The 57671-nt window shown below is 65.3% G+C and carries 48 protein-coding genes and 3 tRNA genes (2 of these 51 only partly in view); 30 read left to right on the top strand and 21 right to left on the bottom strand.

Features of this window, described 5'->3' with window-relative positions:
- The 3 genes from istA to SIDU_RS19225 form a co-directional block, all read left to right on the top strand.
- A protein-coding gene (istA, locus tag SIDU_RS04935; protein ID WP_007686498.1) for an IS21 family transposase crosses the window boundary here: on the top strand, positions 1–1369 show its 3' portion. 137 nt of this gene lie to the left of the window's left edge; 1369 of the gene's 1506 nt are visible here — the last part of the coding sequence; its start codon lies off the left edge, out of view; its stop codon occupies positions 1367–1369.
- The gene (istB, locus tag SIDU_RS04930) at positions 1369–2178 is read left to right on the top strand and encodes an IS21-like element helper ATPase IstB (RefSeq protein WP_007686496.1); all 810 of its coding nucleotides are present in this window, start codon (positions 1369–1371) and stop codon (positions 2176–2178) included. Before istA ends, istB begins: the two co-directional genes overlap by 1 nt.
- A gap of 459 nt (positions 2179–2637) precedes the next feature.
- Positions 2638–3096, top strand: a complete 459-nt coding sequence (locus SIDU_RS19225) for a transferrin-binding protein-like solute binding protein (RefSeq protein ID WP_073507123.1) — start codon at positions 2638–2640, stop codon at positions 3094–3096.
- A gap of 448 nt (positions 3097–3544) precedes the next feature.
- On the opposite strand, the gene SIDU_RS04920 is transcribed toward SIDU_RS19225, so the two are convergent.
- Together SIDU_RS04920 and SIDU_RS04915 are read right to left on the bottom strand one after the other, a co-directional pair.
- Positions 3545–6205, bottom strand: coding sequence for a TonB-dependent receptor (locus SIDU_RS04920; RefSeq protein ID WP_007688900.1), 2661 nt, complete (start codon positions 6203–6205; stop codon positions 3545–3547).
- Between the two features lie 40 nt (positions 6206–6245).
- Positions 6246–7451, bottom strand: a complete 1206-nt coding sequence (locus tag SIDU_RS04915) for a muconate cycloisomerase family protein (RefSeq protein WP_007688898.1) — start codon at positions 7449–7451, stop codon at positions 6246–6248.
- Between the two features lie 118 nt (positions 7452–7569).
- Between SIDU_RS04915 and SIDU_RS04910 the strand changes: the two genes are divergently transcribed.
- From SIDU_RS04910 to SIDU_RS04895, 4 genes are all read left to right on the top strand, one after another.
- A complete protein-coding gene (locus SIDU_RS04910) occupies positions 7570–8442 on the top strand; it encodes a LysR family transcriptional regulator (protein WP_007688896.1) in 873 nt (290 codons plus the stop codon).
- 111 nt (positions 8443–8553) lie between these two features.
- Positions 8554–9303: a dioxygenase family protein gene (locus SIDU_RS04905; protein ID WP_025771934.1), complete on the top strand. Its 750-nt coding sequence runs from the start codon at positions 8554–8556 to the stop codon at positions 9301–9303.
- A 21-nt stretch (positions 9304–9324) separates the two neighbouring features.
- A complete protein-coding gene (locus tag SIDU_RS04900) occupies positions 9325–10071 on the top strand; it encodes a dienelactone hydrolase family protein (RefSeq protein WP_007688893.1) in 747 nt (248 codons plus the stop codon).
- 19 nt (positions 10072–10090) lie between these two features.
- On the top strand, positions 10091–11878 hold the full coding sequence (locus tag SIDU_RS04895; protein WP_007688891.1) for an FAD-dependent oxidoreductase: 1788 nt from the start codon (positions 10091–10093) through the stop codon (positions 11876–11878).
- A gap of 353 nt (positions 11879–12231) precedes the next feature.
- Here the strand turns inward: SIDU_RS04895 and SIDU_RS04890 are convergent, their stop codons facing one another.
- The 5 genes from SIDU_RS04890 to SIDU_RS04870 form a co-directional block, all read right to left on the bottom strand.
- Positions 12232–13671 (bottom strand): porin, encoded by a 1440-nt coding sequence (locus tag SIDU_RS04890; protein WP_025771932.1) that lies wholly within the window; start codon positions 13669–13671, stop codon positions 12232–12234.
- 43 nt (positions 13672–13714) lie between these two features.
- Entirely contained in the window at positions 13715–14176 is a 462-nt protein-coding gene (locus SIDU_RS04885; protein ID WP_233431871.1) for an HlyD family efflux transporter periplasmic adaptor subunit, read from the bottom strand.
- Between the two features lie 136 nt (positions 14177–14312).
- The gene (locus tag SIDU_RS04880) at positions 14313–15536 is read right to left on the bottom strand and encodes a dipeptidase (RefSeq protein ID WP_007688883.1); all 1224 of its coding nucleotides are present in this window, start codon (positions 15534–15536) and stop codon (positions 14313–14315) included.
- The gene (locus tag SIDU_RS04875; RefSeq protein WP_007688881.1) at positions 15536–17938 is read right to left on the bottom strand and encodes a TonB-dependent receptor; all 2403 of its coding nucleotides are present in this window, start codon (positions 17936–17938) and stop codon (positions 15536–15538) included. Before SIDU_RS04875 ends, SIDU_RS04880 begins: the two co-directional genes overlap by 1 nt.
- Positions 17939–18175: 237 nt before the next feature.
- A complete protein-coding gene (locus tag SIDU_RS04870; protein WP_007688879.1) occupies positions 18176–19432 on the bottom strand; it encodes an alginate export family protein in 1257 nt (418 codons plus the stop codon).
- A 142-nt stretch (positions 19433–19574) separates the two neighbouring features.
- Here SIDU_RS04870 and SIDU_RS04865 point away from each other — a divergent pair, with 142 nt between their 5' ends.
- Positions 19575–20525: a chromate resistance protein ChrB domain-containing protein gene (locus tag SIDU_RS04865; protein ID WP_233431870.1), complete on the top strand. Its 951-nt coding sequence runs from the start codon at positions 19575–19577 to the stop codon at positions 20523–20525.
- Positions 20522–21913 carry a chromate efflux transporter gene (chrA, locus tag SIDU_RS04860; protein WP_007688875.1) on the top strand — a complete coding sequence of 464 codons (1392 nt, stop codon included), beginning with the start codon at positions 20522–20524 and terminating at the stop codon, positions 21911–21913. The genes SIDU_RS04865 and chrA overlap by 4 nt, the downstream gene beginning before the upstream one ends.
- 119 nt (positions 21914–22032) lie before the next feature.
- On the opposite strand, the gene groL is transcribed toward chrA, so the two are convergent.
- The gene (groL, locus tag SIDU_RS04855; protein ID WP_007688873.1) at positions 22033–23679 is read right to left on the bottom strand and encodes a chaperonin GroEL; all 1647 of its coding nucleotides are present in this window, start codon (positions 23677–23679) and stop codon (positions 22033–22035) included.
- Positions 23680–23775: 96 nt separating this feature from the next.
- The gene (gene groES / locus SIDU_RS04850; protein ID WP_007688871.1) at positions 23776–24063 is read right to left on the bottom strand and encodes a co-chaperone GroES; all 288 of its coding nucleotides are present in this window, start codon (positions 24061–24063) and stop codon (positions 23776–23778) included.
- 428 nt (positions 24064–24491) lie between these two features.
- Between groES and yghU the strand changes: the two genes are divergently transcribed.
- Positions 24492–25361 carry a glutathione-dependent disulfide-bond oxidoreductase gene (gene yghU, locus SIDU_RS04845; RefSeq protein ID WP_007688869.1) on the top strand — a complete coding sequence of 290 codons (870 nt, stop codon included), beginning with the start codon at positions 24492–24494 and terminating at the stop codon, positions 25359–25361.
- A 186-nt stretch (positions 25362–25547) separates the two neighbouring features.
- Here yghU and SIDU_RS04840 read toward each other — a convergent pair whose 3' ends face one another.
- Together SIDU_RS04840 and SIDU_RS04835 are read right to left on the bottom strand one after the other, a co-directional pair.
- Positions 25548–26819 (bottom strand): hypothetical protein, encoded by a 1272-nt coding sequence (locus SIDU_RS04840; RefSeq protein ID WP_007688866.1) that lies wholly within the window; start codon positions 26817–26819, stop codon positions 25548–25550.
- Between the two features lie 107 nt (positions 26820–26926).
- Positions 26927–28207: a hypothetical protein gene (locus SIDU_RS04835; RefSeq protein WP_007688864.1), complete on the bottom strand. Its 1281-nt coding sequence runs from the start codon at positions 28205–28207 to the stop codon at positions 26927–26929.
- Between the two features lie 242 nt (positions 28208–28449).
- Between SIDU_RS04835 and gyrA the strand changes: the two genes are divergently transcribed.
- Positions 28450–31182, top strand: a complete 2733-nt coding sequence (gyrA, locus tag SIDU_RS04830) for a DNA gyrase subunit A (RefSeq protein ID WP_007688862.1) — start codon at positions 28450–28452, stop codon at positions 31180–31182.
- A complete protein-coding gene (locus tag SIDU_RS04825) occupies positions 31179–31526 on the top strand; it encodes a DUF952 domain-containing protein (RefSeq protein ID WP_007688860.1) in 348 nt (115 codons plus the stop codon). The genes gyrA and SIDU_RS04825 overlap by 4 nt, the downstream gene beginning before the upstream one ends.
- A 654-nt stretch (positions 31527–32180) precedes the next feature.
- Here SIDU_RS04825 and SIDU_RS04820 read toward each other — a convergent pair.
- Positions 32181–33299 (bottom strand): glycosyltransferase, encoded by a 1119-nt coding sequence (locus tag SIDU_RS04820; protein WP_025771918.1) that lies wholly within the window; start codon positions 33297–33299, stop codon positions 32181–32183.
- Between the two features lie 53 nt (positions 33300–33352).
- Here SIDU_RS04820 and SIDU_RS04815 point away from each other — a divergent pair, with 53 nt between their 5' ends.
- The 8 genes from SIDU_RS04815 to SIDU_RS04785 all read left to right on the top strand — a co-directional run bounded on the left by SIDU_RS04815 (position 33353) and on the right by SIDU_RS04785 (position 39942).
- A complete protein-coding gene (locus tag SIDU_RS04815) occupies positions 33353–34255 on the top strand; it encodes a lysophospholipid acyltransferase family protein (protein WP_007688857.1) in 903 nt (300 codons plus the stop codon).
- Positions 34256–34296: 41 nt separating this feature from the next.
- The gene (locus tag SIDU_RS04810; protein WP_007688850.1) at positions 34297–34941 is read left to right on the top strand and encodes a phosphoribosylanthranilate isomerase; all 645 of its coding nucleotides are present in this window, start codon (positions 34297–34299) and stop codon (positions 34939–34941) included.
- Positions 34942–35031: 90 nt separating this feature from the next.
- Positions 35032–36273, top strand: coding sequence for a tryptophan synthase subunit beta (trpB, locus tag SIDU_RS04805; RefSeq protein WP_020819289.1), 1242 nt, complete (start codon positions 35032–35034; stop codon positions 36271–36273).
- Complete coding sequence (locus SIDU_RS19615; protein ID WP_157838175.1) at positions 36270–36422, top strand: hypothetical protein; 153 nt, start codon at positions 36270–36272, stop codon at positions 36420–36422. The genes trpB and SIDU_RS19615 overlap by 4 nt, the downstream gene beginning before the upstream one ends.
- Positions 36415–37242 (top strand): tryptophan synthase subunit alpha, encoded by an 828-nt coding sequence (trpA, locus tag SIDU_RS04800; RefSeq protein WP_007688846.1) that lies wholly within the window; start codon positions 36415–36417, stop codon positions 37240–37242. Before SIDU_RS19615 ends, trpA begins: the two co-directional genes overlap by 8 nt.
- A complete protein-coding gene (gene accD / locus SIDU_RS04795) occupies positions 37239–38090 on the top strand; it encodes an acetyl-CoA carboxylase, carboxyltransferase subunit beta (RefSeq protein WP_007688844.1) in 852 nt (283 codons plus the stop codon). The genes trpA and accD overlap by 4 nt, the downstream gene beginning before the upstream one ends.
- Positions 38091–38111: 21 nt before the next feature.
- The gene (locus SIDU_RS04790; protein WP_007688843.1) at positions 38112–39434 is read left to right on the top strand and encodes a bifunctional folylpolyglutamate synthase/dihydrofolate synthase; all 1323 of its coding nucleotides are present in this window, start codon (positions 38112–38114) and stop codon (positions 39432–39434) included.
- Positions 39435–39501: 67 nt separating this feature from the next.
- A complete protein-coding gene (locus tag SIDU_RS04785; RefSeq protein WP_007688841.1) occupies positions 39502–39942 on the top strand; it encodes a DUF6628 family protein in 441 nt (146 codons plus the stop codon).
- Between the two features lie 9 nt (positions 39943–39951).
- Here the strand turns inward: SIDU_RS04785 and SIDU_RS04780 are convergent, their stop codons facing one another.
- Both SIDU_RS04780 and SIDU_RS04775 read right to left on the bottom strand, forming a co-directional pair.
- Entirely contained in the window at positions 39952–41262 is a 1311-nt protein-coding gene (locus tag SIDU_RS04780; RefSeq protein WP_007688839.1) for an AmpG family muropeptide MFS transporter, read from the bottom strand.
- Between the two features lie 95 nt (positions 41263–41357).
- Positions 41358–41816 (bottom strand): response regulator, encoded by a 459-nt coding sequence (locus SIDU_RS04775; RefSeq protein ID WP_007688837.1) that lies wholly within the window; start codon positions 41814–41816, stop codon positions 41358–41360.
- A 161-nt stretch (positions 41817–41977) separates the two neighbouring features.
- Here SIDU_RS04775 and SIDU_RS04770 point away from each other — a divergent pair, with 161 nt between their 5' ends.
- Together SIDU_RS04770 and rsmD are read left to right on the top strand one after the other, a co-directional pair.
- Positions 41978–42892: a pseudouridine synthase gene (locus SIDU_RS04770; RefSeq protein WP_007688835.1), complete on the top strand. Its 915-nt coding sequence runs from the start codon at positions 41978–41980 to the stop codon at positions 42890–42892.
- A complete protein-coding gene (gene rsmD / locus SIDU_RS04765; protein WP_007688833.1) occupies positions 42889–43437 on the top strand; it encodes a 16S rRNA (guanine(966)-N(2))-methyltransferase RsmD in 549 nt (182 codons plus the stop codon). Before SIDU_RS04770 ends, rsmD begins: the two co-directional genes overlap by 4 nt.
- Positions 43438–43526: 89 nt before the next feature.
- Here the strand turns inward: rsmD and SIDU_RS04760 are convergent, their stop codons facing one another.
- Both SIDU_RS04760 and SIDU_RS04755 read right to left on the bottom strand, forming a co-directional pair.
- Entirely contained in the window at positions 43527–43988 is a 462-nt protein-coding gene (locus SIDU_RS04760; RefSeq protein ID WP_039980471.1) for a hypothetical protein, read from the bottom strand.
- A gap of 138 nt (positions 43989–44126) precedes the next feature.
- A complete protein-coding gene (locus tag SIDU_RS04755; protein WP_007688829.1) occupies positions 44127–44522 on the bottom strand; it encodes a GFA family protein in 396 nt (131 codons plus the stop codon).
- Between the two features lie 105 nt (positions 44523–44627).
- On the opposite strand from SIDU_RS04755, the gene SIDU_RS04750 reads away from it, so the two are divergent.
- A complete protein-coding gene (locus SIDU_RS04750; protein ID WP_007688828.1) occupies positions 44628–46904 on the top strand; it encodes an ATP-dependent helicase in 2277 nt (758 codons plus the stop codon).
- A 507-nt stretch (positions 46905–47411) separates the two neighbouring features.
- On the opposite strand, the gene SIDU_RS04745 is transcribed toward SIDU_RS04750, so the two are convergent.
- The 3 genes from SIDU_RS04745 to SIDU_RS04735 all read right to left on the bottom strand — a co-directional run bounded on the left by SIDU_RS04745 (position 47412) and on the right by SIDU_RS04735 (position 48185).
- A tRNA-Ala gene (locus tag SIDU_RS04745) sits at positions 47412–47487 on the bottom strand.
- A gap of 197 nt (positions 47488–47684) precedes the next feature.
- A tRNA-Ala gene (locus SIDU_RS04740) sits at positions 47685–47760 on the bottom strand.
- A gap of 89 nt (positions 47761–47849) precedes the next feature.
- Positions 47850–48185 (bottom strand): TIGR02300 family protein, encoded by a 336-nt coding sequence (locus SIDU_RS04735; protein ID WP_007688826.1) that lies wholly within the window; start codon positions 48183–48185, stop codon positions 47850–47852.
- Between the two features lie 149 nt (positions 48186–48334).
- Here SIDU_RS04735 and aroA point away from each other — a divergent pair, with 149 nt between their 5' ends.
- From aroA to SIDU_RS04700, 7 genes are all read left to right on the top strand, one after another.
- The gene (gene aroA, locus SIDU_RS04730; RefSeq protein ID WP_025771913.1) at positions 48335–49687 is read left to right on the top strand and encodes a 3-phosphoshikimate 1-carboxyvinyltransferase; all 1353 of its coding nucleotides are present in this window, start codon (positions 48335–48337) and stop codon (positions 49685–49687) included.
- Positions 49684–49935, top strand: a complete 252-nt coding sequence (locus tag SIDU_RS04725; protein WP_007688823.1) for a CBU_0592 family membrane protein — start codon at positions 49684–49686, stop codon at positions 49933–49935. Before aroA ends, SIDU_RS04725 begins: the two co-directional genes overlap by 4 nt.
- A complete protein-coding gene (cmk, locus tag SIDU_RS04720; protein WP_007688821.1) occupies positions 49932–50567 on the top strand; it encodes a (d)CMP kinase in 636 nt (211 codons plus the stop codon). Before SIDU_RS04725 ends, cmk begins: the two co-directional genes overlap by 4 nt.
- Positions 50568–50739: 172 nt before the next feature.
- Positions 50740–52452 carry a 30S ribosomal protein S1 gene (gene rpsA, locus SIDU_RS04715; RefSeq protein WP_007688820.1) on the top strand — a complete coding sequence of 571 codons (1713 nt, stop codon included), beginning with the start codon at positions 50740–50742 and terminating at the stop codon, positions 52450–52452.
- Between the two features lie 168 nt (positions 52453–52620).
- The gene (locus SIDU_RS04710; RefSeq protein ID WP_007688818.1) at positions 52621–52911 is read left to right on the top strand and encodes an integration host factor subunit beta; all 291 of its coding nucleotides are present in this window, start codon (positions 52621–52623) and stop codon (positions 52909–52911) included.
- Positions 52912–52966: 55 nt separating this feature from the next.
- A tRNA-Leu gene (locus SIDU_RS04705) sits at positions 52967–53052 on the top strand.
- Between the two features lie 77 nt (positions 53053–53129).
- Positions 53130–54914 carry a cation:proton antiporter domain-containing protein gene (locus SIDU_RS04700; RefSeq protein ID WP_007688817.1) on the top strand — a complete coding sequence of 595 codons (1785 nt, stop codon included), beginning with the start codon at positions 53130–53132 and terminating at the stop codon, positions 54912–54914.
- Here SIDU_RS04700 and SIDU_RS04695 read toward each other — a convergent pair.
- Positions 54911–55849: a glutaminase gene (locus tag SIDU_RS04695; protein WP_007688815.1), complete on the bottom strand. Its 939-nt coding sequence runs from the start codon at positions 55847–55849 to the stop codon at positions 54911–54913. The genes SIDU_RS04700 and SIDU_RS04695 overlap by 4 nt on opposite strands.
- Positions 55850–56303: 454 nt before the next feature.
- Positions 56304–57671 carry the 3' portion of an alanine--tRNA ligase gene (gene alaS, locus SIDU_RS04690; protein ID WP_007688813.1) on the bottom strand. It continues 1287 nt past the right edge of the window, so only the last 1368 of its 2655 coding nucleotides appear in the window; its start codon lies off the right edge, out of view; it ends in the stop codon at positions 56304–56306.

Raw genomic sequence — 57671 nt, 5'->3', positions numbered from 1 at the left:
TCCGTCCCAGAAGAAGAAGGAGCGCCACTGGCGCACCCGCGCCGATCCGCTCGAGCCATTCTGGCCACGTATAGAGGAGTTGCTCCAGATCGACGGTATCATTGCCGTCACGGTCTTCGAGACGCTCCAGGACGAGTTCGGCGAGGATGCTGTTCCCGATGCGATACGACGAACACTGGAACGCCGGATCGCCCGCTGGCGGGCACTGCACGGCGGCGAGAAGGAGATCTTCTTCCCGCAGCATCATGAGCCCGGTCGGCAGGGCCTGTCGGATTTCACGGTATGCGACAGTCTCAAGGTCACCGTTGCCGGCGAGACCCTGGCCTATCGCCTCTACCACTTCCGCTTGGCGGCGAGTGGCTGGGAGCATGCGGCTGTCGTGCTGGGCGGGGAGAGCTTTGCCGCCCTTTCGGAGCACCTGCAGGATGCGTTGTGGAAGCTGGGCGGTGCGCCGGCCGAACACCGCAGCGATTCCCTGTCAGCCGCCTACAAAAACCTCGACGCCGATGCGCAGCGGGATTTCACCCGAAGCTATGACGAGCTGTGTCGTCATTACGGCATGCTTGCTACCCGCAACAACCGCGGCGAGGCGCACGAGAACGGATCGATCGAAGGTCCCCATGCCCATCTCAAGCGACGGCTCGATCAGGCCTTACGCCGGCGGGGCAGCCGCGATTTCGTCAGCATCGAGGCCTGGCGCGAGTTCGTTGAGGCGCAGGTCGCCAGACAGAACCGGCGGCATGCTGCGCGCATCGATGCAGAACGCAGGGTACTCAAGGCGCTGCCCGCAAGGCGAACCACCGATTTCGCCATGGTCACCGTCGATGTCACCCGCAACGGCACCGTCGCCATCGATCGGGTTACCTATTCGGTGCCTTCCCGCCTCGTCGGACGGCGCCTCAACGCGCATCTCTTTGACGATCGCATCGAGCTCTTCCTCGGTCCAGACAGGGTAATGTCCACGCCGCGTGTGCGGATCAGTCATCCCCACCGGGGGCATAGCATCGATTTCCGGCACATGATCGGTAACCTGCGCCGCAAGCCCGGTGCACTGCGCAACCTCGTCTACCGCGAAGCCCTCTTCCCCGATCACGCCTACCGGCGGGCCTGGCAAGCCTTCGATGCCCAACTCGATGGACGGCAGGCCTGCCGCGATGCCGTCGCGCTGCTCGATATCGCCGCCAGGGGCGACTGTGTCGACGTGCTGGCTCGGCGGATCGATGAGGCTCTCGACAGCGGGCGCTTGCCCGATGTCGATGCGCTCAGGGACGAGTTCCTGCCAACCGCAAGATCGCAGCGCGATGTCGCTATCCCGCCACCCGATCTGCACAGCTACAACAGCCTGATCGCCAGCGGGGAGGTGCACTGATGACCCGCACCAAGGATCAGGCCGCCGCCGTACTGCCTACCCTGCTGAAGGCCTTGCGCCTGCCGAGCATCAACCGCAACTGGAAGCGCCTCACCGACACCGCCGATCGCGATGGCTGGCCGGCCGCCAACCTGCTGGCCTCGCTTCTCGAGATCGAGATGGCTGATCGCTCCTCCCGGCGCATCCAGCGCCATCGCGACCAGTCCGGCTTGCCCGCAGGCAAGACCTTCGCCACCTTCGATTTCGACGCCGCCCCCGGCATCCGCAAACCGCACCTCTTGTCCCTCGCCGCCGGTGACGACTGGATCGAGAACGGCGGCAACCTGCTGCTGTTCGGCCAGAGCGGGACCGGCAAGACGCACGCAGTTGCCGCCATTGGCCATGCCCTCATCGACACGGGGCGGCGCGTCCTGTTCTGCTCCACCACCGACATGGTCCAGAAGCTCCAGTCCGCGCGCCGCGACCTCAGCTTGCCCGCCATGCTCGACAAGCTCGACAAGTTCGATCTCATCGTGCTCGACGATCTGTCCTACGTCCGCAAGGACCAGGTCGAAACCAGCGCCTTGTTCGAGCTCATCGCCCACCGCTACGAACGCCACTCGCTCGCCATTACCGCCAACCAGCCATTTTCGGCATGGGACAACGTCTTCCCTGATCCCGCCATGACTGTCGCCGCGATCGACCGCCTCGTGCACCACTCGACCATCATCGAGATGAACGGCGAAAGCTACCGCAAGCGTTCCGCCGTCGCCCGCATCAACGCCGGCGATTACGACCCGCCCAATGGCGCCCCGGACCGGCCATCATAATTGTCGCTGGCTTCGCGCTCGGGAGCACCCTTGCTGAGGCAACGGGTAATTGTCGCCAGCGGCAATTACATGCCAACCATCCCATGCGCTTCAAACCCTCGCTTCCGGCCAGCGCCAGCGACAATTACCCAGCGTCGTAATTGTCGCTCGACGGTTGCTCCTCGCAACAGCAAATGGTAGCCAGAATTCACCAACCGGCGCGGCCACCTATCGGCCATCAAAATTGACGCCGACCGGACACCGTAATCGTCGCGCTACAACGATGGGTCATCCTATACAATTACTGCGAGAGATCAGGCGGGCAGTCAAAATGTCACTAATTTCCAATATGCCTCGGGCAACCGGACCGCATCAACACCTACCAATTTCGACACATTCCAGCGCAGTTTAACTTATGGTGATCTTGGGACGGTCGACAGCGGTCTCACCATCTTTCGTTCGACTGATTCATCCTCACATTTGGGCTACGTCAGCTATGGCATGTGGGAGGTAAAACAGAATACGGGAGCATCAAGAACTGGCTACCAGACATGGTTCCTGTTCGGCTCGCGCACACCTGACGCTGCCCGCTTGAATGCAGGAACTGTCACGTACAATGGCATTGCTGATGGTACGGCATATATCGGCGGAACCGCGCGGCGGTTAAGCGGAACAGGACAGGTCACGCGTAACTTTGCAAACGACATGACCACTACAAACATTGATCTTAAAGTAAATGATGGGCCGGGCGTAACAAATACGTTTGGCACGCTCCAACAGAGCAATACGTTTGGTAGTGATGCAACCACCACAAATGGTTTCTCTGGCAGGATCTTATTTGTTCCGTATGGGCCAAATGCCGAAGAGATTGGCGGAATTTTCTCACTGTCTAACCAAGTTAATGACACTGCCGTTGGAGTATTTGTCGGAAAAAGGTGATTAATTCGGGCGAACTTTGGGGGCTATATCACACCCCGATCCGGGCCTCGGCGGTGCTGCGCCGACGCAAGATGGCGGCGATATGGCGCTCGGCCACGCGAAATCGGTTAAAGGCGCGGGCCTAGGTCTGGCCGCTCGCGCCGATCCGCATCAGTGGGTTTCGACGATGATAATGCTGATGTAATCAATCGACGTTGCCGGAAGAAACTTCCTAGTGACGAAGCGACGAAGGACCGTAGGGGTCACCATTGGAAATAGAGCCGCTAACCTGATCTCCGGCCGCTATTGCTTCTGCAATATTCGGTCGTGGATAGGCGGCACAGGCGCGGGGGGCATTTCGTTGGGGTTTGCGCAAAAGGCATATCGGACCCACGCCCGGCCGCCCGCCGTGCCGCGAGGGGGCGCGGGCCGCGACGCGCCCGCAGCGCACCGCAGCCCGGACCGCTCGTCAAAACAGCTTCTTGAGCGTGATAGACCACTCGCGGCTGCGCCCGATCAGATTTTCCTGTACACCGAAGGTCTCGTTGAAAACCCCCGAATTATAATAGGCCTTGTCGAACAGATTGGTGACCTGGGCGCTGAAAGTCCAGCCGTCCGACAAGGATGCCGCGGTCAGGCTCGCATTGACCAGCGAATAGGCCGGCTGGGCGATCGCATCTGTGTTGATCGAGTCGAAATAGACCTTGGAGCGATACGACCAGTCCACGCGCGGCGTCAGTTCAACGTCGCCGATACTCATCGACTTCGACAGCGAAGCGTTGATCGACCAATCCGGCACCTGCTCGAACTTGCTCGACAGGGTGACGGCATTTCGCGTCAGTCCGCCATTCACCAGCGCCGCGTCTAGGCTGGTGTAACGTGCATCGAGGTAGCCCAGGCCGCCCTCCAGCCGCCATCCGCCGCCCGGCGCGAGCGACGCTTCAAGTTCCAGGCCGCGTATCCGTGCCGAACCGACATTCTTGATCTGCGGCGCCGGGCCCACGAAGACCTGGATCTGAAGATTGCTGTAGTCGGTGTTGAAGAAGGCTGCGTTGAGCCTAAGCCGGCGGCCGAAGGCATCGAGCTTGAAGCCGGCTTCGTACACCTTGACCGTTTCCGGATCGAAGCTCGGTATGCCGCCCGGCAGGATCGGGAGGGGCAGCGTGCGGTGCGTGAAGCCCCCGCCTTTGAACCCTTCCGAATAGCTGGTGTATAGGAGCAGCCCGTCGGCCGCCTTGTAGGCAAGGTTCACCATCGGCGTGAGGTCGCTATATTGGGTCGACGCCTGGCCCTGCTGAACCAGTTGGCCGGGCGCGAAAGGCGTACCCTCGGTTGGCCCCAGCGGGCAGATGACGGAAGGGTTCAGAACGCCGCAGGCGGGCAGCCCGCCCGGATATTGGGTGCGCGGATCGACGATGCCGATGCGGTTCGCGATGATGCCGCCCGCGGTCGCATCGTAAAATTTGCGGTCGCGCGTCCATCGCAGCCCAGGGGTCAGCGAAAGACGGTCGGTGATGTCGAAGGTGAGCTGGCCGAAGCCCGCTATGCTCGTGTTCCTGAAATAGCCGCCGACCTCGAACGAAAGCGGCGTGAAGGAGACCTGGTTGAGGTTGACCCCCGTTTCCCTGAAATAATAGGCGCCGAGGATCCATTTGAGCCGATCGCCGAACGCGCTCCCGAGGAGTTGCACCTCCTGGCTCACCTGCTCCTGATCGACCGGATCGTTGCCGTACCGGACGATTTCCAGCGGCGAATGGTCCCCGTCGCGATCGGATGCGCTTCTCAGCTTGCGATAGGCGCTTATCGATTTCAGATCGATGCTGTCGGAAAGCTCCAGGTCGATATTGAGGGCGGTGCCCCATATGTCGATGTTCGAAAAATCGGCGCCCGTTCCCTGGTTCGTCCGCGTGACATATTGGTTGTTGTAGCAGGCGCGATTGGCCGTATCCCCGGAAGGATTATAGGGCGCTGAGCCGTTCGGCGGCGACAGGCACGGCTGTCCGCCGAGGAAGGTCGCGAGATAATTGTTGAGAAGCGCGAAATTGTCGGTCGGGGCGTCGCCGCTTTGCGAGGGGTAGATCTGTCCGCCCGGCGCGCTTCCGTTAAGGTCGATGACCGGAAAATTGAGCGTGCTGCGGTAGCCGCCTGTGGCGGCGACGACGGCCGGCGGGAAGGCGCCGTCAGGCGGCGCGATGACATGCACCGTGCCGTTTTGCGGCGTTCCGAACGCCACGCCGGGAGGAAGCGGCGTGCCGCCCGCGGTCAGCGCCAGCGGCAGATTGTCGGGATTGAATATCCGCGACCGATAATCGATGCCGGTCAGGCGGAATGCGGGGCCATGTTCCCGCACGCGGGTGCCGTCGACCGACCAGTTCAGGGTCATGCGGCTCGACGCCTTCCAGCGCAGGGCGAAGCGCCCGACGAGGCGCTGTTCATTGCCAAGATCGCGCCCGTCGCTACGGCGGACATTGCCGTCGCGATTGATCGTCGCGCCGGACAGGGTGACGGCGAGGCTATCGGTCAGCGGCAGGTTCAACGATGCCTTGAAGTCCCGCCGCCGATAGTTACCGATCGTGAGCGCTACGCTCCCCGAAATATGATCGAAGTCAGGCTGTCGGGAAGTGATGCTGACCGCGCCGCCGATCGTGTTGCGGCCGAAAAGCGTTCCCTGCGGACCGCGCAGAACTTCGACGCGATCGATGTCCACCAGGTCGAGCAGCCCGCCGACCGACCGCGCGATATAGACGCCGTCGAGATAAAGGCCGACGCCCGGTTCGGTGAAGGGCGAAAAATCCTTTTGCCCGATGCCGCGGACATAGATGGCCGGCGAACTCTGCGCGCCGAAGCCCGGACTGTTCGACAAGGTCAGGTTGGGCGTCGATCCCGCAATCGCGTCCACGCGCGTCGCCCCCCGCGCTTCGAGCGTCTCGTTGCCGAAGGCCGATATGGCGATGGGGGTTTCCTGAAGATTCTCTTCCCGCTTTCGCGCCGTCACGATGATGTCGGCGATCACGTCGGCAGGCAGCCCGGCCTTCGCCTGCGGCTCCGCCAAAGGCGCGGTCTGGGCGGAAGCGGCGGATGCGGCCGCCAGCGCGGCGAGCGCGCCGCCGCAATATAGTCCTTTCATCATTTCCCTCTCCCCCAATCGTCGACCGCATCCGTTGCGGCCCCTATTTTCTCTGGAATCGCTCCAGCTTCTCGCGATCGATCTCGATGCCGAGGCCTGGCCCTTCGGGCAGCCAGAGCGCATGATCGTGATAGTCGGCAGGCGCGACGCAGATATCCTCGCCGATCAGCATCGGCCCGATCGTCTCTCCGCCGAGCGGCAGAGCCGGAAGGCTCGCGGCAAGATGCATGTTCGCCGCCGTGCCGATCGAGGATTCGAGGAAGGTTCCCATATAGACGGGAATGCCCCCCGCATTCGCGATGTCGGCCATGGCGCGGGCGTTGCGCAGCCCGCCGGATTTCATGATCTTGAGCGACAGCAGGCTGGCGGCGGCGCGCTTGACCACCTCCACCGTGTCGTGGACCGACAGGACGCCCTCGTCGATCATGATCGTGGTGCCGCTGGACCGGGTCAGGCGCGCCATCGCGTCGAGGTTCCAGCGGGCCACCGGCTGTTCGACCATCTCGACGCCGGCCTCGCGCAGCTCGGCGATCGCCCGGACGGCAGTCGCCTCTTCCCAGCCTTCATTGGGATCGACCCGCAGCTTCGCCCGCCCTTCAAGGGCGCGCGCCAGCCGCTTTGCGCGGGCGAGGTCTTCCGCGATGGGCAGCGCGGCCATCTTCAGCTTGAAGGCGCCGGCGCGTCCGAGCGCCAGCATCTCTTCGGCCTCGTCGATTTCCTGCGCGACATCGCCCGTCGCCAGCGGCCAGGCGACGGGGAGCGAATCGCGCACCTTGCCCCCGAACAGGATATGCAGCGGCACGTCGAGGATCTTTCCCGCGCCGTCGAGCAACGCCATCTCGATCCCCGCCTTAGCGAAGCCGTTGTTGCGGACCTTCTCGTCCAGCTTCGCCATCAGGCGGGTCGGCGCGAGCAGGTTCTCGCCCACGAGCAGCGGCGCCAGATAGCGGTCGATCGTCGCCTTGATCGCCTCGACGCTGTCGCCGCTCCACCAGGGGCCGCAGGGCGTGACGGCCTCGCCGATGCCCGTTACCCCGTCTTCGGTCAGTATCTCGACAAGAACGATGCTCTGAAGGTGCGTGCCGAACCGCGCGAACTGCTGGAGCCGACGCAGCGGCAGGTCCACGATCCGCGTTTCGATGCTCCGTATCCTCGCCGTTTCGATGGGCGTCCGGCCGAAGACCAGCGCATCGCGCCCGCCGCCCGCTCCTTCCGACGCACGCCCTTGCGAAACCGCTGCCTTATCCATTCCCACCACATCCCTACGGCCCATATGTTCGGCAGCGATAGGAGGGCTGTCGCCTTACTGTAAAATACTATATCGACCACTATTCGATACGATTACCGCATAGCATGGGAGATGGGACATGGAATTTCGTCAGCTTCGCTACTTCGTCGCAGCGGCGGAATATGGCAATATCGGCACGGCGGCGCAGCGGCTGAACGTGTCCCAGCCGCCCGTGAGCCGACAGATCCAGGCACTGGAAGACGAGCTTGGCGTGCAGTTGCTGGTCCGGACGACCAAGGGGGTCAGCCTGACCGCGGCGGGACGGAGCTTCCTGGACGACGCCCGGGTCATCCTGACGCGAAGCCGGGATTCGCGCGACCGCTGCCGCGCCGCGGGGCGAGGCGATGTGGGCCGCCTGGCCATCGGCTATCTCGGCTCTGTCATCTACCAGGTTCTCCCCGCGCTGCTCCGGGATTTCCGCCGGGAGGTTCCCGAAGCGGACATTTCCCTCGCCCAGCTCAGCAAGCACGACATGGTCCAGGCGCTGCGCGACGGGGTGATCCATGTCGGGTTCGGGCGCTATTTTCCGGGCGAACCGGACATCATATTCGAAAAGATCCAGGACGAGCCGCTCTATGTCGCGACCGCCGACGAGCGGGCCGGAGCGCCCGACCGGCCAGTCGCGCTGGCGAGCTACAAGGATCGGCCCTTCGTGCTGTTTCCCAAGGGCGACCGGCCCAGCTTCGCCGACGAAATCATCGCGCTGCTCAAGGCGCGGGGCATTCAGCCGCGCATCGAGCATTTCGCCGAAGACGCGACCGCGGCCCTGGCGCTGACCGCGATGGGCGCGGGAGTCTGCGTGGTGCCCGCATCGCTCGCGGCCATCCATTGGCCCGGCGTCCGCTTCACGCCCCTGCTCGACGATGCGGTCGGTTCCCCGATCGTTTGCGCCTATGCCCAACATTGCGACGAACCGATCCTGCATCGTTTCCTGGGCGCGATCCGACGCTGACCGATGGCATACGATATTCGTATCGAGTAGCGGCATAATCAGTATTGGCGCGTATATCATCTTCGCTCTACTTTTTCCGAACTGCACAACAGAGCGAAGTGGGAGATGCCGATGGAGTCCGAACAGCTTGAGGCCGTAGTGATGGATATCGTCGCGGGAATACGCGACGCCATCATAAAGCATCATGTGACGGTCGATCAGTACCGCTTCGCCGTCGACTATCTCGGCCGGCTGGCGGACGCCAGGGAACTGCCGCTCCTCCTCGACGTCTTCCTGAACGTGGCCGCGGTCGACGCGGAAAACGAGGTGACGAAGGGTTCTCCGCAGGCGATCCAGGGCCCCTATTACAGGGAGGATGCGCCCGCCGTCACCGACCGGCTCAAGACCCTCGATCATGACAATGAGCGTCCGCTCGTCGTCCGGGGCCAGGTGCGCGACATCGATGGGTCCCTCCTGCCCGGAGCGGAGGTCGACATCTGGCACTCGACCCCGACCGGAAAATATAGCGGGTTCCACGACAATATCCCCGTCGATTATTATCGGGGCAAGCTGACGTCGGACAGCGAAGGCGCCTATCGCGTCGCGACCACGGCGCCGGTTCCCTACCAGATCCCCAACCAGGGCTATACCGGCGCGCTGCTGGAGGCGATGGGACGCCATAGCTGGCGCCCCGCGCACGTCCACTTCAAGGTGCGCAAGCCCGGGTTCAAGACGGTCACGACCCAGGTCTATTTCGAGGGCGGCCAATGGGTCGACAGTGATTGCTGCAGCGGCGTGCGCGACGATCTGGTCCGCCGGACGACGCAGGAGGACGGCGTCGATACGCTGACGGTCGACTTCGTTCTCGACCGCGCGGCCTGACCGACTTCCCGGAGAAATCCGATGTGCCATACGCAGCCGAGCGCGCGCTTTCCGGTCGATCCGCAAGGCGAGCCCTACTCCGCCCCCGCAGGGTTCGGGCTCGAAGGCCTTGTCTTCGGGGCAGGGCATCGCGCTCCCCCCGCGCTCCTCATCCCCGACATCTACGGGATGACGCCCTTCTATCGCGGCCTTGCAGCGCATCTTGCCCGGCAGGCGCCGGTTATCCTGCTCGATCCCTTCGCCTCCTTCGGTCCGCTCGCGCAATCGACGCGCGAGGCCGCGTTCGAGCGGCGCCACCGCCTGGACGACAGGCACTATGCCGATGCGCTCGAACGGCTGGTTCAGCACATCGGGGCGCGAGGGGTCATGGGCTTCTGCCTAGGCGGCAATTTCGTTCTCGAACTGGCGCGGCGCGGAAGCGATTGCGCGCTGCTTGCCGTCTATCCGTTTCCGCAGGGGCTTCCCAATGTCGCCCCGCTCGCGCCGCCGATCGATTATCTGCCGAAGATCGAAACGCCGGTGACGATCCTGCTGGGCGATACGGACGCGTCGGTCGGGGCCGAAAATGTGGAGGCGCTGGCGGCCTGCGTCGAGGGAAATCCGGCCGTTTCCCTGCATATATTTCGCGGCGTGGGGCACGGGTTCGTCACCGGCCTCGATTCGGACGAGCGTCCGCTTCGCGCCGCCGCGGAGGAGGCGCTCGCCATAGCCGAGCGGCTTTTCGATCCCAATCAGCCCGCGGAACCGGATTTCGGCCCGTCGGCATAGAAACGCACGGAGGGAATGCATGTCCACTGAATCCGGCTTCGATACCGACATCCTGATCATCGGCACCGGCCCCGCCGGCGCCGCCTCTGCCGCCGCGCTCGCCACCTATGGCGTCCGATGCCAGGCGATCGGCAAGTTCGGCTGGACCGCGCGCACGCCGCGCGCGCACATCACCAACCAGCGGACCATGGAAATCCTGCGCGACCTGGGGCTGGAGCAGGAGGCGGTCGGCATGGCGGTGCCCAACACCCAGATGGGCGAGAACACCTATTGCACCAGCCTCACCGGCACCGAACTCGGCCGGCTGCTGACATGGGGCATGCATCCCGCCCGCCGCGCCGATTATGATCTCGCCAGCCCCACCTCCATGTGCGACCTGCCGCAGAACATGATGGAACCGCTGCTGATCGCGGCAGCCGCCAAGCGCGGCGCGAAAATCCGGTTCGACACCGAATATCTGAGCAGCACGCAGGACGCGGAAGGCGTCACGACGACGGTGAAGGACCATCTGACCGGCGCCGTCTACACCATCCGCTCGCGTTATCTGATCGGCGCCGACGGGGCGAACTCGCGGGTCGTCGCGGACTATGGGTTGCCGCTCGAAGGGCGGATGGGCGTTTCGGGATCGATGAACATCGTCTTCGACTGCGACCTTTCCAGATATGTCGCGCATCGGCCGAGCGTGCTCTACTGGATCATCCAGCCGGGATCGAGCGTCGGCGGCCTTGGCATCGGCGTCATCCGCATGGTCCGGACCTGGAACAGATGGCTCGCCATCTGGGGCTACGACATCGAACAAGGCCCACCGCAGATCACCGAGGAGTTTGCGCGCGGCATTCTCCACAAGCTGATCGGCGACGACCGGATTCCGATCAAGATAGAGGCGACGTCGACCTGGACCGTCAACGATGCCTACGCCACCACCATCGCCAAGGGCCGGGTATTCTGCATGGGCGATGCGATCCACCGCCATCCGCCCACGAACGGCCTGGGTTCGAACGCGTCGATCGGCGATGCCTATAATCTCGCCTGGAAGCTCGCGCATGTCGTCAAGGGCAAGGCGGCGCCGTCGCTGCTGGAATCCTACGACCTCGAACGCGCTCCGGTCGCCGAACAGGTCGTCAAGCGGGCCAACAAGAGCCTCGGATGCTTTCCGCCGATCCTTCAGGCGCTGGGACTGCTCGATACGCAGGATCCGGAAGAGATGCGCCTCAACATGGCGGCGCTCCAGGACGATACGCAGGAAGCGGCGGCCCGCCGCGAAGCGCTGCGCGCCGCCATCCAGGCCTCCGACTATGTCTATAATTGCCATGGCGTCGAAATGAACCAGCGCTATGCATCGGGCGCGGTCGTCGATGACGGATCGCCCGAACCCGCCTGGTTGCGCGACCCCGAACTCTATCATCAGGCAAGCAGCCGCCCGGGCGCGCATTTGCCGCACGTCTGGCTCAGCGAAAACGGCCGCCGCGTGGCGGCGATGGACTTGTGCGGGAATGGCCGGTTCACTCTGTTGACCGGCATCAGCGGCGCGGCGTGGGAACAGGCCGCCGCCGAGGCCGCCGCCGCCTTCGGGATCGAGATCGCGGTTCACCGGATCGGCCCCGGCCAGCGATATGACGATCCTTATGGCGATTTCGCGGCCGCAAGCGAAGTGGCCGACGACGGCGCGCTGCTCGTTCGCCCGGACATTTACGTCGGCTGGCGCGCCCGTCGCGCGAGCGCCACGGCCGCTGCCGACCTGATCGCGGCGCTCGGCGCGATATTGGGCTTCGCGCCTGCGGCCGCCCTGCGCGAAGCCGCCGCATGAGGCGAGCGCGGGCGATGCGAGGCGCATGCATATCCGCCGCGATCACGTAACCTGGCGCACCCAGCGCGCCTGGGCGAATTCGGAAAGGCCCGGAAATGGCCATCCCAAGACATTCCCCTCCCGTAAACGGGAGGGGTTAGGGGTGGGCGCGACCCCGGACTTGATCCGGGGGAGCTTCTGACTTGGCCGTTGCAAAACAACGCGGATGTTGCGCCAGCCCACCCCCTAACCCCCTCCCGCTTGCGGGAGGGGGAACGTCCGCTCTCCACCAAAATCACTCAGTCAGGCAAGTCCTGAGTTTGAGACGCCGCAATGGCGAACATAGCGACCGGACAGGCTGCGCTTATCGCGCCTCAATAATTCCACTGCACCTGCGTGCGGATAAGATTGCCTTCGGCGCGGCCGGTGCGGCGCTCGTCGGCTTCGGCGCGTTTCATCCGGGCGAAGGCAAGGGTGAATTCCAGCGCCTTCCATGGCTGCCATTCGATGCCCAGTTCCAGTTCGTCGGTTTCCAGGCGCGGCGCGTTGGTCCCTGCTTTCCACCCGCCGCGATAATATTGCCAGCGGCCATAGGGCATCAGCGCGCCGATCGAACCCATGGGCACGCGATACATCATCTGCACATAGCCGCCATGCAGCTTCTTCGTCAGGATGGACTGGCTGGCGCGGTCATATTCCGGCCCCCTGCCCCAGTTCCACTCCGCCTGGATGCCGAAGGGCTGAGGGTAGAGCATGGCATGGATGCCGACGCGATCGTCGTCATAGGCCACCGGACTGACCGAGCCGCTGCGCAGTTCGGGCTGCACGTCGTTCATCATCGCGGAGCCGCCGATTTCGAACACCTGCCCCGCCAACGCGTCGCCCAGACCGTCCAGTTCGAACGGCCAGATGGCGAAGGCGACCTTCATCAGGCCGCGATTCTGTTCCGTCCTGTTGGTGCCCTGCCCGTTGAAGGCGCCGATGCCGAACGCACCGTAATTGCCGAACAGCTTTTGCCCGTCATGCGCCAGCCGGTCCCATATCTTCTGCACCGAAGGCGGCGTGTAATAGCCCACGATGCCAAGGTCGCGTTCGCCGGGCACCGCGCTGTTTATCGCGTCGCTGCGATCAAGCGTCAGGCGGTTGGAGGAGGATTGCATGTTCTCCCAGCCGAAGGGCACCTTGGACTGGCCGAAGCGCAGGCGAAAATCCTTCCCCTTGTCGAGGAAGACGTCCGCATAGGCGTCCCGCAACTGGGCGAATCCCTCCCGCCGCTCGCTTCCCGCCTGATTGTTCACCGCCGTGGCGAAATCGGACTGAAGATAGAGCGAGACGCGGTCGGAAACGTCGCCCTGAAGCACCAGCCGGGCACGGCGCAGCGAAAAGCCGCCTCGGTCCGAGATCGAGCTGTCATGCACCGAACGCAGGCGGGAAACGCCCGCAGGCGCGCTATCGTCACCGGACAGGAAGGCATTGTAGCGCATCTGGGTATAGCCCCGAAGCGACAGCCGTTCGTACCACGCCTTCGACCGGGGCGCCGGATCCGATGCCGGCGTGGCGGCCGGCGGCTGGTCGGGCGCGGCGGCCAGGGAGGCGGCTGGCGCGGCGGCGGGCGCAGGAGCGGCCGCGACAGGCTCGGCAGCGGCCGGCGCAGACTTGCTGGCGGCGAGCGCCGATGTCAGCGCCTGTACCTGCGCCTTCAACTCATCGATCTGGCGCTGAAGTTCCGCATTGCTCTGGGCGCTCGCCGCCTGCGGCGTCAGCGCCAGCACGCCCGCGATCAATAACCCGGTTTCGAACGTCCTTGCCCCCATCGAGCGACTCCCCTGATATGCTGGTTGCGGCCGCTATGGCATTTCAGAGACAATAAGATGACAATAATATTTCAGTTTGATGACGGACCGCTGATGGCGGGAATGGGCATGCCCCCTCGCCTTTTCGCAATGCCCTTCCACCTATCTCTCGCGCATCGCTTCCTTGGCCTTGTTGATCGGCTTCATCAGGTAATCGAACACGGACTTGCGGCCGGTGCGGATTTCGACCATCGCGACCATGCCCGGCATGATGGCGTGGTCCCTGCCGTCCCTGGTCCGCGGGCTGGAATGCCGGGTGCGGGACATAGACGCGGTAGAAGACCTGGTCGCGGTTCACCTCATCCTGCAAGGTGTCGGGCGAGATTCGGTCGACCGTGCCGTAGATGGACGGATCATAGGCGGTGATCTTGACCGTCGCGGGCAGCCGCGGACGAATGAAGGCAATGTCGCGCCGGCTGATGCGCGCTTCGATCAGCAGCTTGTCCTCCAGCGGCACGATCTCCATCAGCGAACCGCCGGGACGCGAAATGGTTATCATCTCGGCACAAGAGACAGGTGATCGCGATTGCGATCCACCCCGCTACCCCGCCCAATCGATGCGCGACAGGGGCGGTCATCAGGGCGCCCCTGTCGCGGGAATCCTATGATCCCTTCGCCGCCTCGGCCGCGGCGAGCACCCTCAGGACATTGCCCGACCAGATCTTCTGGACATCCGCCTCGCTATAGCCCGCCTTCAGCAGGGCGGCGGTGATCTTGGGCAGGTCGAGCACATCCTCCAGGCCGACGACACCGCCGCCCCCGTCCCAGTCCAGGCCGATGCCGACATGATCCGGCCCAGCCACCTTCAGCGCGTGGAGCATGTGCGCCATGAAATCGTCGAAGGTCGCCCGGTCCGTTTCGGGATAGAGCCGGTCGATCTCCTGCCGCTTCGCCAGCAGTTCGGCCCGCTTCTCCGGCGTCAGTTTCGCATCCTCGCGCAATTGGCCGAACAGCGCCTTCAGCGCCTCCTGCCGCGCCGGATTGGGCTTGGATGCGCGCAGATAGGCGCCGAAGGCGTTCATCTGGATCACCCCGCCCTTGGCCGCCAGCGCCTTCAGATGCGCGTCGTCGATATTGCGCGGATGGTCATAGACCGCCTTGCAGCCCGAATGGGTCAGCAGGACCGGCGTGGTGGACAGCGCCAGCAGGTCGTCCAGCACCTGATCGCTGCTGTGCGACGCGTCCGGCACGATGCCCAGCCGGTTCATCTCCTTCAGCAGATCCTTCCCCAACGGGGAAAGGCCGCCGAAGCGCGGTTTCTTCGACGGGTCGGTGGAGCTGTCGGCAAACTGATTATGCGCGAAATGCGCGAAACCGACGACCCGCACGCCCATGTCGTAGAAGGTCTTGAGCAGCGACACGTCCTCGCCCAGCGGATAGGCGTTCTCGATCGACATGAAGACGACCCGCTTGCCCGCCGCCGCGATGGGTGCGGCGTCCTTCGCCTCCAGCGCCAGCGTGAAATTCGCCGGGTCCGCCGCCACCATCTGGCGGATCGACACGCCGCGCAGGATCGCGAAGTCCCGCGCCTTGCGGAATCCCTCCTCCGTCAACGGCCCCTGCGGCGTGTAGATCGCCCAGAAACCGCCGTCCAGGCCGCCCTTCTTCATGCGCGGCAGGTCGACCTGGGTATAGTCGCTATGAACCCCATGCTCGTCCTCGATCGACCAGCCGGGCAGGTCGAGCGAGGCGGGCGTGTCGAGATGGCTGTCGAGCGTCAGCAGCCGCTGGTGGAGTTGATAAACTTTCTTCGGCACCTCCTGCGCCTGCACCCCGAACGGGAGCAGCGCCACCAGCGCCGCCCCCGCCATCATCCTTTTCAGCATCAAATCTCGCCCGAAATGGTGAACTGGAACGTGCGGGGAGAAAGCGGCCGGAAGAAACCGTCGCCCGATGGCTGGGCAGATATGTAGGAAAGCGTGTCCTTGTCGAAGATATTGTCGACGTTGAGCCGCGCCTTGATTCCCTTGACCGGCCCGAAGCTGAGGCCGTCCCCAATGTCGACATAGGCGCTGAAGACAGTGTAGCCCGGCACGCTCGACCCCGGCGTATTGACGAAGGTCGACCAGCGCTTGCTGGTATATTTGCCGGAGAAGTTGGCGACCAGCCAGCTTGCCGGTTCCACCGTCACGCCGCCGCTGACGATCCACTTGGCGCTGTCCGGCAGGAACTTGCCCGCGAGGGGGATGACGGTCGAGCCGATGATGTTGTCCTTGAACTTGGCATTGTTGTAGGTGACGTTCAGGTTACCGTAAGCGAGGCCGTCCAGGAAGGACGGCTTGTAGGTGCCGGCAAATTCCACGCCATAGGAACGCACCCGGCCGACATTCTGGAAGAAGGTTTCCGTAGACGCGCCGCCGCCGGGCACGAAGCTGGTGATCGACTGGATGCGGTTTTCGAACTTCGTGTAGAAGGCCGCCAACGACGCATAGAGCTGCCCCTGGTTGGTGCGGATGCCCAGTTCCATATTCTTCGACCGTTCGGGCGCAGGCTGCGGCACCAGCGCGGACGTGCCGGGGCGCGTCACCGAATAGATGTCGTCCATGCCCTTGGGCAGGGCCATATTCTCCGCATAGGAAGCGAAGACCTGCGTCCGTCCGTCAAATTTGTAGAGCAGGCCCGCCATGGGCAGGAACATATCCGTGTAATGCGCGGTGTTGGCCTGCGGACCCCACCCGGGAATGCCCCTGAGGACGCCGCCGATCGTCCGGGTGCGGTAATAATCGTCAAAGTCGCGATAGCCGCGCTGGACATAGTCCATCGTCAACCCTTTGAAACCGAGGTCGAGGATCAGCCGCTCGTCCATGAGTTTCAGCGTATCCTTCACGAACACCTGCAATATGTCGCGCTTGGACCGATAGTCGCGGCGCAGATAGACCAGTTCGTTCAGGTTGGGCGCGCTGTCGGGCGCGCCATCGACCGTGTTGTAGCGCGCCTGGGTGCGGTGATATTTGTCGGTTTCGGCCCAGACTCCCGCTTCCAGAGCGTTGCTGCCGATTTCCCAATGCAGCTTGCCGGTGATGCCGTAACGATCCCCGCCAACGCCGGACAAGCCATATTGCACGCCCTTGGGCGCTACGACCGGAAGGCCAGCCTCCGACTGATAAAGATAGCGCAGATAGCTGCCCGGGGTCGCGCCCCGCGTCGTGCTGCCATAGGCGTCGGGCGACACGCCGTAACCGTCCTTGTCCTCATAATAGAGGGTCGATTCCGCCCAGACCCCGTCATCGATGCCAGCGTGGAAGGTCGCTCCGTACAGCTTGTCCTTACGCACGTTGATGGCAAGATTGTAGACGGCGGTATAGGCGCTGTTCGAATAATAGATGCCCGGCGCGGTCGGCGCGAAACCCGTCGTCGTATTCGGCACATTTTCGATATAGGCATAGTCGCGGCCGCACTGGCCCAAGGCATTGCGCGTTACGCAATTATATTGCCCCCGCGTAATGGTCGGCGAATCATAGTCGAAGAAGTCGTTCGACACGAATTTGAAGCGCGCCCAGCTATCCCCGCCCAGATCGGCGTGAATCTGCCCTTCCCAATGCTCGCGATCGACCGATCCGGGGCCGCGCCACAGATCACTGTCCAGCTTGGTGCGACTGACATAGGCCTTGAACGGTCCCACCCGCCCGGTGCTCGCGCGAATGAAGGTGCGCTTCATGTCGAAATCGCCAAAGCTCTGCGACACGAACAGGCCCATCTCGTCCTGCGGCGCGATGCTGTTATATTGCACTACCGGGCCGAGCGTCGAATAGCTGGGCAGGCCCACATCACCCGCGCCGATGGCGGCTTCCACCACGCCGAGATTTTCGTTGTCGACATAGCGGAACACCGGGCTGCCGCCGAAGGCGTCGCTGCGGCCCGTGGGAATGCCGTCGACCACGAAGCCAATCTGGTCGAGGTTGAAGGCGCGTGTCTGGACGCTGTTGCCGAATTCATAGAGGCCGAGCGCGCCGTCGGTCTGCACGTTGAAGCCGGGCAGTTGCTCCAGCATCTTCAGGCCCGAAATGCCCGATGGAGCGGAAAGCAGGGCTTCGCGCGTGACCGCCACGACATTGCTCACCTTGTCCTCGCCGATGGCCTCCGCCGATTGGGAGATGCGGCGGCCGGTGACGGTTATCGTTCCTGCGTCTTCCGCATCCGGCTCCTGCGCCCAGGCGTGGGACGACAGCGTGGCAGCGCAGCACGACAGCAGCAATGCAGCGCGACGAACGGACAAGAACTTCTGCATAAATGGCTCCCTTTCGGCCCTTTTCGGGCAGTTATGGGCCGTTCAGGCATGCGTCGCGCGACAAGGCCCGCGACGCGGCATCCCTCCAAAGAACGGACAGGCCGGACGCTTTTCGCACCCGGCCCATTTCTCGGTTTTCTTGTGAAACGAAATGTTCCTGGAAATCCGCCACGAACAAACGAATAATTCTCATGCCGTAATTAATTCTCTCCGGATGGCGGCCATCTCCGCCGCCGCCTAGAAACTCGCGGTCAGGTTGAAGGAGGTATAGCGCGTCCATCTTCCCGCCGGCGCGTTGGGCGCATCCCGCAGGAACCGCCCCCTGGCGAGCAGAAGCCCGTCGAATTCAAACCGCAGGCGTGAGGGAAGGATCCAGTATCGCACCCGCCCCTCCACCTGATGGCCAGCGAAGCTGCCCGACCGTCCGATGGCGTCCCTCACCCCCGTGGAGGAAAAGGCGTCCGTCCGCGAAGCCAGCCACAGGGCGCGATAGGTCGCAAACCAGTCCCACCGCTTGTCTGGCGTCGCCTCCAGCCTGATGCCGGGCGTCACGATGTTGGTCCGCGCCAGCGCATTGTAGAGACCGGCCGGCGCCAGGTCCGCCCGGCGCATGCCGAACAGCGTGTCGAAGCGGCCCTGGCGCCCGCCCCGCCGATCGCCGCTCGCCCGGTCGAATTCCAGCGACAGACGCGGCTTCCAGGATCCGCCGAAGCTGTAGCCGGCATCGACGTGCAGGAAGCTGGCGGCAACCGATTGGCGCGGCGAGCCGGACGCAAGCGATGCGCTGACGCTGCCGGTCTGGTAAAATGCCTCCACCTCATAGTCGAACCGCCCCGTTTCCGGTTCGCTCATGATGCGTCCGCCAAAGGTATCGAGCGATCGGTCCCGCGTCGGTCGCCCCGGTTCGTCCCGCTCACCCAGGTGGAAATAGCTGAATTCCGCCATGGCCGGGCCGATCGCATCGGCCTTGCCGACGATGCCGCCCCACAGCACCAGATCGAAACCCTCATGATCGAAACGCACCCGCTTGTTGCGGACGCCGTCGGCATCGTCGGGACGACGCTGCTGCGGCAGGGTGTAGATGAAGACCGCCTTGACCCCGCCGGGCGCGGCCAGGTCGGCGCGCAGGCCAGTATAGCCATTGGTGGTATTGCGATAATCGTCGGCGGCGACGAGCCGGCGGGAGCCGAGGTTCAGCGTGAACCGCCCCGCCATCAGGCTGAGCTTGCTGCCCTTGCCCAGCGGCTCCTCTATGTCGCCCGCGACATAGGCCTGGACCAACTCCATCGCGTTGACCTCATTGGTGGAGATCGGCGTGCCGGGGTCAGCGCCATAGGCCCGGCTGTCGAACAGTTCCGCCCCTGCCCTGAACGCGCCGGACCGATATTCGGCCATAAGCTGCGTGCGGATGTTGAACAGGCCGTCATCGCGATCGAACCCTGCGCGCGCCTGGCCTTCTATCTCCTCAAGGCGCAGGCGAACGCTGCCGGTCAAGGCAAGACCGTCATCCTGCGCAAAAGCGTGCGGCGCACCCACTAGGACAGCCGCCGCACATGCAACAGAAAGAGAAGAAGGCCACAACATTGATATTCCTGTTTCTTCGAATCATCTTCATTGATACATATGCATCATGATCATGACTGACGCCACCCCTTGGCTCGCGCTGCTGCACCAACTTCCCGCCAAGCCCCCCTATTTGCGGGTCAAGATTTGGCGCCGCCTGCAATCCATCGGCGCGGTGCCGCTCAAAAATGCAGTCCATGTCCTGCCGCATTCGCAGGAGAGCGCCACCGCCTTCGGCAGCCTGATGGCGGAGATCGTCGACAATGGCGGCGAAGCGACGCTGATCGAGGCCCGCCTGCTCGCGGGGCAGTCCGACGCGGATGTGCGCGCCCTGTTCGATGCAGCCCGGCGCGAGGATTATGAGGAGATCGCCCGCGTCGCCCGACGCCTGCTGGAAACCGGCCCCGCGAGCGGAACGGACATCGCCCGGTTGCAAAAGCGGCTGGAGGATGTCGGCCGGCTCGATTTCTTCGGCGCCCCGGAGCGGAGGCGTGCCGAAGCCGCGCTTGCCGAACTGGACCGGCAGCGCCACCGGCATCCGGACGTCAGCCGCGCCGAATCTGCCGCTCACGCCGAACCGATCGATCTCGCCGACCGGACCTGGGTGACGCGCAGCGGCGTCCATGTCGACCGCATCGCCTGCGCCTGGCTGATCCGCCGCTTCATCGACCCGCAGGCCCGCTTCAAATTCGTCGACAGCCGCCATTATCAGCCGGGCGAAGGGGAATTGCGCTTCGACATGGCCGATGCCGAATTCACCCATGAAGGCGACCGATGCAGTTTCGAGACATTGCTGCTGCGCGCGGACCTTCTTGACGACCCTGCCCTGGTCGCAATCGGCGAGATCATCCATGACCTCGACATCGGCGACCGCAGGTTCGGGCGACCGGAAACTTCGGGTCTGGGCGCCATATTGTCCGGCGTCTGCGCCTCGACCGACGACGACTTACAGCGCATCGCCATGGCGAGCGACGCGCTCAACCAGTTCCATGCCTTTTTCAGCAACAGAAGGACGGATCGATGACCGCAGGCGCATCCTCCACCACCACCACAGCTTCTCTGTCCGACGATCATCACGGCATATCGCTGGGCGAAGCGACGCGTGTGTGGGCGCGGATCGCGGCACTCAGCTTCGGCGGACCGGCGGGACAGATTGCCGTGATGCACCGGCTGCTGGTCGAGGAAAAGCGTTGGATCGGGGAGGAGCGATTCCTCCACGCGCTTAACTATTGCATGCTGCTGCCCGGGCCGGAGGCGCAGCAGCTCGCCGTCTATATCGGCTGGTTGCTGCACAAGACCAAGGGCGGCCTGATCGCGGGCACATTGTTCGTGCTGCCCGGCTTCCTCGCTATTTTGGGCCTCAGCTACATCTATGTGCTGCTGGGCCATGTTCCGGTCATCGAAGGGCTGTTCTTCGGCCTCAAGGCGGCGGTGCTGGCCATCGTGATGCAGGCGGTGGTCCGGGTCGGGTCGCGGGCGTTGAAGAATGCCGCGATGCGCGGGATCGCGGTTGCCGCCTTCGTGGCTATTTTCTTTCTCGGCGCGCCCTTTCCATCGATCGTGCTGGCGGCGGGCCTCATCGGCTTCGTCGGCGGGCGCAGCGGCCTTGCGGCCTTCCAGGGCGGCGGCGGTCACGGCCCGGCGAATGGACAGATCGTGCACGACCGCGACACCGCGCTGGGGGAGCGATTGCCCGATCACGCGCGCCCGGCCCTCGGCTGGTCGCTGCGCATCTCAGCCCTGTTCCTGGCGCTGTGGCTGGGGCCGGTGCTGGCGCTGTTCCTGACGCTGGGGCCGGACAATGTGTTCACCCATATCGCCAGCTTCTTCAGCCAGATGGCGGTCGTCACCTTCGGCGGCGCCTATGCCGTGCTTGCCTATGTCGCGCAGGAGGCGGTCGGCACCTTCGGCTGGCTCCGGCCCGGCGAAATGCTCGACGGCCTGGGCATGGCGGAAACCACGCCGGGGCCGCTGATCATGGTGACGCAGTTCGTGGGATTTCTCGCCGCTTTTCGCGAATCCGGCGCGATGCATCCTCTGCTCGCCGCTACGGTCGGCGCAATCCTGACCACCTGGGTAACCTTTGTCCCCTGCTTCCTCTGGATCTTCGCCGGTGCGCCCTTCGTCGAGCGGCTGCGCGGCAACCCGGCGCTTTCGGCGGCGCTGACGGCGATCACCGCGGCGGTGGTCGGCGTAATCCTGAACCTTGCCATCTGGTTCGCCATCCACACCCTGTTCCGGCAGGTCCAGCGGGTCGGCGGGATCGACCTGCCCGTGCCGTCCAGCGTCGATCTTCCCGCCGTGCTGCTGTCGGCGGGCGCGATGATCGCGGTGTTCCGGTTCAGGATCGGCGTGTTGCCGGTCCTGGGCGCCTGCGCCGCGCTTGGGGCCGCCTATATACTGCTCGTCTGAACCACAGACTCGGGCAGAAAAAGGCCGGTGGAGAAGCTCTCCACCGGCCTTTTCCGATTTTTCCGAGCTTTGGACTTCCCTTGTCGCGGGCGAGCCGCAGGCCCGCCCGCGACGCGGTGTTAGAAGTCCATGCCGCCCATGCCGCCCATGCCGCCGCCGGGCATGCCCATCGGCGCCTTATCGTCGGAGGGCAGTTCGGCGATGGTCGCCTCGGTCGTGATCAGCAGGCCGGCCACCGAAGCGGCGTCCTGCAGCGCGGCGCGGACGACCTTGGTCGGGTCGATCACGCCAGCGGCGACGAGGTTCTCATAGGTGTCGGTCGCGGCGTTGAAGCCCTTCGTCTCGTCATTTTCGCGCAGCAGGTTGCCCGCAACGACGGCGCCGTCGACGCCCGCATTCTGGGCGATCTGGCGCAGCGGCGCTTCGATGGCCTTGCGGATGATGTCGATGCCGCGGGTCTGGTCGTCGTTCGCGCCCTTGAGGTCCTTGAGGGCCTTGGTCGCATAGAGCAGCGCCGTGCCGCCGCCGGGGACGATGCCTTCCTCGACGGCTGCGCGGGTCGCGTGCAGCGCGTCGTCGACGCGGTCCTTGCGCTCCTTGACTTCCACTTCGGTGGCGCCGCCGACCTTGATGACGGCCACGCCGCCAGCCAGCTTCGCCAGACGCTCTTGCAGCTTCTCGCGGTCGTAGTCGGACGTGGTGGTCTCGATCTGGGCACGGATCTGCTCGGTGCGGCCCTTAATCGCTTCGCCGTCGCCGGCGCCATCGACGATGGTGGTGTTGTCCTTGTCGATGGTGACGCGCTTGGCGGTGCCGAGCATGCCGAGGGTGACGTTCTCCAGCTTGATGCCGAGGTCTTCGGAGATGACTTCGCCCTTGGTCAGGACGGCGATGTCCTCCAGCATGGCCTTGCGGCGATCGCCGAAGCCCGGAGCCTTGACCGCAGCGACCTTCAGGCCGCCGCGCAGCTTGTTGACGACCAGGGTCGCCAGCGCTTCGCCTTCGATGTCCTCAGCGATGATGAGGAGCGGACGGCCCGACTGAACTACGGCTTCGAGGATCGGCAGGATCGACTGCAGGTTCGACAGCTTCTTTTCGTGGATCAGGATGTAGGGATCGGCCAGTTCGACCTGCATCTTTTCCGGGTTGGTGATGAAGTAGGGCGACAGATAGCCGCGGTCGAACTGCATGCCTTCCACGACGTCCAGTTCGAAGTCGAGCCCCTTGGCCTCTTCCACGGTGATGACGCCTTCCTTGCCGACCTTTTCCATCGCTTCGGCGATCTTCTGGCCGACTTCGACATCGCCATTGGCCGAGATGATGCCGACCTGAGCGACTTCGTTCGAACCGGCGACCGGCTTGGAACGGCCCTTGATGTCCTCGACAACCTTGGCGACGGCGAGGTCGATGCCGCGCTTCAGGTCCATCGGGTTCATGCCGGCGGCGACCGACTTCATGCCTTCGCGCACGATGGCCTGGGCCAGCACGGTCGCGGTGGTGGTGCCGTCACCGGCGATGTCGTTGGTCTTCGAAGCGACTTCGCGGACCATCTGCGCGCCCATATTCTCGAACTTGTCCTTCAGTTCGATTTCCTTGGCGACGCTGACGCCGTCCTTGGTGATTCGGGGGGCGCCGAAGCTCTTGTCGATGACGACGTTGCGGCCCTTGGGGCCCAGGGTCACCTTGACCGCGTCGGCCAGGATGTCGACGCCGCGCAGGATGCGCTCACGAGCGTCACGCGAAAACTTTACGTCCTTCGCTGCCATGATCTTTACCTCTCTTGAATTGCAAATCTTGCGAAGTTCACACCGTTATGGGGCACGAATTTCCGCCAAAATAGGAAATGATGATCTGGTTCGCAGTTACGCGATGACGCCCAGGATGTCGCTTTCCTTCATGATGAGCAGGTCTTCACCGTCGACCTTGACCTCGGTGCCCGACCATTTGCCGAACAGGATGCGGTCGCCGGCCTTGACATCCAGCGGGGTCACCTTGCCGTCTTCGGCCTTGGAGCCGGTGCCGACGGAGACGATTTCGCCTTCCTGCGGCTTTTCCTTGGCGGTGTCGGGGATGATGATGCCGCCGGCGGTCTTCTCTTCCGCCTCTACGCGGCGAACGAGAACGCGGTCATGCAACGGACGAAATGCCATGTTGAGTGCCTTTCCCTCTTTACGACGTTGAATGGGATGGGGATGGAATCGCGGCGCGACTCCGGCTCCTTCTCCCTGTTGAACTCGCATCTGTTAGCACTCCTCGTCGGGGAGTGCCAGCGCCGTTTCATATGGACGGGAAGGCGGGACGATCAAGAGCCTCCGTGCAAATTTTTTCATGCCCGTCCATCGAGGCGGCGCGAAGAAACATGACGCCGGTCCTATAGGCCTTCCCTGCCGGCGGAGACAGCCGGACAGCGACGAAATGCGTTCCACGTGCAAAAAACGCGACCAATGCAGCCGCTGCCGCCGCGCTGCCTTTTTTTGATCATGCGGGGTTTGCGCCGGACAGGGTCGATCCTTACCTAGCCGGAGCAGCGGGCGTAGCCCGCCCCACCCTCTTCCCGCTTCCCCAAGGAGACGCCCTCATGACCGACACAGCCTATATTCCGCCGCGGGTCTGGACCTGGGACAAGGAAAGCGGGGGCGCCTTCGCCAACATCAACCGGCCGGTCGCCGGGCCGACCCATGACAGGGAATTGCCGGTCGGCAAGCACCCACTCCAGCTCTATTCGCTCGCCACGCCCAATGGGCAGAAGGTGACGATCATGCTGGAGGAACTGCTGGCGGCGGGCAAGGACGCCGAATATGACGCCTGGCTGATCCGCATCAACGAGGGCGACCAGTTCGGCAGCGGCTTCGTGTCGGTCAATCCCAACAGCAAGATTCCGGCGCTGATGGACCATGGCGTCTCGCCGCCCCGGCGGGTGTTCGAATCCGGGTCCATCCTGGTCTATCTGGCCGAGAAATTCGGCGCCTTCCTGCCGACCGACCCGGCCAGGCGGACCGAGACGCTGAACTGGCTGTTCTGGCAGATGGGCAGCGCGCCGCTGCTGGGCGGGGGGTTCGGCCATTTCTACGCCTATGCGCCGGAAAAGTTCGAATATGCGATCAACCGCTATGCGATGGAGGCTAAGCGGCAGTTGGACGTGCTGGACCGGCAACTGGCTGAGCATGAATATGTCGCGGGCGACGAATATACGATCGCGGACATGGCGATCTGGCCCTGGTATGGCGGGGTGGCGCTGGGCCGGGCCTATGACGCGGCGGAATTCCTGGACGTGGGGAGCTATGCCAATGTGCTGCGCTGGGCCGAGCAGATCGACGCCCGGCCCGCGGTGCAGCGCGGGCGGATGGTCAACAAGGCGAACGGACCGCTGGAAGAGCAGCTTCGGGAGCGGCATGACGCCGGGGATTTCGCGACGCGGACGCAGGACAAGCTGGAGGGCGCCGGTTGAGCGGACACAACCCGCCGATGGCATGATCGGGCGCATGATCGGGCGATGGTGAAGTGCCGTTTCGGACGGGAAGGCGGACGGTCAGCTTCCTGAGCGTCTCGCCCTCCTGCGAGGGCAAAAGCGCAAGACGCTCAAAAAAAAAAAACGGCAATGACCCAAACCTGTCCAGCCGTGGAGCCTGCCCCCTCAACCCGCCGGCGGCAGGACGGCCGGCGTGGACGCCGTCTTGCGGCTCTGCTGGTCGACCCAGACCGACCAGAAGCCGGCGACATTCGCCCAATTGCCGGTCGTCACCTGGCCCAGCGCGGCCTTCGCGCCCGCCAGGTCGCCCGACCGCGCCAGCGCCACGCCAAGCCGGGCATTCGCCTTGCCGGCATCGACGCCGCCCTTGCTCAGGGCAAGGCGATATTGCTCCACCGCCTGGGGGAACTGGCCGAGCGAGAAATAGGTGTCGCCCACCGCCATGGCGGCTGACCCGTCCTTCGCCGCCGCCGCCTTCTTCGCCGCGGCGGGCAGGCCCGCTATCTCCTTCGCGGCCTTGGGCGTCGCGCTCTTGAGCAGTTGCGCCGTGGCCGCCTGCGTCGGCGTCAGCTTGCCGGCCGATCGGCCTGCCTCGATGATCGCCTTCGTCTCCGCGCTATAGCCTGTCTTTTCGGCCAGTTGCGCATAGGCCTGATAATCGCGCTCGCTCGCCATGGCGCCATTGGCGGCCTGAAGGCGATAGAGGTCGAGCTGCACCTGCGCGTCCATGCCGGGGGCCGCCAGGTAATTGGCGAGGGCCGACCGCCACTCGCCCGCCGAATCATAACGGGACAGCCGTTCCCGATACAGCGCGCCCAATTCGGTCCAGTCCCCCGCCTGATAGGCCATGGAGATCGCCCGGTCGTACCAGGCCGCCGGGATAGGCTGCCCGGCCTCGCGCTGCCGCGCCAGGGCCTGCTGCACGAAGCCGCGCGCGTCCTTGGGCCGGTTGCGGCGGATGGCGATGTCGGCGCGCAGCATGGTCGCGTCGATCGGATCGTAGCCGAGCGTCCGGGCATAATCGAGCTGCGCCGTCGCATCGTCGTAATTGCCGACGATGTAGGACAGATAGCCCGCAATGTAGCGCAGGCGGGGCATGTCGCCCTTCGGCACGGAAGACGTCTTGAACATGTCGTTCAGCGCCACCCGCTGCGCCTGCCGGTCGACCTTCAGCACGGCAAGCTGGAACCGCAGGCCCGCCGCCACATAGGCCTCGAAATCGCTGACCGGCATCAGGGCCGAAATCTGCGCCTGCGCGGTCGAGACATCGCCGGCCCTGATCGCGGCGTCCGCCGCCTGCGTCGCGGCGCGGAACCCGTCCGACATCTGGATCGCCGGGCCGACGGCCGGCTTCTTCGCGACGGCGGGCGCGGCGACCAGCAGGGCGGCGCCGGCCAGCAGCCCGCAGGTCAGAATCGAATGTCTCGTCATGGCCATGTCAGCCATCCCCCTTGTCGCCCGGCTTCGGCCAGGCCGTCATCATGGTGGAAGATGATGGAGGCGCGCCGCCCGCGCCGGGCGGCGCGCCCCACATCAGGCAAGGATCAGGCCTTGGTCGCCAGATAGGCCAGCCACAGATCGGCGATCTGCTTGCGCGAACCGGCCTGCACCGACTGGAACGCCGCCTTGGCCGACGCATTGTCGCCGCCCAGCGCCTTGGCGATGCCCATGCGGGTGTTGATTTCGTCCGCGTCGACGCCGCCCTTCTGCTTGGCGAGTTCGAACATCGCCGCCGCCTTGGCATAGTCGCCATAGCCCAGATAGGCGTCGGCGGTCGCCGCCGCGATCTTGCCGTTCGCCGCCTTCTTCGCGTCAGCCTCCGCAGTGCCCAGCGAACCCTTGTCGCCCGCGATCTTGGGCACCGCCGTCTGGTACAGGTCGCCGCCCTGGCTGGCGCTCAGCACGCCCTTGCTGCGGCCAGCGTCGATCGCCGACTTCACTTCGCCGTAGATGCCGGTCTTTGACGCCATTTCGGCATATTCCAGATAATCCTGCGCCACGACCAGACCGCCGGAGGTCGCCATGAGGCGCAGCACGTCCAGATTCTCGCGGTTGGAGATATTGGGATTGGCCTGCTGGAACAGGCGGATCAGCGTGCGCAGATTTTCCCCGCTGGGCGCGGCCTGATAGGCCATCTTGGCCCATTCGGTGACTTCGGGCAGCTTCGCCTGCGCGGCGCGGCTGACGCCGATCTGATACCATTGCGCCGGCACCTGGCCCCCGGCCGCCCTGGTGGCGTCCGCCGCGGCCTTGAGCGCGGCGAGACCCTGCTGGTTCAGGCCGCGCTGCGGTTCGACCGAACTGTTGGCGGTGCCGGCCTTGCCGAAATAGGCCTGGGCCAGCGTCACGTTCACCGCGTCGGGCTTGTAACCGGCGGCCGCCGCCGCCTGGGCGCGGGTGATGGCGAGATCGTAATTCTTCGCCTGCAACGCCTGGTCGGCGGCGACGGCGTTGAACTGGCCCGCCTGCTCCGGCGGGGTGAGGCCGCTGTCCAGCATCTGCGTCAGCGCCTCGCTCTGCATCGCGGCATCCTTGCTGGCGATGGAGGCGTTCAGCTTGATCGCGCCGATCTGATATTTGTCGTCGTTCGACTTCGCCTTGCTGTCCGCGTCGGCCAGCGCCGCCTTGGCCGCGGCGAAATCCTGCTTCTCCGCCGCCTGCTGGGCGGCCTGCAACGCCTTGATCACGTCGGGCGAGACGTTCAGCTTCGGGGCGCCGCCCTTCTTCTCGTCCTTCTTGGCCGCGAATGCCGGGGCCGAGACGGCGCCGCCGGCCAGCGCAAGGGTCAGCGCGAGCGCCACGGGGGTAACAAAACGCATGTTCATCTTCTCCTCTGCGCCCGCGGGACAGGCGGCCTTTGTTTGACGCCGATTAGGGGTCGGCGCGTGAATAACGTTTGAACGACCTATATGCACCAGTTGACCGCCTGTCAGCCCCCCGGAAACGATCCGGCGCGTCCGGCACGCATCTCATGCCTTTGCGCGTGCGCGCGCGAGGGGTGACAGATTTGTTTCGCTCCGCTAGTGCATGACGCACAACAAGCACTCACCGAAAAAAGAGAATCGATTTGACCGACGAGACTGCCCTCGCCGACCCTTCGGACATCAGCCCCATCTCCATCGTGGAGGAGATGAAGGCAAGCTATCTCGACTATGCCATGTCGGTCATTGTCGCCCGCGCCCTGCCGGACGTGCGCGACGGGCTGAAGCCGGTCCACCGCCGCATTCTCTTTTCCGCCCATGAATCGGGCTTCACCCACAACAAGCCCTATCGCAAGTCGGCGCGCATCGTCGGCGACGTGATCGGTAAATATCACCCGCATGGCGACAGCGCGATCTACGACGCATTGGCGCGCATGACGCAGGACTGGTCGATGCGCGTGCCGCTGATCGACGGCCAGGGCAATTTCGGTTCCATGGACCCCGATCCGCCAGCGGCGATGCGCTACACCGAGGCGCGCCTTGCCAAGGTGACGAACGCGCTGCTGGACGATCTGGACAAGGACACCGTCGATTTCCAGCCGAACTACGACGCTTCGGAAAGCGAGCCGCAGGTTCTGCCCGCCCGCTTCCCCAACCTGCTGGTCAACGGCGCGGGCGGCATCGCGGTCGGCATGGCGACCAATATCCCGCCGCATAACCTGGGCGAAGTGATCCGCGCCTGCCTCGCTTATATCGACAACACCGGCATCACCATCGACGAGCTGATCCAGATCGTCCCCGGCCCTGATTTTCCGACCGCGCCCTTGATCCTGGGCCAGTCCGGCGCCCGCAGCGCCTATCATACCGGGCGCGGCTCCATCATGATGCGCGCCCGGCATGAGATTGAGGAAGGTCGCGGAGACCGCCGCTCCATCGTCCTCACCGCCATCCCCTACCAGGTCGGCAAGAACGGCCTGGTCGAAAAGATCGCCGAAGCCGCCAAGGACAAGCGGATCGAGGGCATCAGCGACATTCGCGACGAATCGAGCCGCGAGGGCGTGCGCATCGTCATGGACCTGAAGCGCGACGCCACGCCGGAAGTCGTGCTGAACCAGCTATGGCGCAACACGCCCGCCCAGTCGAGCTTCCCGGCCAACATGCTCGCCATTCGCGGGGGCCGCCCGGAACTGCTCAACATCCGCGACATTATCGAAGCGTTCGTCCGCTTCCGCGAAGAGGTCATCACCCGCCGCACCAAATATGAACTCAACAAGGCCCGCGACCGGGCGCATATCTTGCTGGGCCTCGTCATCGCGGTCACCAACCTCGACGAGGTGGTGCGCATCATCCGGGGTTCGGCCAGCCCGGCCGAGGCCCGCGAAACCCTGCTCGCCCGCGACTGGCCGGTGGCGGAGATCGCGCCCTATCTGAAGCTGGTCGAGGCCATAGAGACGGAAGTCGGCGGCGACAGCTACCGCCTGTCCGACACGCAGGTCCGCGCCATCCTGGACCTGCGCCTGCACCGCCTGACCGCGCTCGGCCGGGACGAGATCGGCAACGAGCTGGCGGAACTCGCCGCCGCGATCGCCGAATATCTCGCCATATTGGGCGACCGGGTGAAGCTCTATGCCGTGATGCGCGAGGAGTTCGAGGCGATCGAACGCGACTTCGCCACCCCGCGCCTGTCGGAAATCACCGCCGCCGCCGACGGCATAGACGATGAAGACCTGATCGAGCGGGAGGAGATGGTCGTCACCGTCACCGTGCAGGGCTATATCAAGCGCACCCCGCTGGAGAGCTTCCGCGCCCAGGCTCGCGGCGGCAAGGGCCGTTCGGGCATGACGACCAAGGATGAGGACGCGATCACCGAATTGTTCGTGACCTCCACCCACACGCCGGTCCTCTTCTTCTCGACGGCGGGCAAGGTCTATCGCCTGAAGGTCTGGCGCCTGCCCGAAGGCGGCCCGGCCACGCGCGGCCGGCCGATGGTGAACCTGCTGCCCTTGAGCCCCGGAGAGACGATCCAGACCGTCCTGCCGCTGCCGGAGGACGAGGATAGCTGGAAGGACCTGCACGTCATGTTCGCGACCGCGAACGGCACGGTCCGGCGCAACAGCATGGACGCCTTCGCCAACATCCCGTCGAACGGCAAGATCGCGATGCGCTTCGACGATGAAAGCGACGACCGCCTGATCGGCGTGGCGCTGCTGACCGAAGAGGACGACGTGCTGCTCGCCACCCGCCAGGGCAAGGCGATCCGCTTCCAGGCGACGGACGTGCGCGAATTCCAGAGCCGCACCTCGACCGGCGTGCGCGGCATGACGCTCAAAAAGGACGATGAGGTCATCTCGCTCTCCATCCTTCACCGCTCGGGCGCCAATCAGGAGGAGCGCGACGATTATCTGCGCTTCGCCCCGTGGAAGGCGGAGAAGGAAGGATCGCCGCAGATGAGCGCGGAACGCTTCGTCGAACTGGCCGCGAAGGAACAGTTCATCCTCACCGTCTGCGCCAATGGCTATGGCAAGCTGTCCTCCGCCTATGACTATCGCCGCACCGGGCGCGGCGGGCAGGGCATCACCAATATCGACAATATCGGCCGCAACGGCCCCGTCGTCGCCAGCTTCCCGGCGCGGCATGGCGATCATCTGATGCTGGTCACCGACCAGGCGAAGCTGATCCGCATGGGCCTTGAGTCCCTCCGCGTCATCGGCCGCAGTTCGGCCGGCGTGCGCCTGTTCAACGTGTCCGACGACGAGCATGTCGTCAGCGCGGCGAAGATCGAGGAAAGCGACGAGGAGACGGAGGTGAGCACCCCCGCAGGCCTGGAAGTCAGCCCGGAGGCCAGCCCCGAAGCCGATCCGGACCTGACCGAGGAGTGACCGACCTCTTCGCCTACAAGATCCTGACGAAGGATCAGTATGACCAGTTGAAGGCGGATGGCGCGTTCAAGGGCGCGCCGGTCGATCTGGCCGACGGCTACATCCACATGTCCACCCGCGAACAGGCCGCCGAGACGGCCGCCAGGCATTTTGCGGGGCAGGACCATCTGGTGATGCTGATGGTCGACCTGGCCCCTTTCGGCGACGCGCTGAAATGGGAAGAATCGCGTGGCGGCGCCCTCTTCCCGCACCTCTATGGCGAACTGCCGCTCAGCGCCGTGGCGGGCAAGGTGATCCTGCGCCTGGACGAGCAGGGCAGGCATCTCTTTCCGGCGGGTTTCTGACCCCCTGGGGCAATGCAGGCAGGCTCGCGGAAGCCTGCTCCGCCTCTCGCGCTATTTCCGGTTCACAGCAGCGTCATCCGCTGGCGGGGGCCTGTCCCGGTCCTATCCTGAGATGGCTGGGCGGATCAGATGCTTCGTTTTCATGCCTTGGTGACGTCAGTGCAGGGTGGGGAGCGGACATTTCCCCCTATTCGTCACCCCGGACTTGATCCGGGGTGACGGAAAACTGATGACGGGAGGTGGCCAATCGCCGTCTTTAGGTGCGCCTGCTTCAAGGAAACGCAACGTCGCTCCTCATCCTGCATCTCTAGGCACCGTGGACAAATTCAAGACTTGCCGGACTGAGTGATTTGGGTGGTTAGCTGTCATTCCCCCTCCCGCAAGCGGGAGGGGGTTAGGGGGTGGGCTGGCGCAACATGCGCGTTGTTTTGCAACGGCCAAGTCAGAAGCTCGCTTCGCTCGCGCCCACCCCTAGCCCCTCCCGCTTGCGGGAGGGGAATGTCCTGGATTGGCCATTTCACGACATTTTCGAATTTGTCCACGCTGCCTAGAACCCTCTTTCCCCTGCTCCTTGGCATGTCCGATCCGCCTGCGGCTTCTGCGCACGCCTGCGCTTGTGCTGCGAAATCGATAGAAAAAATGATCGGAATCCCGTCATTCCACTCTCTCCATCCGGACGACGCGCTTGTCGCTCATCCAATAATCATAGCCGCCCCATCTGATCCGCCGGGAAGCCGCCGCCGCCAACTGAATTCCCCAATGCGTCCAGCACACGGCAAAAGGCGCCAGCACATCCCACCAGAGCGAGCGCCGCGCCGCCCGCGCCTGGCCCCGTTCCAGCACGCTCGCGATGATCCGCCGCCGGATCAGCGCCCGTCCCGCGGCCGCCGCATAGCCAACGCCCACGGCGCTCCAGCCACCCCAACCCAGCGCCCAAATCCAGCCCAGCGCCTGCGCGCCCGCCACGGCGCAGGCGATCAGCCACATTCCCGCGCTGTTCGTCAGGACATGCCGATATTGCCGCACGCCGAAACCCAGCGCCCCCCGCCCCTCCAGCGGGCTGGCCACCAGCAGATCGCGCACCGGCCGCAACCGCAGCTTCGCCCGCCATCCGGCAAGCCCGATCGTCATGTCGTCCGACAACCGCCCCGCCAGCGCGGCATCCAGGTCCAGCCGCTCCGCCGTTTCCCGCGTCAGCGCCATGGCCCCGCCCCAGGGCATGGTCGCGCTCGCCGCCCTGGGCAGCGTCGCCAACTGCATTTCGACCGCGCCCACCAGCGTGGCCGCCATGCTGGCTTCCGGCAACAACAGGCGATAGCCGGTCACGATGTCGGCCTTTCCCCGCACCAGCGGAAAGAGCAGCCGTCCCATGAGCCTTGACGGCGGTTCGATGTCCGCGTCGATGAAAATCAGATAACGGTCCCCCTGCCGCAAGGATCGCAGGGCCGCCCGCAGCTTGTGGACCTTCTGCCCCTCATCGCTGGCGATGCCGGCGCGAACGATCTGCACCCAGTCCCCTTCGCGCCCCGCCAGCGCCTCCGCCGCCGCGCATGCGCCCGACGTGGCGATCACCAGCCGGAAAGGGGCGGCCTGCGCCTTCAGCCGGGCGATCAGTTCCGGGCCGCCATCCCAGTCGTCGCGCACCGACAGCAGCACCACGACGCCATCGGGCGCTTCCTCCTGCCGGTCGGCCGGCAGGTGCCGCCAATAGTCGAGCACGCCGATCACGCTCAGCCCCTGCACGATCGCCCAAAGCCCCAAGGCCCAACTCATCGCAAATCCAAGCCCTTTACCGCCCCGACCGCTGCTGTATGACGGCAGGCGCGATGCTCTCCAACCCCTTTCTCTTCACCCTCCTCCGCATTCTTCCCGCGTCCCTCGCCTCCTGGCTGGGCGGATGGCTGTCGGCCAACATCGCCCGCAAGTCGATGAAGCTGCGCGATGAGCGCGCCCGCAGGAACCTTGCCATCCTTCGCCCCGAGCTGGACGATGCGACCCGCGAGGCGATGCTCACCCGCCGCTGGTTCAACCTGGGCCGCACCATGGCCGAACTCACCAATATCGACCGGCTGATCGACGACGATCATGTGACGGTGGAGGATGCGGATGGCTATCGGCGGGTGCTCGACGGCCCCGGTCCGCTGATCGCCCTTTCCGTGCATCTGGGGAATTGGGACCTGCTCGCCGCGCATATCAAGGCGTCGACCGACAGGCCGGGCCTGGGCATCTACGACCCGCCGGAAGACCCCCGGCAGGCGGCCATGCTCAAGCGCGCCCGATCCAGCTATATGGGCGAGGCGATCACCGGGGACGGCGCCGCCCGCGGCGTGCTGAAGCATCTCGCCGGCCGGGACCGCGCCACCCTCTACATCCTGCTGGACGAACGCCGGGACCGGCAGGTCTGGTTTCCCCGCTTCGGCCGCGACCTGCCGCCGTCGGGCAACCTTTCCGTCGCGCTTCGCCTGGCCCGCAAGGTCGGCGCCAGGTTCCTGCCCTTCTACCTGATCCGCAGCGAAGGACCGCATTTCCGCGTTCACTGGCACCCTCCGCTCGACCCCGCCCTGCTTTCCGACGACCGGATCATGGATCAGGTGGACGCCTTCCTCGGCAAGGCCTGCGTGGATCATGCCGACCAGTGGCTTGCGCTGCACGACATGGACCTGGCGGCTCCCGTCGCCGCCGTCGCGGCTGCGCGGGAGGAAGGGCCAGGGGAAGGGATGGCGGGATGAAAGCGGTTCTCACGCCCGGCCGCACCCGCTAAAGCGCCCCCATGCCCCGACTCGCCATCAAGATCTGCGGCCTTTCGACGCCAGAGACCGTGGGCGCCGCCATGCGGGCGGACGCGACGCATCTGGGCTTCGTCCATTTTCCGAAAAGCCCCCGGCATGTCGAAGCGGACCAATTGCGCGCCCTCGCCGCGCCTGTCCCGTCCCATGTCGAACGGGTCGCCGTGCTGGTCGATCCCACGGACGAAATCCTGGCGGGCCTGGCCGCCACCGGCTCCCTCACCGCGCTCCAGCTTCACGGCAGGGAGCCTCCCGAACGCGCGGCGACCATTCGCAGGCGCTTCGGCATTCCCGTCTGGAAGGCCATTTCCGTCAAGACCCGCGCCGACATAGAGGCCGCCCGCGCCTATGCGGGCGCCGCCGACTTCATCCTGTTCGACGCCAGGACGCCCCATGGTTCGGCGCTCCCCGGCGGCATGGGCCTGCGCTTCGACTGGACGCTGCTGCGCGGCGCTGCCCCGTCCCTGCCCTGGGGGCTTTCCGGCGGCCTGGACGTCGACAATGTGGCCGAAGCCGTCCGCATCACAGGCGCGCCGCTGGTCGACATTTCCTCCGGCGTCGAAAGCGCGCCGGGCATCAAGAGTGTGGACAAGATCATGGCCTTCTGCAATGCGGCATCGGCATGTTGACGCAGCGCGCCCCTTTAGAACGCATCGGCCTTCGATGGCGTTGATCACTTGGCCCAAGTGATCCAACCCATGCCCGAAGAGACAGAAGCGATGACCGATAGCATGACCCTGCCCAACAGCCTGCGTTCGCAGCCCGACGCCTCCGGCCATTTCGGCGCCTTTGGCGGCCGTTACGTGGCCGAAACCCTGATGCCGCTCATCCTGGAGCTGGAGAAGGTGTACAAGGAGGCGAAGCAGGACCCCGCCTTCGACGCGGAATTCACCGAATTGCTGCGCAGCTATGTCGGCCGCCCGAACCCGCTTTACCATGCCGCGCGCCTGACCGAGGCGCTGCGCGCCGAAGCGCCGCCCGGCAAGGGCGCGAAAATCTATCTGAAGCGCGAGGAGCTGAACCACACCGGCGCGCACAAGATCAACAATTGCATCGGCCAGGCGCTGCTGGCCCGCCGCATGGGCAAGAAGAAGGTCATCGCCGAAACCGGCGCGGGCCAGCACGGCGTCGCGACCGCGACCGTCGCCGCGCTGTTCGGCATGGAATGCAAGATCTTCATGGGCGCGAAGGACGTGGAGCGGCAGAAGCCCAACGTCTTCCGCATGAAGCTGCTGGGCGCGGAGGTGATCCCGGTCGTTTCGGGATCGCAGACGCTGAAGGACGCGATGAACGATGCGCTGCGCCATTGGGTGTCGAACGTCCACGACACCTTCTACATCATCGGCACGGCGGCCGGGCCGCACCCCTATCCCGAACTGGTGCGCGATTTCCAGTCGATCATCGGCCGGGAGGCGCGCGAGCAGATACTGGAACTGGAAGGCCGCCTGCCCGACATGCTGATCGCGCCGGTCGGCGGCGGCTCCAACGCCATCGGCCTGTTCCACCCCTTCCTGGACGATGCGGAGGTCAAGATGATCGGCGTCGAAGCGGCGGGCGAAGGATTGCAGGGCAAGCATGCCGCCTCCCTCGCGGGCGGCAAGTCCGGCATATTGCACGGCAACCGCACCTACCTGCTCCAGGACGAGGACGGGCAGATCACCGAGGCGCACAGCATCTCGGCCGGCCTCGATTATCCCGGCATCGGGCCTGAACATAGCTGGCTGCATGAAATCGGCCGGGTCGACTATATGCCGATCACCGACGATGAGGCGCTGGCCAGCTTCCAGAAGCTCTCCGCGCTGGAGGGGATCATCCCGGCGCTGGAATCGGCGCACGCCATCGCCAGCGCGGAAAAGGTCGCGCCGACGCTGGACGCCGACCAGATATTGATCGTCAACCTCTCCGGCCGCGGCGACAAGGACATCTTCACCGTGGCGACCGCTTTGGGGGTGGAGATATGAACCGCCACTCCGTTCGCACCAACGCCGCTTCCATTCGCGCAAATCCCTCCTCCGTTCGCCCTGAGCCTGTCGAAGGGCTGTTCTTCTCTTCAAAGAAAGAGCTGGGCTTCGACAAGCTCAGCCCGAACGGGTACTTTTTCAATGACTGACCGTCTCGCCACCCGCTTCGCCGCCTGCAAAAAGGCGGGCCGCGCCGCGCTCGTCACTTTCGTGACCGCAGGCGATCCGACCGTGGACGACACCCCCGCGATCCTCGACGCGCTGGTGGAAGGGGGCGCGGACATCATCGAACTCGGCATGCCCTTCACCGATCCGATGGCCGACGGCCCGGCCATCGAGCTGGCGAACCTGCGCAGCCTTGGCTCCGGCACCAGGACGAAGGATATCTTCGCCCTCGCCGCCGCCTTTCGCGCCAGGCACCCGGAAACCCCGCTGGTCCTAATGGGCTATGCGAACCCGATGCTCGTGCGCGGCTCGGCATGGTTCGCGGAGCAGTGCAAGGCCGCGGGCGTCGACGGCGTCATCTGCGTCGATGTCCCGCCGGAGGAGGATGCCGAGATAGGCCCCGCCCTGCGCGCGGCCGGCGTCCACCTGATCCGCCTGGCGACGCCGACGACCGACGCCGCCAGGCTGCCCGCCGTGCTGAACGGCGCCAGCGGTTTCCTCTACCATGTCGCCGTCGCCGGCATCACCGGCAAGCAACAGGCTGCGCAAGCCGCCGTCGAACAGGCCGTCGCGAAGCTCAAGGCCGCCACCGACCTGCCGATCGCCGTGGGCTTCGGCGTGCGCTCCGCCGAACAGGCGGCCGCGATCGGACGCGTCGCCGACGGCGTGGTGGTGGGTTCCGCCATTGTCGACATCATCGGATCGCATGGCGATGCCGCCGCGCCCTTCGTCAAGGATTTCGTCGCCGCCCTTCGGGGCGCGCTGAACGCCAACAGCCCACATTTCCGGGAGACCGCCGCATGAGCTGGATCAACCGCGTCCGCAACGCGCTGCCCTTCATGGCGAAGAAGGAAACCACCGCCGAAACGCTGTGGCACAAATGCCCCTCCTGCGCCGAGATGATCTTCATCAAGGAATGGGAGGACAATCTTTCCGTCTGCCCGCGCTGCGACCATCATGGCCGCATCGGTCCCGCGGAGCGGTTCGAGCAGATACTCGACGCCGGATTCATCCTGCTGCCGACGCCGCAGGTGCAGGAAGACCCGCTCAAGTTCCGCGACTCCAAACGCTATCCCGACCGCATAAAGGCCGCCCGCGCCGCGACCGGCGACCAGGACGCGCTGATCAACGCGCGCGGCGCCATAGACGACGTGCCGCTGGTCATGGGGGTCCAGAACTTCGCCTATCTGGGCGGTTCCATGGGCATGGGCGTCGGCGCCGCCTTCATCCAGGGCGTCAACGAAGCCATCGCCCGCAAATGCCCCTATGTGATCTTCACCGCAGCGGGCGGCGCGCGCATGCAGGAGGGCATCCTCTCCCTCATGCAGATGCCGCGATCCACCGTGGCCATCCGGAAACTCCACGCGGCAGGCCTGCCCTATATCGTGGTGCTGACCGATCCGACGACCGGCGGCGTCACGGCGAGCTATGCCATGCTGGGCGACATCCAGATCGCGGAACCCAATGCGCTCATCGGCTTCGCGGGCCAGCGCGTCATCGAAAGCACGATCCGCGAAAAGCTGCCCGACGGCTTCCAGCGCGCCGAATATCTGCTGGAGCACGGCATGCTGGACATGGTCGTCCATCGCAGCGACCTGCGCGACACGCTTGCCAGGGTGATCGGCTACCTCGCCCCACGCGCCGCCGCCTGACGCCAACCGGGACCAGAGCCGATGGCCGACCACGCCGTCTCCGACGATCCGGCCGTCCAGGCCCAGCTCGACCGCCTCGCGACGCTGTCGCCGGGCGCCGACATATTGGGCCTGGAACGCATCGTCCGCCTGCTGGACCGCATCGGCAATCCCCACCGCGCCCTGCCGCCCGTCTTCCATGTCGCGGGCACCAACGGCAAGGGTTCGACCTGCGCCTTCCTGCGCGCCGCGCTGGAGGCGGACGGGAAGACGGTGCATGTCTTCACCTCTCCCCATCTGGTCCGCTTCAACGAACGCATCCGCATCAGCGGCAAGCTGATCTCCGACGAGGCGCTGGCCCATTATCTCTCCCGCGTGCTGGACGTGGCGGAAGGGATCGGCGCCAGCTTCTTCGAAGTCACGACCGCCGCCGCCTTCCTCGCCTTTTCCGAACATCCCGCCGACGCCTGCATCGTGGAAGTGGGGCTTGGCGGCCGCCTGGACGCCACCAATGTCATCGAAAGGCCCGTGATCTGCGGCATCGCGCAGCTCGGCCTCGATCATCAGGGCTTCCTTGGCGCCACGATCCGGGAGATCGCGGCGGAAAAGGCCGGCATCGCCAAGCCCGGCGCGCCGCTGGTGACGCAGCGCTATGCCGACGCACTCTTCCCGGTGATGCTGGAGGCGGCCGCCCGCAACCGGACCCACTGGTTCGCCATGGGGGAAAGCTGGGACGCGGCGGCCTATCGGGACCGCCTCCATTATCGCGACGACCAGGGGCGGCTCGACACGCCCTTGCCGCGCCTGCCCGGCGCGCACCAGATCCATAACGCCGCGCTCGCCTTCGCCATGCTGCGGCACCAGAATGTCGTGCCCGTCAGCGAAGCCGCTTTGAAGGCCGCCCCGCTCTGGGCGCATTGGCCCGCCCGCCTGCAAAGGCTGGACCATGGTCCCTTGCTCGCCCGCCTGCCGGAAGGGACCGAGGCATGGCTGGATGGCGGCCACAATGCCGGCGCGGGCGAGGCGATCAGCGCCTTTTTCAGCAGCGAGCGGCTGGAGGAACAGAAGCTCCAACTGATGATCGGCATGCTGTCGAACAAGGATCTGGACGCCTATCTCCACCCTTTTGCGGGGCGGATCGCGCATATCCATGCCCTGCCGGTGCCCGGCCATGACCATCATCCGCCGGAACGATTCGCCGCCATCGCCGATCGCTGGGGCATCGCCTGCACCGCGCATGCGACGCCCGAAGGCGCCCTTGCCGCCATCTCCGCCCAGCCGGGCCATGCGCCGAAGCTGTTGATCTGCGGCTCCCTCTACCTCGCGGGCGAAATTTTGCGGCTGAACGGTCAATATCCCGACTGAATTTACTTGCGATTGACTCGCAATAGCGTATTTTTGCCTTCAACGACAAGGCAGAAGGTAAGAACGCATGGCCAACGGAGAGTCCCCCTCCCTCGATCAGCCCCGTCCGCTTCCCGGCGGCTACGGCAACCGGCTGTTCCTCTATGTGATGCGCCGCATGGCGACGGCCGGGGTCAATGACGCCCATGCCGCCAATGCGATGCTGGGCGCCTTTGGCCGCAGCTATCGCCGGCCGCTGGTGCTGATGCGGGCGATGATGCTGGAAATGGCGCGGACATCCAGCCGCAAGATATTGATCGCGCCCTGCTGCTGTTCCCGCATGACGAGCGACGAGGCGCTGATGATGCAGGCCATCGGCGGCGCGCTGCGCAGCCCGCGTTCGGCCTATGAGGATGTCGCCGCCCTGCTGGGCAACGACCATGCGCTGGGCGCGCTCACCTGCCTGCAGGCGGTCGCCCAGGCGCATTGCGATCTGGGACGTCCCCTCGATCTCTACGCGGCGGGTTAGCGCATCGGTTCAGCCATGCTGCGTAGCCGCCGTGCCCACGCTGGCGTCGATCAGCCCGGCGCGCATCATCAGCCAGAAAAGGACGATGCCCGGCACCGCCAGCGCCGTGGTCAGCAGGTAGAAGTCGACATAGCCGAACCGCTCTATCATCGCGCCCGCCGTCGTCCCGGTCAGGAACCGTCCGACGATGCTCGCCGCCGCCGAAATCAGCGCATATTGCGCGGCGGTGAAGCGCAGGTCGCAGAGCGCGGAGAAATAGGCGACCACCGTCACCCCGCCGATGCCGCTCGCGAAATTCTCGAAACCGATGGCGCCGGCCATGCCCCAATTGCTCTTGCCCAGCGCGGCCAGCAGCGCGAAGCTGAAATTGGACACGCCCATCAGCAGCAGGCTGACCAGCACGGACCGCTTCATCCCCATGCGCGCATAGAGCACGCCGCCGACGAAGATTCCGATCAGATAGGCCCAGAAACCGATCCCGACGTCGTAGATGGCGATCTCGTCATTGGTGTAGCCCATGTCGTCGAACAGCAGGCGGAAGGTGAGGTTGGCCAGCGTGTCGCCGATCTTGTGCAGCAGGATGAACAGCAGCACCAGCCAGGCGCCGCGCCGCCGGAAGAATTCCACCAGCGGCCCGGCGATCGACTGCCACACTTCGCCCATTCCGCGCCGCGCCGTCGGCTCGCGGTGCCGCTCCGGCTCGCCCAGCACCAGCCCGGTCAGCATGGCGGGCAAGGCGAAGACCGCGCAGGCCAGATAGGCCCCATGCCAGCCGATCCGCGCCGCCAGCACCAGCGCCAGCGCGCCCGCCGCGACCGACCCGATCCGCCAGCCATATTGCGACATGCCGGACCCGACGCCCAATTGCTCCGGCTTCAAAGTCTCGATCCGATAGGCGTCGATCACGATGTCGAAGGTGGCGCCCGCGACGCCGACCAGGATCGCGGCATAGGCCGTCTGCAACAGGCCGGTGGCGGGATCGACCAGCGCCAGGTTGGCGACCGCCGCCATCACGAACGATCCCGCGACCAGCAGCCAACTCACCCGCTGCCCCAGCCGGCCGATGACCGGCAGCCGAACGCCGTCGACGACCCAGGCCCACAGCCATTTGAGGTTATAGACCAGGAAGGCGAGAGTGAAGGCCGTCACCGCCTTCTTGTCGATGCCGTCCTGCGCCAGCCGGGTGGTCAGCGTCGCGCCGATCATCGCATAGGGAAAGCCCGACGATATGCCGAGAAAAAAGGCCCCCAGAGGCGCCTTCTGCACATAGGGCTTCACCGCGTCCAGCCAGCCAGCCGAGCCCTTCGCCATGTCGGTCATAAATCGGTGCGCCCCCCGGGGATGATTATCCGGGCCACCATATGGGCAAATGCGGTGGAGGCAAGCCGTCCGCCCATCTTATATCCGGGGGTGGATCAGGCCGCATCCTCGAACAGGTGGAGCCCGTCGGGAAAGCGGGGCAGCGCCTTGCCGCGGAGCAGGGCATCCAGCACGTCGATCGCCGCCAGCAGATCGCGCGGCGCATAGGGCTTGGCCAGGCATCCCAGGGCCATTTCACGCGCATCGACAGGGCAGGCGCCCGTCACGAACAGCACCGCGACGCCCTTGCCCGCCGCGAAGCGCGCAAGGTCGACCCCGCTCTTGTCGCCATGCAGGGTGACGTCCGCGATCACCAGGTCGACGCTCTCCTCCTCGATCACGGTGACGGCATGGGCATATTCGTCGACGGTGGCGGCCACGCGATAGCCCGCCATTTCCAGCACATGCTCATTGTCGAAGGCGACCAGCGGCTCATCCTCGACCACCAGGACGCTGCGTATCGCCTTGCGGCGCTCCCGCGCTTCGGCTTCCCCTTTTACCAGCCCGAAAAACATTTGCCGATCCGCCCCATTTGCGCCATTCAGCCGACCAACGTGCAAGGCCCCGAAGGGGTTTCCCATCGCCCCGGCGCATGGGCGCAAGGACAACACCATTCGTCAATTTCCTGGCCTTCCCGATATGGGAATGCCGCCCCGTTTTGAAAAGGAACTCTTCCGTGGAACCGCCGAAAAAATCTGGGCCGCCGCGTCGGCCGGGCTCCGGCGGTCCCAGGCGTCCGACGGGCGCCAGGGCTGCGCCGGCATCGCGCCCGGCCCGCCCGCCGTTCAGAAAGACCAAGGCCGCCCCGGCGACGCCCGCCAACCCCCATCCCGCCCGCGCCGCCGCCGCAGCCGGCGGCGGGAACGAGCCGCAGCGCATCGCCAAATTGCTCGCCCGCGCCGGCGTCGCATCCCGGCGGGAGGTCGAGCGGATGATCGAGGAGGGGCGGATCACGCTGAACGGCGAAGCGGTGTCGACCCCCGCCACGCTCCTCTCTTCGCTGCACGGCGTCGCGGTCGACGGCAATCCGGTCGCCGCGCCGGCGCCTGCGCGCCTGTTCCTCTTTCACAAGCCGTCGGGTTTCCTGACGACCGAACGCGATCCCCGCGGCCGCCCGACCATCTACGACAAGCTGCCCCCCGACCTGCCCCGCGTCATGCCGATCGGACGGCTGGACATGACGACGGAGGGCCTGCTGCTGCTCACCACCGATGGAGAGTTCAAGCGGCAGATGGAACTGCCCTCCACCGGCGTGCCGCGCACCTATCGCGCCCGCGCCTTCGGCGAGGTGAGCCAGAACCAGCTTGAGGATCTGTTCGACGGGCTGGAGATAGACGGGATACGCTATGGCCGGATAGAGGCCAATCTGGAACGGCGCACCGGCCGCAACCAGTGGATCGAAATGACGCTGACCGAAGGCAAGAATCGCGAGGTCCGCCGGGTGCTGGAACATCTGGGGCTTCAGGTGAACCGGCTGATCCGCACCAGCTATGGCCCGTTCCATCTGGGCGAACTGGCGTCCGGGGCGGTCGAGGAAGTGCGGCAGCACGATCTGGTCGTCTTCCGCAAGGGGCTGAAGGGCGCGAAATGAGGATCATCGCAGGCCAATGGCGCGGCCGTCCGCTGGTTGCGCCCAAGGGCGACGCGACGCGCCCCACGGCGGATCGCACCCGCGAAACGCTCTTTTCCATGTTGCTGAGCCGGATCGGCTCCTTCGAGGGGCTGAGCGTCGGCGATTTCTTCGCGGGGTCGGGCGCGCTTGGCTATGAAGCGCTCTCTCGCGGCGCGGCAAGCTGCGTCTTCGTGGAGCAGGACCGCGCCGCGCTGGATGCGATCCGCGCCAATGGCGACAGGCTAGGCGTCCGCCCCGACATCCGCCAGGGCAGCGTCCTGTCGATCGGCCCGGCGGGCAAGCCGCTGGACCTCATCTTCATGGACCCGCCCTATCAGAGCGGCGCTGGCATGGTGGCGCTGGACAAGCTCAACCGCCTGGGCTGGACTAGCCCCGCGACCTGGATCAGCATGGAAACCGACCGCCGCGAGGATGTGGCCGTAAAGGGCTTCGCGGCAGAGGCGACCCGCGATGTGGGCAAGGCGCGCCTGACATTGCTGCGCGCAGCGGACCAGGCCGGGTAAAGCGCGCTCCGGCATCGGCTGAAAGATAGGGCATGGGCGCGGGCGGGGCTTGGCGACCGTCGTCGCCACCCTGCCCCGCCCCGACGCCGTCAGCGCCGCTTGCGCATGGATTTGGACGCTTCGCCGCGGTTGATGCAGCTATCCTGCACCGTCTTGCTGCATAGCGGATAATCCTTCCGCTCGGTCGGCGGCGGCGTCATATTGCCGCCCACTGTCGCGGGATTGGCGGATGTTCCGACCGGCGCGGACGGATCGCGCGGGACGCCGGCGGGGGCAGGTTGCATCCCCGTGTCCGGGGGCACGGCGCCCGTGGGTTGGCCGGCATTGGGATCGGCGGCGGGCGGCGGCGTGGCCGGCGTCGCCGGACTGGCGGGCGCGGAGCCCGGCTCCGCGGGCGTCGCGGGCATGGCGGGCGTCGCGCCCTGATCGGGCGGCGGCGCAGCGGTTGCGGGGGGCTGCGCCGAAGCGGGCATGTCCTGCGCTACCGCAATGCCGGTGACGCCGGCGCCGAAGGCCAATATGGCCGCGCCTGCCAACAGGATCGATTTCATCGGGATCATCCTTTCCTTGTTCTCGACCCGTTCTGCCGTTCGGGCTGCACAAAGAACCGGATTTGCGACGCCGACGTTCCGGTCATGGCGATGAACCGTTGCCGCCGCGCCGCCAGACGATCCCCCAAACCGCCTGCCTCAATGTTCAGGATAGCGATCGAACTTCGGCAGTTCGTGCGCGCCCGCCATCCAGGACGCGGCCTCCGCGAATTGCACATGGATGGCCGGCGGCAGGGCGGACGGGTCGTCCAGCGTGCCCGTCTGAATATCCACCATGCCGGGGAAGACCGCGGCATTGCGATAGAACAGCCCCGTGCCGCATGTCCCGCAAAATTCCCGCGTCACATTGTCGGAGGATCGATAGGTCACGGGGCGGCCCGTCACCGTCACCCTGTCTTCCGGAAACAAGGCCCAGCCGACCATCGGCGCGCCCGCGCTTTTCCGGCAGTCCGAACAATGGCACAGCGCGCTGTAGACTGGCTCCCCTTGCGCTTCGTAATGGATCGCCCCGCATTGGCACCGCCCCGAAACCATGGCCTTTCTCCTTGCACGATTCGCCTTTTGTTCTCATAGAAGAAGCGACGGCGCAAGGGCTGCCCGCCCTTGCCGCTTCCCGCCCGGCACCTTAGTTGATAGCTCATGACCCTGCCTGCTCCCTCGCCCGACGATCCCGCCTATCTTCAGGGGCTGAACGAACCCCAGCGGGAGGCCGTGCTCTCGACCGAGGGGCCGGTGCTGGTGCTGGCGGGCGCCGGCACGGGCAAGACGGCGGCGCTTACCGCCCGCCTCGCCCATCTGATCGCCACGCGGCGGGCCTATCCTTCCGAAATCCTTGCCGTCACCTTCACCAACAAGGCGGCGCGGGAAATGCGGGAACGCGTCGGCCGCATGATCGGCCCGGCGGTGGAGGGCATGCCCTGGCTGGGCACTTTCCACGCCATCGCCGCGAAGATGCTGCGCCGCCATGCCGAACTGGTGGGGCTGCAATCCAACTTCACCATCCTCGACACGGACGACCAGCTTCGCCTGATGAAGCAGCTTATCCAGGCGGAGGGCATCGACGAAAAGCGCTGGCCCGCCCGCCAGCTCGCCGGCCTCATCGACCAGTGGAAGAACAAGGGCCTGACCCCGGAGGAGATCGGCGCGGGCGAGAGCGAGGGCTATGCCAATGGCAGGGGGCAGAAGCTCTATGCCGCTTATCAGGCGCGTCTTCGGGACGTGAATGCCTGCGATTTCGGGGACTTGCTGCTGCATGTTCTGACGATATTGAAACGCCATCGGGACGTACTGGAAAGCTATCAGCAGCGCTTCCGCTATATCATGGTGGACGAATATCAGGACACCAACTCCAGCCAGTATCTGTGGCTGCGCCTGCTCGCCCAAAGCAGCAAGAACATTTGCTGCGTCGGCGATGACGACCAGTCCATCTATTCATGGCGCGGGGCCGAAGTCGCCAATATCCTGCGGTTCGAAAAGGATTTTCCGGGCGCGAAGATCATCCGGCTGGAGCAGAATTACCGTTCGACCCCGCATATATTAGGCGCGGCGTCAGGGGTGATCGCGGAAAACGGCAATCGCCTGGGCAAGACGCTATGGACCGACATCGACGTGGGCGAAAAGGTCCGCGTCATCGGCGTGTGGGACGGGCCGGAGGAAGCGCGGCGCGTGGGCGAGGAGATCGAATCGATCGAACGCGGCGGCCGATCGCTGGACGAAGTGGCCATCCTCGTCCGCGCCCAGCACCAGACCCGCGAGTTCGAAGACCGCTTCATCCAGATCGGCCTGCCCTATCGCATCGTCGGCGGTTTCCGCTTCTACGAACGCGCCGAAATCCGTGACGCGCTGGCCTATCTGCGCCTCGTCAACCAGCCCGCCGACGACCTGGCGTTCGAACGGATCGTCAATGTCCCCAAGCGCGGCCTGGGCGACAAGGCGGTGGAAAAGCTGCATCGGCTTGCCCGCGCGGAGGGCGTTCCGCTGGCCCTCGCCGCCGCCCGCATCCTCGACACGGACGAGATGACGCCGCAGGCCCGCCGCAGCCTGGGCGCCTTCATCGGCGATCTCGCCCGCTGGCGGGACCGCGCCGCGCAGCTTCCCCATGCCGAACTCGCCCGGCAGATATTGGACGAGAGCGGCTACACCGCCATGCTCCAGGCCGAGCGGACCGCCGAAAGCGCGGGGCGGCTGGAGAACCTGAGCGAACTCGCCCGCGCCATGGAGGAATATGAGACGCTGGGCGCGTTCCTGGAACATGTGTCGCTGGTCATGGACAATGAGGCGCAAGCGGACGAGCGCAAGGTCACGATCATGACCATCCACGCCGCCAAGGGACTGGAGTTCGACACCGTCTTCCTGGCGGGGTGGGAAGAAGGCATTTTCCCTTCCCAGCGCGCCCTTGACGAAGGCGGCCTCAACAGCCTGGAGGAGGAACGCCGCCTTGCCTATGTAGCGATCACGCGGGCGAGGAAATCCTGCATCATCCTGCACGCCGCCAACCGGCGCATCTATGGCCAGTGGACCAGTTCCGTCCCCTCGCGCTTCGTCGGGGAACTGCCGCCCGAACATGTGGAGGAGGAGAGCAGCATGTCCGGCGGCGCCTCGCTCTGGCGCGCCAACTGGTCCGAACGCGCCGATCCCTTCGCCAATGTCCAGCGCGGCACGGGACGCGGCCCCGGCTGGCAGCGCGCCCAGCAGAGCGGGCAGTTCATGAAGGAACCCGTCCGGATCGTGGAAGCCCGCGCATCGGCCGTATCGCTCGGCAACAAGGGCCGCGACGACATGAGCGTCGGCCTGCGCGTCTTCCACCAGAAATTCGGATACGGCACCGTGGCGGAGATCGAGGGCAACAAGCTGGAGATCGACTTCGAAACGACAGGGCGGAAGCGGGTGATGGACAGCTTCGTGCAGCCTGCCTAGGGGTCAATCTGGCATCCACAATGCAGGGGGCGATCTGGTATCGTGAAATGGCGGCGGTAAGGTTAGCGCCCGTATGGGAATGATAAGGATAGGGGTGGAGAGCGGACGTTCCCTTATTCGTCACCCGGGCTTGACCCGGGGTCCCGCTGCCTTGGACGAGGCGCGCACTCAGACAAGAAAGCGGGACCCCGGATCAAGTCCGGGGTGACGGAAACTTCAGCTATTAGCCAATTCCAGTCGCTCATTCGACCGTCAGCTTCTGGACTTAAGCGACCCGCTGAGGACCAGCCGCAATAACCCAACGGCAACGACATTCCCAAAGGCTGCCTATTGCCCAACAGGCGGCCATTTCGCCTGTCCTATCCAGCACGGGCCAGCTTACCAGGCTCCGTCTTTGACATGCTCGATATGCAGGCGCACCCATGAGCGTCAACGGAAAGTAGCGGAAATCAGCCTCCAATCCCGATCGGGCGGAGAAGCTTGCCCATGGCGAGCTCATTCAGATGTTGGTGGAGCCTAGCGGGATCGAACCGCTGACCTCCTGCATGCCATGCAGGCGCTCTCCCAGCTGAGCTAAGGCCCCATCGTCGCGCGGCACATCATACCGCATCCCAATGGATCAGGCCATGTCCGGCATCAAGCCATCGGCCAAATATGGAACACTCCTTGCGTGGCTTTGGAGTGTTAATCGAAGTCACTTGCAACCTCGCCACACCCCTCGCTTGCGCTCGGGAGTTTTTCGGGAAAATGTCCCCCGGACATTTTCTTTTTCCGAAAAACTGGTGGAGCCTAGCGGGATCGAACCGCTGACCTCCTGCATGCCATGCAGGCGCTCTCCCAGCTGAGCTAAGGCCCCGTTTCCAGTGTCGGCGCCGTTTGGGTCCGGCGCCTCGGAGGCCGCTGCCATTAGGTGGCGGCGAACTCCTTGGCAAGCACAAAATTCAATTAATTGTCGTCGTCGCCATCGTCCCCGCCGGCGTCGACGCCCAGATCGTCGTCGCCGCCCAGATCGACGTCATTGTCGGGCGAATCGCCGTCATCATCCACGTCCAGATCCAGGTCCAGATCGTCGTCCGCCGTCTCGATCTCGCCATCGGCGGTTTCGATGACCTTCTTGGGCGCTTCCTCATAGGGCAGCGGCTGCTTCGACTTCAGCACGGGTTCCGGTTCCCAGGCCGTGCCGCAATTGATGCAGGTGACCGGGTCATCCTTGCCCAGGTCGTAGAAGCGCGTGGCGCATTTCGGGCAGGTACGCTTCGTGCCCCATTCAGCCTTGACCATGTCCGGCCTTGTCCTTCTCTTGCGAGTGCTCAAAACAGAAATTACGCGGCACGACAGGGTCGCCCGCGAAGAGACGGCGCCTTGCCATAGCGAAACCGCGCTGTCAAAAGCCGGGCGCATTTTTTCAAGTCTTGCAGACGGATTGACCCGTGACCGCTTCTTCCGACCAGCCCATGCCCCAAGCTCAACCCGCTACCTTCACCGCCGCCCCGGCGCTTTCCGGCACGATTAGCGTGCCCGGCGACAAGAGCATTTCGCACCGCTCTTTGATGCTTTCCGCCCTGGCGGTGGGCGAAAGTCGGGTCGAAGGGCTGCTGGAGGGCGAGGACGTGCTCGCCACCGCCGCCGCCATGCGGGCGATGGGCGCGGACATCCGCAGGGACGCGGACGGCGTCTGGCATATCCATGGCGTGGGCGTCGGCGGCCTGCTCCAGCCGGAAAGCGCGCTCGACATGGGCAATAGCGGCACCTCCACCCGCCTGCTCATGGGCCTGATCGCCAGCCACGCCATCACCGCGACCTTCGTGGGCGACGCCTCGCTCAGCAAGCGCCCCATGGCCCGCGTCACCGAACCGCTGTCGCGCATGGGCGCCAGCTTCACCACCAGCCCCGGAGACCGCCTGCCCCTTACCATGCGCGGCGCCTGCCCGGCGGTGCCGCTCGATTATCGCCTTCCCGTGGCATCGGCGCAGGTGAAGTCGGCGATCCTGCTCGCCGGCCTCAACGCCCCCGGCATCACCCGCGTGGTCGAGCCGATCCCCACCCGCGACCATAGCGAACGCATGCTCAAGGGCTTCGGCGCGGACCTCCATGTCGAGGTCGAGGGCGACGGCGCCCGCATCGTCACGCTCAGGGGCGAGGCGGAACTCCGCCCGCAGTCGATCACCGTTCCCGGAGATCCCTCCTCCGCCGCCTTCCCGATGGTCGCGGCGCTGCTGGTTCCGGGGTCGAAGGTCGCCATCGCCAATGTCGGCCTCAACGCGACCCGCGCCGGGCTGATCGACCTGCTGCGCGAAATGGGCGGCGACATCGTCGTCGAAAACCCCCGCGAAGTGGGCGGCGAGCCGGTGGGCGATCTGGTCATCACCGCCTCGACGCTCCAGGGGGTGGAGCCGGACCCCGCCCGCGCGCCGTCGATGATCGACGAATATCCGGTCACCTTCATCGCCGCCGCCCTGGCCGAGGGGCGCAGCACCTTCCGCGGGCTGGAGGAACTGCGCGTCAAGGAATCGGACCGCATCGCCACCATGGCGGCGGGGCTGCGCGCCATCGGCGTGACGGTGGAGGAACTGGAGGACGGCATCGTCATAGAGGGCAGCGGTGGCGCGCCCCTCCCCGGCGGCGGCCCCGTCGCGACGAAGCTGGACCACCGCATCGCCATGAGCTTCGCGGTCGCAGGCCTCGTGTCCAGCAATGGCGTCACCATCGACGACATGCGCCCCGTCGCGACCAGCTTCCCGGGTTTCACCGCTTTGCTGCATTCGCTCGGCGCACTCGCATGACGTTCGACCTTGCCAATATCCTGGGACTGATCGGCAGCGGCCTGATGGTCATTGCCTATGCCTATAGCAACATGGCGAAGGTGCTGAGCTTCACCCTCTTCAACCTGCTGAACCTGGTCGGCGCGGTGCTGCTGATCTACTCGCTGACGGTTCATTTCAACGTCGCGTCGATGGCGCTGGAAGTCATATGGGCCTTCATCGCCCTGATCGGCCTCGCCAAGGCGCTGCGGAAAGGCAAAGCATCATGATCATCGCCGTCGACGGCCCCGCCGCATCGGGCAAGGGCACCATCGCCAAGGCGCTGGGCCGGCATTACGGCCTGCCCGTGCTCGATACCGGCCTGCTCTATCGCGCCGTAGGCCTTGCCGTGCTCAAGGCCAGCGGCGACCCGGACCATGAAGCCGATGCGCTCGCCGCCTGCGACTTCGACGACGCCATGCTGAAAGATCCCGCGCTGCGCAGCGAAGCCGTCGGCTCGCTCGCCTCCCGCGTTTCGATCCACCAGAGCGTCCGCCAGGCGCTGGTGAAACGCCAGCGCGACTTCGCGACCCAGCCTGGCGGCGCGATCCTGGACGGGCGCGACATCGCCACCGTCATCGCGCCCGATGCCGACGCCAAGATCTTCGTCACGGCCAGCGTCCATGTCCGCGCCCAGCGCCGCTATCAGGACGCGCTCGACCATGGGGGCCACCCCGACATGGACAGCCTGATCGCAGACATCCAGGCCCGCGACACCCGCGACATGAGCCGCGACCACGCCCCGCTGCGCGTGGCCGATGGAGCGGACTTGCTCGACACCAGCAATTTGACTATAGACGCCGCCGTCCAGCAGGCCATTGCTCTGGTGGACGCCCAGTTGGAACGTCGGCGACAGGCCTGACGCGAATGCCGGGCGCCGGGGATTCCCAGGCGCCCTTTTCGCTTTTCCACGGGGCGTCGACTCGTCGTGGCCGAACGGATGTGCGCATGGCATTCGGCCCTGCGGACGCTTTGGCCTGAAAGACCACCGGAGACAACCGGTAGGCCAGCAATGACGAGTGAAGGAAACTACCATGGCCTCTACGGCATTCCCCTCGCGCGACGATTTCGCCGCGCTTCTCAATGATTCTCTCGGTGGCGAGGATGGCGGCTTCGAAGGCCGCGTCGTCAAGGGCACCGTTACCGGCATCGAAAACGACATGGCGCTGATCGACGTCGGCCTGAAGTCGGAAGGCCGCGTGCCGCTGCGCGAATTCGCCGCGCCGGGCCAGAAGGCCGAATTGAAGGTCGGCGACGAAGTCGAAGTCTATGTCGACCGCGTCGAAAACGCCCATGGCGAAGCCATGCTGTCCCGCGACCGCGCCCGCCGCGAAGCCGCCTGGGACAAGCTGGAATCCGAATTCACCGAAAACGCCCGCGTCGAAGGCGTCATCTTCGGCCGCGTCAAGGGCGGCTTCACCGTCGACCTGGACGGCGCGGTGGCGTTCCTGCCCGGCTCGCAGGTCGACATCCGTCCGGTTCGCGACGTCACGCCGCTGATGGACATTCCGCAGCCCTTCCAGATCCTGAAGATGGATCGCCGCCGCGGCAACATCGTCGTGTCGCGCCGCGCCATCCTGGAAGAAACCCGCGCCGAACAGCGCAGCGGCCTCATCCAGACGCTGGCCGAGGGCCAGATCATCGAGGGCGTGGTCAAGAACATCACCGATTACGGCGCGTTCGTCGACCTGGGCGGCATCGACGGCCTGCTGCACGTCACCGACCTCAGCTACAAGCGCATCAACCACCCCAACGAAATGATCAACATCGGCGACACCGTCCGCGTCCAGATCATCCGCATCAACCGCGACACCCAGCGCATCAGCCTGGGCATGAAGCAGTTGGAAAGCGATCCGTGGGAAGGCGCTTCGGCCAAGTACCCCGTCGGCGCCAAGCTGTCGGGCCGCGTCACGAACATCACCGAATATGGTGCGTTCGTCGAGCTGGAACCGGGCATCGAAGGCCTGGTCCACGTTTCGGAAATGTCCTGGACCAAGAAGAACGTCCACCCCGGCAAGATCGTTTCGACCAGCCAGGAAGTCGACGTCATCGTCCTGGAAGTCGATCCCGAAAAGCGCCGCATCTCGCTCGGCCTCAAGCAGGCCCAGAACAATCCCTGGGACAGCTTCGCCGAACGTCACCCGATCGGCTCGACCGTCGAGGGCGAAGTCAAGAACGCGACCGAATTCGGCCTGTTCATCGGGCTGGACGGCGACGTCGACGGCATGGTCCACATGTCGGACATCGCCTGGGGCATTTCGGGCGAGGACGCGCTGGCCCTGCACCGCAAGGGCGAGACGGTTCAGGCCGTCGTTCTGGACATCGACGTCGAGAAGGAGCGCATCAGCCTGGGCATGAAGCAGCTTGAGCGCGGCGGCCCGGCCGCTGGCGGCACCACCGCCGCTGCCGCCGGCCTCAACAAGAACCAGACGGTCACCGTCACGGTTCTGGAAGTCCGCGACGGCGGCCTGGAAGTCCAGGCCGGCGAAGACGGCGCCACCGGCTTCATCAAGCGCAGCGACCTGGGCCGCGACCGCGACGAGCAGCGTCCGGAACGCTTCCAGATCGGCCAGAAGTTCGACGCCATGGTCACGGGTTTCGACCGCGCCAAGAAGCCGACCTTCTCGGTCAAGGCCCTGCAGATCGCCGAAGAAAAGCAGGCCGTGGCGCAGTACGGATCGTCCGACAGCGGCGCGTCGCTGGGCGACATCCTGGGCGAAGCGCTCAAGGCCAAGAGCGAGGGCTAAGCCCTCCTTCGGCATCTAACTTAAGTAATATCGCCCGCCGGAACTTAGCTCCGGCGGGCTTTTTCTATTCCCAAAATGAGAATGACATACCGATATTGGCTGATTGTCACAGGCATGAGGATTCACTATAAATAAACCGGGAACCAGAAGGGGGAGTCTGGAGGACCAATGATACGCTCGGAACTGATTCAGAAATTGGCTGAGGAAAATCCAAACCTCAACCTCCAGGAAGTGGAAAGGATCGTCGATCTTTTCTTCAAGGAAATAGTCGACCGTCTTTCAAGCGGCGGGCGAGTGGAACTTCGGGGCTTCGGCGCCTTTACGACACGGGCGCGCGAGGCGCGCACCGGCCGCAATCCGCGGACGGGCGAACAGGTGCCGGTGGATGCCAAGCGGGTTCCCTATTTCAAGCCCGGAAAGGAAATGCGGGAACGGCTGAACGCCAAGGCTGCGCTCTGATCCAACCACATCCTTGACCTGTGCGTCGTTAGCCTTCAGGGGGTAACGGCCTCAAGCGGACGTGGCGAAATCGGTAGACGCAGCGGACTTAAAATCCGCCTCCCCCTGGGAATGCGGGTTCAAGTCCCGCCGTCCGCACCATGGCGCTTCACGGCGTCATTTTCCGGTTTCGCATGCTTATCGCTGGATATCCGCCGCATTTGTGGCGATGATCGGTCATGGCCGGCGCGATCAATCCACAGAGCTTCAGCGATTCCCTCGTCATATTGGGGGCTGCGGGACTGGTGATCCCCGGCTTCGCGCGCCTCAGGATCAGTCCGGTCATCGGCTTCATCCTGGTCGGGCTGGCGGTGGGACCGTCGGGGTTGGGCGCATTGGTGGGCCAATATCCCTGGCTCTATCATGTCACCATATCCAACAGGGCGGCGATAGAGCCCTTTGCCGAACTCGGCGTCATATTGCTGCTTTTCTCCATCGGGCTGGAACTGAGTTTTCGTCGCCTCTGGACCATGCGAACGCAAGTATTCGGAGTGGGCGCGGCAGAATTGATCGGCGGCGGCACGCTCATTGCACTTGGCCTTTACTTGCTGGGTCAGCCGCCGGCGGGCGCCTTCGGCCTTGGCCTGGCGCTGGCGCTGTCGTCCACGGCCGTCGTCCTGCCGATGGTCGGCACGCAAAACGCCGTCGGCCGCGCGGCCTTTTCCATGCTCCTTTTCGAGGATCTGGCCCTCGTCCCGATCATCTTCATGCTGGGCGCCCTCGCTCCATCCGTCGCCGCCAGCCCGGACGGCCCGTGGGGCGAACTGGCCGACACGCTGGTCAAGAGCGGCATCACCATCGCCGTCATGCTGGTCCTGGGCCGGCTCTTTCTGCCCCATGTCTTCAGCCAGGCGGCCCGCACGAAAAGCCCGGAAGTGTTCCTGGCGGCCAGCCTGCTGGTCGTCATCGTCTCCAGCATGGCGACATCCATCGCCGGCCTGTCCCCCATCGTCGGCGCGCTGCTGGCCGGGCTGCTGATCGCGGAAACCGACTATCATGGCGAGGTCGAGGTCATGACCGCGCCGTTCAAGGGGCTGGCGCTGGGCGTCTTCCTCATCACCGTGGGCATGGGCCTGGACGTTCGCGTCATCCTGGCCAACTGGCCCGCGCTCATCCTGGCGGTGGTCGGCGTGGTCCTGGCCAAGACGATCGTCACCGCGGCGCTGCTCTATCTCTCCGGCGCGAGGAAAGGCGTCGCGCTGGAGGTTGGCGTGCTGATGTCCAGCCCTTCGGAAACCACGCTGATCGTGCTGTCCGCGGCGGCGGCGGCCCAGTTGATCCTCCCCTCCACCGCCGCCTTCTGGCAGATCGTGACCGCCATCGGGCTCACCATCACGCCGCTGCTCGCGCGCCTGGGGCATGACATTGCGCGGCGGCTGGAAATGGCGCTGGGCGAGGACACGCCGGAAATCAGCGAAGACCATGCGGAGGCGGCCGCCGTGGTGATCGGCTTCGGGCGCGTCGGCCGCATGGTCTGCGACCTGCTCGACCTGCACAAGCAGCGTTTCATCGTCGTGGAATCCGACCCGGACGTCGTGGCGGAGGCGCGGCGCGGGGGCTATCCCATATTGTTCGGCGACGTGTCGCGCACCGAAATGCTCGACAAGCTCCGCCTCGGCCATGCGCGGGCGTTGATCCTGACGATGGACGATCCCGTCCTGTCGGTCCGGGTGACGAAGCGCGTGCGGGGCTGGGTGCCCGACCTGCCGATCATCGCGCGGGCGCGGGATACCGACCATGCGGCCCAGCTTTATCGCGCCGGGGCCAGCGACGCCGTGCCGGAGACGCTGGAAAGCTCGCTCCAACTGGCGGAAACGGCGCTGGTGGACCTGGGCGTGGCGATGGGGCCGGTGATCGCCTCCGTCCATCAGATGCGGGAGGATTTGCGCATGGGCATAAAGGATGCCGCGCAACTGGAAACCGCGCCCAAGCTGCGCCGGCTGCGGGCCGATGAGGTGCCTTAGGACGGGTCTTGCGGCGGGCTGAAGACCGACCAGCCGGTGCGTCGCGCCAGTTCTTCGAGCGCCAGCGTGCCAAGCTGGCTGTTGCCATTTTCGTTCAGGCCGGGCGACCAGACAGCTATCGAGGCGCGACCGGGCACGATCGCCAATATGCCGCCGCCTACGCCGGACTTGCCGGGAATGCCGACGCGAAAGGCGAAATCGCCCGAAGCGTCATAATGGCCGCAGGTCAGCATCAGGGCGTTGATCCGCTTGGCCCGGCTGGACGAAACGACGCGGCCCCCTTCGGGATGACGGCCGTCGAGCATCAGGTAACGCCCGGCGAGCGCGAGTTGACGGCAGCTCATCTCGATCGCGCATTGGTGGAAATAGGTGCCGAGCACCAGATCGACCGGATGCCGGATATTGCCGAAGGCACGCATATAATGGGCCAGCGCCATGTTGCGAAAGCCGGTGGCCGTTTCCGACGCAGCCACGGTTTCGTTGATGGCGATGCCGTCGTCGCCCGCGAGATAGCGGACGAAGCGCAGCATTTCGCCAATGGCGACGCGGGGTTGATGGCCGCCAAGGTTGACGTCCGCGACGACGACGGCGCCCGCGTTGATGAAGGGATTTCGCGGGATGCCCTGTTCATGCTCAAGCTGGACGATGGAGTTGAAGGCATTGCCGGAGGGTTCCCGCCCTACCCTCTGCCAAAGCTGGTCGCCGACCTTGCCGAGCGCGAGGGTCAGGGCGAAAACCTTGGAGATGGATTGGATGGAGAAGCCCGTGGCGGAATCTCCGCCTTCGATCAGGCGGCCGTCGGCGGTAGCCACGGCGATGCCGAACTGGCCGGGGTCGACCTTCGCCAGTTCGGGGATGTAGCTGGCGACCGTGCCGCGATCTTCCCATGTCGCGGCTTGGGCGACGATGTCGGCGATGATCGCGGGAAGGTCCATGGCTGGCCTCAAATGGCGGGGATGGCTTAGGATGTGTGGGGATTCAGTCCATGGCGGGCTGCAAATAGCGGCTTTCTGCGCTTCCGGTGCTCACGTACTGAAGTACGCTGCGCGCCGGTTCTCGAAATCCACTATTTTCGCCGCGCCCTGAACTGAATCCCCACACACCCTAGTCGGTTTTGGAGTTTAACGGGCGCTCAGGGAGCAGGGCATAGCCCGGATCGGGTAGTGTAGGACAGGGGAAATGTGCGGGGCCGTCACGGTCCGCGGGTTTTGACCGTTGGCGGTCGTCAGCGGATATGCGCTGCCTTCCCTCCTTTGTCATGCTGAACTCGTTTCAGCATCCATTTCTCCCCATAAGCCAAGGCTCAAGCCGGAGAAATGGACCCTTAAACAGGTTCAGGGTGACGAATATGGCCAAGGGTCGGAAACCACCCCGGCAATGCGGAAGCGCTCAGGCCGGGACGTTGGCGAGGGCGGCCTTGACCGCTTCAAGCGCTGCTTCCGCCTTGTCTCCGTCGGGGCCGCCGCCCTGGGCCATGTCCGGGCGACCGCCGCCGCCCTTGCCGCCCAGCGCTTCCACGCCTGCGCGGACCAGATCGACGGCGCTGATGCTTCCCACCAGGTCGTCGGTGACGCCGACGGCGATGGTGGCGCGGCCGTCGACCACGGCGAGGACGGCGGAGACGCCGCTGCCCAGGGTCGCCTTGTTCTGGTCGACCAGGCCGCGCAGTTCCTTGGGGTCCAGGCCTTCGATGACCTGGCCGATGAAGTTCACCGAGCCAACCTTTTCGGGGCCGGCGGCCTGGGCGGAGCCGCCGCCGCCGAGCGCCAGCGCCTTCTTCGCTTCGGCCAGTTCGCGTTCCAGCTTGCGGCTCTGTTCGACCAGGGCGGCGATGCGGGCGGGCACTTCCTCCGGCGTCGTCTTGAGCGCGGCGGCGGACTGGCGCAGGCGATCCTCGCGGTCGGATAGCCAGAGGCGCGCCGCTTCGCCGGTCAGCGCCTCGATGCGGCGGACGCCCGATGACACGGCGGATTCCGAGATGATCTTGAAGATCGCGATGTCGCCCGTGGCGCGGACATGGGTGCCGCCGCACAGTTCGACGGAATAGCTGTGCGCATCCCCCTTCCCCATGGAAAGGACGCGGACTTCGTCGCCATATTTTTCGCCGAACAGCGCCATGGCGCCCGCCTGGATGGCGTCATCGGGCGTCATCAGGCGGGTCGTCACCGCTTCATTATGGCGGACCTGCTCATTCACATCGGCTTCGATGGCGGCGATCTGACTGTGGGTCAGCGCTTCGGGATGGGAGAAGTCGAAGCGCAGGCGATCCGGCGCGACCAGGCTGCCCTTTTGCGTGACATGCGCGCCCAGCCGGTTGCGGAGCGCCGCGTGCAGCAAATGGGTGGCGCTGTGATTGGCGCGGATGCGGTCGCGGCGGTTGACGTCGACGCTGAGGTGAACCGTATCGCCGACATCGACGCTGCCGGCGCCGATCTTCGCCCTGTGGGCATGGAGGCGGCCGAGCGGCTTGGCGGTGTCCTCGACGTCCGCGACGAGGCCGGATTGCGAACTTATGGTGCCCGCGTCGCCCATCTGGCCGCCGCTTTCGCCGTAGAAAGGCGTCTGGTTGGTGACGATCAGGACCGTCTCTCCGGCGGCGGCGCTGTCGAAGTTCACACCGTCCTTCACGATGGCCACGACCTCGCCTTCGCCCTCGGTCGAGCTGTAGCCGATGAACTCGGTGTTGCCGGTCTTTTCCGCGATATCGAACCAGATTTCGTCCGACGCCTTTTCGCCCGATCCCTTCCAGGCGGCGCG

The sequence above is a fragment of the Sphingobium indicum B90A genome (assembly GCF_000264945.2).
GTDB lineage: Bacteria > Pseudomonadota > Alphaproteobacteria > Sphingomonadales > Sphingomonadaceae > Sphingobium > Sphingobium indicum.
The sequence above is the reverse complement of the archived record's forward strand: the minus strand, read 5'-3'. Positions and strand labels throughout refer to the sequence as shown.

Excerpts from the sequence above, each read along its gene's own strand:
- SIDU_RS19615 (WP_157838175.1), top strand. The coding sequence starts at position 36,270 with ATGAACCGCCACTCCGTTCGCACCAACGCCGCTTCCATTCGCGCAAAT.
- SIDU_RS04895 (WP_007688891.1), top strand. The coding sequence starts at position 10,091 with ATGTCCACTGAATCCGGCTTCGATACCGACATCCTGATCATCGGCACC.
- SIDU_RS04920 (WP_007688900.1), bottom strand. The coding sequence starts at position 6,205 with ATGATGAAAGGACTATATTGCGGCGGCGCGCTCGCCGCGCTGGCGGCC.
- istB (WP_007686496.1), top strand. The coding sequence starts at position 1,369 with ATGACCCGCACCAAGGATCAGGCCGCCGCCGTACTGCCTACCCTGCTG.
- SIDU_RS04735 (WP_007688826.1), bottom strand. The coding sequence starts at position 48,185 with ATGGTCAAGGCTGAATGGGGCACGAAGCGTACCTGCCCGAAATGCGCC.
- SIDU_RS04905 (WP_025771934.1), top strand. The coding sequence starts at position 8,554 with ATGGAGTCCGAACAGCTTGAGGCCGTAGTGATGGATATCGTCGCGGGA.
- groL (WP_007688873.1), bottom strand. The coding sequence starts at position 23,679 with ATGGCAGCGAAGGACGTAAAGTTTTCGCGTGACGCTCGTGAGCGCATC.
- SIDU_RS04785 (WP_007688841.1), top strand. The coding sequence starts at position 39,502 with ATGGCCAACGGAGAGTCCCCCTCCCTCGATCAGCCCCGTCCGCTTCCC.
- trpA (WP_007688846.1), top strand. The coding sequence starts at position 36,415 with ATGACTGACCGTCTCGCCACCCGCTTCGCCGCCTGCAAAAAGGCGGGC.
- SIDU_RS04900 (WP_007688893.1), top strand. The coding sequence starts at position 9,325 with ATGTGCCATACGCAGCCGAGCGCGCGCTTTCCGGTCGATCCGCAAGGC.
- SIDU_RS04810 (WP_007688850.1), top strand. The coding sequence starts at position 34,297 with ATGCCCCGACTCGCCATCAAGATCTGCGGCCTTTCGACGCCAGAGACC.
- rpsA (WP_007688820.1), top strand. The coding sequence starts at position 50,740 with ATGGCCTCTACGGCATTCCCCTCGCGCGACGATTTCGCCGCGCTTCTC.
- SIDU_RS04820 (WP_025771918.1), bottom strand. The coding sequence starts at position 33,299 with ATGAGTTGGGCCTTGGGGCTTTGGGCGATCGTGCAGGGGCTGAGCGTG.
- SIDU_RS04835 (WP_007688864.1), bottom strand. The coding sequence starts at position 28,207 with ATGAACATGCGTTTTGTTACCCCCGTGGCGCTCGCGCTGACCCTTGCG.
- SIDU_RS04910 (WP_007688896.1), top strand. The coding sequence starts at position 7,570 with ATGGAATTTCGTCAGCTTCGCTACTTCGTCGCAGCGGCGGAATATGGC.
- SIDU_RS04840 (WP_007688866.1), bottom strand. The coding sequence starts at position 26,819 with ATGGCCATGACGAGACATTCGATTCTGACCTGCGGGCTGCTGGCCGGC.
- SIDU_RS04700 (WP_007688817.1), top strand. The coding sequence starts at position 53,130 with ATGGCCGGCGCGATCAATCCACAGAGCTTCAGCGATTCCCTCGTCATA.
- SIDU_RS04750 (WP_007688828.1), top strand. The coding sequence starts at position 44,628 with ATGACCCTGCCTGCTCCCTCGCCCGACGATCCCGCCTATCTTCAGGGG.
- SIDU_RS04865 (WP_233431870.1), top strand. The coding sequence starts at position 19,575 with ATGACTGACGCCACCCCTTGGCTCGCGCTGCTGCACCAACTTCCCGCC.
- SIDU_RS04790 (WP_007688843.1), top strand. The coding sequence starts at position 38,112 with ATGGCCGACCACGCCGTCTCCGACGATCCGGCCGTCCAGGCCCAGCTC.
- SIDU_RS04755 (WP_007688829.1), bottom strand. The coding sequence starts at position 44,522 with ATGGTTTCGGGGCGGTGCCAATGCGGGGCGATCCATTACGAAGCGCAA.
- rsmD (WP_007688833.1), top strand. The coding sequence starts at position 42,889 with ATGAGGATCATCGCAGGCCAATGGCGCGGCCGTCCGCTGGTTGCGCCC.
- SIDU_RS04725 (WP_007688823.1), top strand. The coding sequence starts at position 49,684 with ATGACGTTCGACCTTGCCAATATCCTGGGACTGATCGGCAGCGGCCTG.
- accD (WP_007688844.1), top strand. The coding sequence starts at position 37,239 with ATGAGCTGGATCAACCGCGTCCGCAACGCGCTGCCCTTCATGGCGAAG.
- cmk (WP_007688821.1), top strand. The coding sequence starts at position 49,932 with ATGATCATCGCCGTCGACGGCCCCGCCGCATCGGGCAAGGGCACCATC.
- trpB (WP_020819289.1), top strand. The coding sequence starts at position 35,032 with ATGACCGATAGCATGACCCTGCCCAACAGCCTGCGTTCGCAGCCCGAC.
- yghU (WP_007688869.1), top strand. The coding sequence starts at position 24,492 with ATGACCGACACAGCCTATATTCCGCCGCGGGTCTGGACCTGGGACAAG.
- groES (WP_007688871.1), bottom strand. The coding sequence starts at position 24,063 with ATGGCATTTCGTCCGTTGCATGACCGCGTTCTCGTTCGCCGCGTAGAG.
- SIDU_RS04880 (WP_007688883.1), bottom strand. The coding sequence starts at position 15,536 with ATGCTGAAAAGGATGATGGCGGGGGCGGCGCTGGTGGCGCTGCTCCCG.
- SIDU_RS04875 (WP_007688881.1), bottom strand. The coding sequence starts at position 17,938 with ATGCAGAAGTTCTTGTCCGTTCGTCGCGCTGCATTGCTGCTGTCGTGC.
- SIDU_RS04890 (WP_025771932.1), bottom strand. The coding sequence starts at position 13,671 with ATGGGGGCAAGGACGTTCGAAACCGGGTTATTGATCGCGGGCGTGCTG.
- SIDU_RS04915 (WP_007688898.1), bottom strand. The coding sequence starts at position 7,451 with ATGGATAAGGCAGCGGTTTCGCAAGGGCGTGCGTCGGAAGGAGCGGGC.
- chrA (WP_007688875.1), top strand. The coding sequence starts at position 20,522 with ATGACCGCAGGCGCATCCTCCACCACCACCACAGCTTCTCTGTCCGAC.
- SIDU_RS04885 (WP_233431871.1), bottom strand. The coding sequence starts at position 14,176 with ATGGAGATCGTGCCGCTGGAGGACAAGCTGCTGATCGAAGCGCGCATC.
- SIDU_RS04695 (WP_007688815.1), bottom strand. The coding sequence starts at position 55,849 with ATGGACCTTCCCGCGATCATCGCCGACATCGTCGCCCAAGCCGCGACA.
- SIDU_RS04780 (WP_007688839.1), bottom strand. The coding sequence starts at position 41,262 with ATGACCGACATGGCGAAGGGCTCGGCTGGCTGGCTGGACGCGGTGAAG.
- SIDU_RS04815 (WP_007688857.1), top strand. The coding sequence starts at position 33,353 with ATGCTCTCCAACCCCTTTCTCTTCACCCTCCTCCGCATTCTTCCCGCG.
- SIDU_RS04710 (WP_007688818.1), top strand. The coding sequence starts at position 52,621 with ATGATACGCTCGGAACTGATTCAGAAATTGGCTGAGGAAAATCCAAAC.
- SIDU_RS04760 (WP_039980471.1), bottom strand. The coding sequence starts at position 43,988 with ATGAAATCGATCCTGTTGGCAGGCGCGGCCATATTGGCCTTCGGCGCC.
- SIDU_RS04775 (WP_007688837.1), bottom strand. The coding sequence starts at position 41,816 with ATGTTTTTCGGGCTGGTAAAAGGGGAAGCCGAAGCGCGGGAGCGCCGC.